The sequence below is a fragment of the Bacillus cereus group sp. BfR-BA-01379 genome, from assembly GCF_022663605.1.
In the GTDB taxonomy this organism is placed as follows: domain Bacteria; phylum Bacillota; class Bacilli; order Bacillales; family Bacillaceae_G; genus Bacillus_A; species Bacillus_A mobilis.
Window position 1 is genome coordinate 1 of record NZ_JAKUFT010000046.1, and the last position, 40,949, is coordinate 40,949.

The following is a 40,949-nucleotide window of genomic DNA, read 5'->3' on the forward strand; positions in this document are numbered from 1 at the left end:
TCTATTGTATTTCTTTCTTGCAAAATTTCCACCTTACAATCGGATACACTCTACTATAATTTCAACAGCTTATGTAACATTTGTTACACATAATAAGAAATGGAGTTGTTACGATGAAAAATACTGATAAACGCAATCGTTTAGATGATAGGATGTTCTATTACAGAGTAACAAAAAATAACATGGTTTTAATTGAATATTACGGAAAACAAATTATGCTATTAAAAGGAAATGATGCAGAAAAATTTTTAAACAAAATAAATCATGCTCAGAACGATACAGAAAAACAACTCATTATGGCTAAAGTAACAGGCAATTTCAAAAGAGGCAATGAACGTCATTGAAAACGAATCTCATTTATATTTTGATTATACAACATATAAAAAAAGAAATGTCGCTCATTCGGCATTTCTTTAGACTTTCTTCATAATAAATTTACATTGCTAACTTTCTTTTATTTTTTTGTTTTTACCATATATACTCACTGCCGAAATACTTAATAATATCACTATACACAACCACGCATACGTATATCCTTTCTCATCGACAATATAGCCAAATAAAACGGGTGCAACAATAATCGCAATTTGATTGAATGTAAGTGCCAAACTAACTGTTATTCCAACACATTCTTCACTTGCCAATTCAGCAACTTCAACGATAAAAAGGCTAAACCAACCAATTGAAAAGAAGCCTAACAATGCGCTTACACCATACAACACTCCACTCGTTACTGTATGTATGCTCATTACTAACAATAGAATCAAACCGATAGAAGCACAGACAGCTATAAATAAAGGTGTATGCCGATTCCCCTTATAAAACACATCACTACTAGCTGCTAATACAACACGGCCAATCATTCCAGAAAAGAACATCACTGAAAATACTGTTCCAGCTTCAATTAATGTAATTGATTCTTCCCTCACTAAAAATTTCATAAAGTGCCCAACTAACACCATTTGCAATGAAATCATGCAAATACCCGTTATATATATTGGATACAACTCTTTTTTACATATCACTACTTTTAGCTGCGTCCAAAAAGAAATTTTAATATGTTCTTTCCTTACATCCTCTTGAACATATGACTCTTTATAAAACATAAAAAATAATATTCCGCCAATTATACAAATGCATGCCATACTATTTATCGCGTAAGTCACATTATATTGTATTGTTAGAAACGGGATTAGCACTCCCGCTAATGCGCCACCAATCGGTATACCAGCTTGCCTTATTCCCATTGCTAATCCTCGATTTTCTTTTGGGAACCATTTTAAAATCACTTTACTTCCTCCTGGCTGGGAAACACTATAAAACATTCCTACTAATAAAAGTACAAATAACAGACCATTAAACCCGTTTACTATATTAGTTAGTAAAAACGAACTCCCTAGCAAAAATGAACTGATAGAAATTAATAATTTTTCATTATATTGATCCAGTAACCGACCGACAAAAAGCATGCAAAATAACGGTCCAATATTTACAACACTTACTAACAATCCACTTTCCATATTCGTAAGCGCATATTCTTCTTTCCAAAATAAAGCGAAAGCTCCGACACCATATGTTATAAGCGTCGCTGTTGTTTGAGCAATCGTCGCAAAAATTAACATAACCCACTTATAAGCACTATTCATCCTTTCTTCAATTAACACAATCATCCCTCCCCTCTTTCATTGTATGAAAGTTCTGATATCATATAAAATAAAGATATATCATATAATCCATCAAAAAAATGATACCTTTTCGGAGGGATGATGCATGGACATAAAAGATTTAACTGTATTTTACGAAGTTGCTAAGGAAAGTAATATTTCTCACGCAGCGAAAAATTTGAACTATGTACAATCAGGCGTAACAATGCGTATGAAACAACTAGAAAACGAATTGGGGGTACCTCTATTTTATCGTAATGGAAAAGGTGTAACTTTAACTTCTAACGGTGAGATTTTATTAACATACGCCAAACAAATTATCCACTTAATGGATCAATCTATAAAAGCGGTTCAAAGTAATGGAACTGATCCTAAAGGCACTTTGAAAATCGGGTGTACAGAATCTACAACCGCGGTAAGGCTGCCATCTATATTAACGGCCTATTATGAGAAATACCCAGAAGTCGAATTGATTTTAGAAACAAGTACGACCGAACAACTAATTAGGTTAGTGCTAGAACGAAAACTAGACGGAGCATTTATAGCAGGATCTACTCAGCATACTGAACTTCATACAAATGTATTTCGTGAAGAAGAATTAGTTCTCATTAGTAAAAAACCTTTATCCTCTCTTAAAGACATAGAATATATGAATTTACTCGCTTTTAGTCACGGTTGCTATTATAGAAGTTTATTAGAAGACTGGCTTCTAGAAGAAGACATCTCGCCTAAACGAGTTTTAGAATTCGGAACAATTGAAGCAATACTCGCCTGTGTAAAATCAAATATGGGCGTAGCGATTATGATGAAATCAATTTTAAAGGGGCATGAACATAACTTATCATTCAATCCTTTACCTAATAGATTCAAAAAAGTTCCTACTACTTTTATTACTCGAAAAGATCTATATCACTCAGCTGCATTACAAAAATTTATGGAGATGATTCACAATGCATGAAAAGAAAGTACGTGGTATGAAGCGTAAAACAAGGACTATGATACAGCGAATTGAAGAACATACAAAAACGTTCCCTTCTGCTTTCTATTACGATGAATATTGGTATATGCCCTTACCAGTTTCCCAAACTTTTATCGATTCGTGTAAAACGCCTAGAAAAGTAAAACGATTATGTATACAAACCTTATTAAATCAAGCACAGCATTTAATAAAAATAAAACCGAGCGATACACATACATATCGAGTTGTTGTTTTAATTTCTATAGAAAGTTTGTGGAATTCACAAATTATTGTATTTAAAAATGAGGACTACTTTCATAATTTCTTTAATAGAAATAGTGAATTTCAAAAATGGATTCCTCTTTCAAATGAGTCTGATTTTTGGAAGACATGGGAAATTTCAATTTGGCCTACTGCCCAAACGTTGCACTTTCAAGAAATCCTGTATGATGAGGATACAATCGATGAAAAAGAGGTTTGGTTTATTGGAGAGTTATCTTAAAAGAGGAACTTTACTTCTATCATCTGGCATAATAAAGAAGGTATACCTAAAACACTGGTATACCTTTCCACTTATTTATTTTTCCTTTAACACACTATGTAATCGATCAGGATAATTTGTAAACATTCCTGTAGCACCCCATTTAATTAACAATCTCATATCTGGTTTCTCATTAATTGTATACGGGTGAATTAACAGTCCATTTTTTCTAACCATTTTCATATATGACTCATCGATAATTAGTTCTCCGTTATCATTGCGTAAGTTTGGCCCGATACCAACTGCATACTTTTTAATTTCTTGAAAATCATCATTCGTTACACTTTTCGGTTCATGTGTAATACCAGACCATTCAATAATTTCATTGTTTTCATTTGGATAATACCAAAGCAGTTGAACTAACGGAATATTTTTATTCATACTATGAATCTTTGTTAAACTATCTTTACTAAATGATTGAATCATAACACGGCTAGAAGACATGTTTTGACCTACTAAATTATATTTATTTAACAACACTAACAATTTCTCTTCCATTCCTGGATACACATCTGGTGATTTTGTTTCAATGTAATACTTCATGCTTCTTCCGTACTTTTGGAAGATTTCTTCAAGAGTCGGAACTTTTTGCCCAACATACTCTTGCTTAGCCTTTTCTGGATAAGCTTTATTGAACCAAGATCCTCCATCTAAACTCTTTATTTCACTTAATGTTTTATCTCGTACTTCGCCTGTTCCATTTGTAGTACGATCAACTGCTGTATCATGCATGGCAATCAACTGGCCATCCTTAGTTAACTGAATATCTAACTCCAAATAATCCGCTTTCATTTTTTTCACAAGATCATAAGAAGCAAAAGTATGCTCAGGTGCATGTCCACTTGCTCCGCGATGTGCAATATTTAAAAACTTATTCGTATTCCATTCATGCTTCCCCTCTGCTTTCGCATGAACGGCTCCCCCAGCAAAGATACTTCCCGTCATAAAGAAAATAACTAACACGCTAATAATTTTTCTCATCCTTCTAACCCTTCCTACGTTGCAAATTTCAACAAGTTAATGAGATTTACACGAAATAGAAGATATACTTTCATTATTTTTATAAGCTTATATTAAAATTCCAATCTTACAAATATAATTCCCCTATGTTATTACTATACTATTTATTGTCCATATCCCTCCTATTCACATGTAACTCCTTATTGATTACAGTTCATCAATAAAAAAAGCCATAATTTATTTAGAGGACACTTCTGTATCCCTAAATAAATTTATGGCTTATCTCAAATATCTCCGGCCTCGATTAACTTGTCGAAATTAATCATACCAAACCTATTAATATTTGTGAATATTTTTTAAATAGATAGTTTCTATGCTAAAGCAGCTGGCGGCATTAATTGCGGACCTTTTCCCATACGTGCCAACACCCAGTCATCATAATACCACATTTCCGTTTGACGACGACTCATCATATAATCCCAGCGTACTTCACGCTCAAATTCGATGATTTGTCCGTCTCCTCCAATTGTCACCCAGTTAAAACTCCCATTATCATGCATCATTTTCACCCATAAAACAGGAAAAGTAACAATTTCTCCTTCATCTTTATACTGTCTCATTTGTTTTTCTATACGTAGTAAAGTTAAACCACTTGCATATTGTGGATCAACCTTTTCCATTACATCCATTGCTATTTGTTCAGCATCATCTTTATGAGGCAGTTTGTCTGAGTATACTGGCATCATATTCGTATAACTTAATAAACACTTATCATTTTGAGTAGTAATGGTTGTAATATGAGCACCACCGTAATGTAACAGCTCTTCTGCTTGATAGCGTTTGATGGAAACTTGTACACCGTCACGTAATTCTTCATGCTCCCTTACCAACTTTACATACTTCGGAAGTGGTAATAACATTGACACTTCTTTACTACAATTTTGAAAAGTATTATATTGATTCGCCATTTAACATCTCTCCCTTATATATAATTCTTCTGGAACATGTGTAAGAAATTCTGTTAGCTCCCCGGCATAATATACATATAATTCATGCATCGCCCTCGTACATGCTGTGTAAAACAAATTGCGTTCAGACTCCCTATTATAGCTGTCATTAGAAGCTTCAAATATAATTACCGCGTCAAATTCTATCCCTTTCGCCAAATAAGCAGGAATAATAACAACGCCGTTCTCATAAGTTGTATTCTCTTTTTGCATAAGGTGAACATGTAATATATCTCCTATTAACTCCATCACTTTCATGCATTCTTCATTTGTTTTACAAATTACCGCAACTGTTTTATGGCCTTTTTCTTCTAACTCTTTCACCTTAAGAACTATATTCTCTACACGCTTTCGCTCATTACTTACTTTTATATAAACCGGCTTCTTACCATCCCTATTAAAAGCTTCAATCTCATTTCCATTTGGAATCATACACTTTGTAAATTCAATGATCGGTTTTGTCGATCGATAACTACGGTTAAGCCGGACTGTTTCCACTTTACGATTTACAAATAATGTGGAAATAATATTGTTTTCTCTATTTTGGTCATGCGAGAAAATATTTTGATTACGATCACCAAGTAACGTCCATTTCGCCTTCGGAAATAGTCGTTTTAGAAATGCTAATTGAAATGCTGTATAATCTTGCACTTCATCAATAAATACAAACTTCACAAGGTGATTCGTCTTAAATCCTTCAAGTAACTCTTTTAAAAATAAATACGGCGCTGCATCTTCATTTGTTAGCTGTTTATTCTTCAAATGCTTCACTGTCTGCTTACATATATCTCCCCAGCAATCTGGTACGAAAATATCTTTCTGCATGCTTTCAAATAACTGCTGAAAAATCGCAGGATGATTTACAAAAGCGAAATTTTTTACCCTTCTACGTAACGAACGAAAATATTTCTTCACTACATATTTCGTTAATAACTCATGTTCCTTCTCATAATAATCAAATTGATTATCCTTCTCTAATTTTTCAAATATGCGATTGTAATCTTCTTTATTTAAATACTGAACTTCTCGTTCCACCCAATCTTTTTTCGCTTCAATCTTTTCAAATTCATGTAACTTCCGAAGAATCCATTCCATTGTAAGTTGTATTCGATTCGGTATAGCAATAAACATATCTAGGCTATAAAAATAAGCACATATTGATTTTGCCTCTATGAGCACTTCACCTTTACATGTAACATCATGAAATTGTAAACCTTTTTCACTTAAGCTTCGCGCGTATTTCTCAAGTAGTCCCATAAATTCAATCGAGGATTTATATTGAATACCTTTCACTCTAGTTTCATACGTACTTTCATGCTTTTTCGTTAAAACGTATTCTAACTGCGCAAATGAATCTTCTACAGTAAAGCTTTTTCCAATCATATGTTCCACATACGCTTGAAAAGTCGTTTGTTGCATATTTTCTTCCCCAAGCTCTGGTAAAACGTTCGCAATATAACTATTGAACAACTCATTCGGCGAAAACAGTAACATTTGATCTGCATGCACCGTGCCGCGGTAACGATACAATAAATAAGCAATACGTTGCAGTGCCGCTGAAGTTTTCCCGCTCCCAGCAGTCCCTTGCACAATTAACACATCACTTGTATCGTTTCGAATAATTTGATTTTGTTCCCTCTGTATTGTCGCTACAATACTTTTCATTTGTTCACTTGCATTTCGTCCAAGTGCTTCTTGTAATAATTCATCACCTATCGTCACACCTGTATCAAACATACTTTGAATCGTCCCGTTTCGAATCATATATTGACGTTTTAAAAGCAAATCGCCTGAAATCGTACCTATGGGCGCTTTATACTGGGCCCTCCCTAAAGTGTAATCATAATAAAGGCTCGAAATAGGTGCCCGCCAATCGTATACTAAAAACTCATCATTTTCTTTATCATAAAAAGAGCCGATACCGATATACATTTCATCAGTATCCGCTTCAGTATCTTCTTTAAAATCAATCCGCCCAAAATACGGCGTTTCTTTTATTTTCGTTAAAAGGTTATATTCATTTTTCGTATGACGATGTGTATGTTCTCTTTCAGCAAGAAGCTCTGCCTCTTGCCTAATACTCGCCGCCGTTTCAACCGCTTCTTTAATATTATCTATATTTACTTTTACATCTTCCCAAAATTTTTTTCTAATACTTACAATTTCAGACTTCACTGAGCCAACTCGACCATCCAGCTCTTTCAGTTCCTCCTCTACTTTTTCAATAACTACATCTACACGTTGTTGCTCTTCTTTATAATGACTCATATAATCTCCCCTTCTCCTACTATTTGAAAGCCTTATATGATACGTAACTTTTTACTTTTGAAAAATGCCACAAGCAACAATCTCCCACGACTTTTGAAACTCTTCGTTTATCCTCTCTTCTTTCCACTTCTCAGAAAAAGCAGGGTGATAGAACGATGAAAGCAAACCAAATAACGTATGCGCTAAAAACAAACTATCTTGTTTTTCAATCTCATTGCGCTCTATCCCACGATTTATCACGTTCTCCAGTTGTCCAACTAATCTTTCTTCGTGCTTTTGAATCACCTTATTCTTTTGCTGCACTAACGAACTATTCAATGTAAATAACTCTTCATTTTCAAGTAACTCTTTCTTTTTAAGCTGAAATAAACGAAAGAACCACTCTTGTAAAATGATTTCCGTCTCTCCATCTTTTCCGGCAATTTGTTCAAGCTGATCTGAGTACTTAAGCAGCCATCTTTCTAAAATAGCGTCGCGCAGTGTGGCCTTACTCCGAAAATAAGAATATAAAGCCGCATGACTAACATCAAGTGACTTCGCAATACTAACAAGTGTCGTCCTACTCCATCCATATTTCATTAACTCTTTTTCCGCTGCATCTAAAACAACATTCTTCGTTAACGCCTTCTCTGTCATTTTTCTCACCGTCCAATTTATTTACATAATACTATTATTTCAATAACAACTTACATTTTTTATTATTTGTAAGTTGAATGCAAAAAAATACGATTTCAATTAGGTTATAAGATTAACATATCCTTTTTCAACTTACAATATTTTTATTTTGTAAGTTGAAAAAGGATAAAAGAAGTGCCTTATATAAAACACTTCTTCCTAGTTGCTTAAAAATTACACAATAAATGATTCATTACCTCGTTAAGCACCGTACATAGATTTGCTGTACCTTTTGCTGAACGCCACGCAATGAAGCTATCTGGTCTAATCACTACAGCTCCTTCATTCTCTAAACCATATAATTCACGAAAAACATTTTCTTGAGCAATAAAGTCTCCGGTTAAACCTACTCGATACACTTTTATATTTATTCCTAATTCAGCTGAAACATCTTGTGCACAATTGGCCCAAGCGCGATTTTCTGCTCCAATAAGTAACACAAAATCATTTCCTAATAAATCAAGTATAGAAATTTCTTTTCCATCATACGTTCCACAAAAGTGTGGTGCTCGCGTTCCAGGTCTTCCATTCAACTCTACGATATCCATTCTATGTGAAGTAGCTGAGTCATCTACTATCGCTTCAGAACAATACTGATACCCGACAGTTACAGCTAAACCATCCATATTATTCAAACTGCCTTCTTCTCTATTCGCAGCACGGAACAATAAACTACTCGCATACTCCGTCGTTAATTTTGCAACAGGATATCTCTCTTCATAATATGTTTCTAACAATTTTGGATTTGCTTTCCCTTTTATAACAGCCGCTAATTTCCAAGCTAAGTTATGTGCATCTTGTATGCCTGTATTTGAACCAAATCCTCCTGTTGGCGGCATAATATGTGCTGAATCACCAACTAAAAAGATTCGATTATCTTGAAATTTCACGGCTGTACTTTCAGTCGCTTCCCACGGTAAAACACTTACTATTTCTGACTCAATTTTTGTACTTCCAATTGCTGTTTGAATGATTTGTTTACAACGTTCTATAGTGAAATCATCTGGTCGCTCTCCTTTTAATGGATCGTAGGATACATGGTAAATCCATCTTCTTTCGTTATCAACTGGAATAAGCGCACCAAGAACTTCCGGATGGAGTACCATAGTAAAACCAAATGCATTGCCTTGTATAAACTCACTTAAATCCGCTTCAAAATAAATATTCATATAATAGCCACCGATTGTACCTCGTCCCTCAGTACTTATCCCTAGCTGCTCACGTATTTTACTTTTCGCCCCATCTGCTGCAATTACATAATCACAATGAATAATACTTTCTTCTTCCGTTTCACGATTCCGAATCGTTGCTATTACTCCGTGCTCATTTTGTTCATAAGAAACCAATTCATGATAAAAAGATAATTTTCCACCTAATGTTCTCGCTTCTTGTAACATCATCTCTTCTAAAGTAATTTGATAACAAGCTGTTTGTTTTGATGGACTAATCTCTTCTATTTTTTGAAGTAACTTTTCATCGTTTCCATACTGAGTGGCCCTCATTTGTGCCAATTCTTCCTTATTCGCCTCAGCTATTGTATGAACTGCTATTCTTCCCCGACAATTTTCTAACGCTTTACCCGCTGATCTAATTCTTTGTTCTAAACCCAATTCTCGAAATAACTCCATCGTACGAAAAGTGATTCCACCTGCTTTTGGGTGAATTGCAGTAGACGGGTGCCTTTCAACTAGTAAATAATCAACGTTATGTTTTGCAAGGAATAAAGCAGACGCTAATCCTGATAATCCTCCTCCAACAATTAAAACTGATACGTAATTCGATTTCATAAATTTACCCTCCACATCATTGTTCTGAGCTCAGTGACATAAATATAATCAAAAAAACAACAAAGATATAGACTTATATTTCATTTTAAATTATCATATAGATAGATTACGCCCCAAATTACTTTTACTTTTTCATATATCTATAATCTGCTTGAATTATGCATGTATGAAAGAGTAAAACGAAACAACTCACTTTAGTAAACACCAACATAATAAGCGGTCGTAGCCCTGTAAAGTTATAAGGGGTTACGACCGCTTATTTTTTAAAAATCCTTCCCCTCTATCATTTATAAACAACGTATTATTCAATCACTTTTTCTTTTTAAAACTTCATCCATTTTAATATGCTATCCTTTTCTATCCCCTACCATTTTCAACACAGAAAATTTCATTCGTCTCGATTTTCTTTCCCAATATTGCAGCTCATACAACAATCATGTAGCATTACCGTATCGATGTAATGGTTCATCATCTTAAACCTTTCGACTAATTACCAGGAGGTAAAGTGATTGAAATGAATAAACAAGAACAATTAAATGTTATAAAAAAAGATTTTATTGATTCTCAAAAAGTATTATTAGCAATTGGCGATGAAACACGGCAAGCTATTTTGTTCGTTCTCATGGAAACGGAATGTCAAACCGGATTACGTGTGGGCGAAATTACGAAAAAAACACACCTTTCTCGACCAGCGGTATCACATCATCTTAGAATTTTACGAGAAGCCGGTATTATTTTAATGCGAAAAGAAGGTACAAAAAACTTTTATTATATTGATATACGTACAAAATTAGGTTTATTAAAAAATCTTGTATTAGATATTGAAAAGCTATTGCACAACTTTTATTGAGATTTGGAGGTATAAGAAATGAAAGCAATGATAATTGATAAATACGGGAAAGTTCCAATGCGTATGGCAGAGGTACCTACTCCTGAAATAAATGAGTATGAAGTGCTCGCAGAAATTCATGCAGCTAGTATTAACCCGATTGATTTTAAAATACGCGATGGAAAAGTGAAGATGTTACTTAAATATGAAATGCCCCTAATCCTTGGGAATGACTTTTCCGGTGTCATCGTAAAGGTTGGATCAAAAGTAACTCACTTTAAAGTCGGTGATGAAATATACGCACGCCCAAGAAAAAATAAGATTGGCACTTTCGCGGAATATATAGCCATTCACGAGGATGATGTAGCCTTAAAACCTAAAAATTTAAGTTTTGAGGAAGCTGCTTCGATTCCACTCGTTGGCTTAACATCATATCAAGCACTACATGACATCATGCACTTACAAAAAGGACAAAAGATTTTAATTCACGCTGGATCTGGTGGTGTTGGTACTTTCGCAATTCAGTTAGCAAAAATAATGGGTGCAACTGTTACAACGACTGCTAGTGAAGCTGGTTCTAATTTAGTAAAGTCTCTTGGCGCAGATGAAATTATTAATTACAAAACAGAAAAATTTGAAGAAATGCTAAAAGATTATGATGCAGTATTTGATACAATCGGCGGTACAACACTTGAAAAATCATTCAATATTATAAAAAACGGCGGCAACATCGTTTCCGTTTCAGGAATGCCAAATGCTCGTTTCGGTAAAGAATTTGGTTCCGGATTTTTCAAAACGCTCTTATTTTCATTAGTAAGTAGAAAACTTACTGCACTTGAAAAAAAGCATAATGCTCAATATTCATTTTTATTTATGAAACCAAGCGGAGATCAATTACGTACTATCGCAAACTATATTGAAGCTGGTGAAATCAAACCGGTAATCGATCGAGTTTTCCCTTTTGAAGATGCTCAAAAAGCAATGGAATATTCAGAGGCTGGAAGAGCAAAAGGAAAAATAATCGTAAAAATTAAGTAATAATAAAAACTCCATTTAAAAAAATGGAGTTTTTATATTTGCTGTTAAATAGACATAGTGCAATGAAGTCCTTACAATAGATTGCAAGGGGAAATATCATATTATACTTTTAGCTAACTTTACAAAGAATACATACGTACAAATACATAATAAAAAAATAAACAAGGAGGAGATAAAATGACTAAAAATAATGAAGCTGGTTGGAATTTAGATAATAGTTATACGACTCTGCCGCAATCATTTTATACAGAAATCCCCCCTACTCCCGTAAGTTCACCGGAGCTAGTTAAACTAAACCACTCACTAGCAATATCTCTTGGCTTTAATCCTGAAGAATTGAAGAAAGAAGCCGAAATTGCTATTTTTGCTGGTAATGCACTCCCAGAAGGAGCTCATCCATTAGCACAAGCGTATGCCGGTCATCAATTCGGACATTTTAATATGTTAGGCGACGGTCGCGCTCTTTTAATTGGCGAACAAATTACTCCTTCAGGTAAACGTTTTGATATTCAGCTAAAAGGTTCTGGCCCTACTCCGTATTCACGCCGTGGTGATGGTCGTGCGGCACTCGGTCCGATGCTACGTGAGTATATTATTAGTGAAGCAATGTATGCACTCGATATTCCGACTACTCGCAGTTTAGCAGTTGTCACAACTGGCGAGCCAACATATCGTGAAACAAAGTTACCTGGAGCAATTTTAACTAGAGTCGCTAGCAGTCATATACGTGTCGGCACATTTCAATATGCTGCAGCTCGTGGTTCTATCGAGGATCTTCAATCACTAGCTGACTATACAATAAACAGGCATTATCCAGAAATTGAGGCTCATGAAAACCGATATACTGCATTACTACAAGAAGTTATAAAGAAACAAGCAAGTCTCATCGCTAAATGGCAACTTGTTGGATTTATTCACGGCGTCATGAACACTGACAATATAACGATTAGTGGAGAAACGATTGATTACGGCCCTTGTGCTTTTATGGACAATTACGACCAAGGAACTGTATTTAGCTCGATCGATACACAAGGTCGCTACGCATATGGGAATCAGCCATATATGGCCGCATGGGATCTGGCACGATTAGCAGAATCTTTAATACCGATTCTGCACGAAGATGAAGAAGAAGCACTCAAGATTGCCCAAGACGAAATTTCTAAATTTAGCGTACAGTATGAAAACCTTTGGTTCCTTGGAATGAAAAAGAAATTAGGACTATTTAGCAGTGAGGAACAGGATCGATCACTTATTGAGCAACTTTTAAAAATGATGGAGAAATTTAAAGCAGATTACACAAATACATTCCGTTCATTAACTCTTGATACGCTCGAAAATACAGCTCTATTTGAAAGTCTTGAATTTAAAGAATGGTACAAACTGTGGCAATCTCGATTAAAAAGACAAGAAGAATCGAAAGAAAACGCCTACGAAATGATGAAAAATAATAACCCATCCATCATCCCAAGAAACCACCGCGTAGAAGAGGCACTAGAAGCAGCTGTTACAAATGACGACTATAGCGTAATGGAGAAACTTCTTGAAGCTCTATCAAATCCTTATGCGTATGCTACAGAGCAAGAAGAATACTGTGTTCCACCTGCCCCGACGAATCGTCCTTATCGTACTTTTTGTGGGACTTGATTGTTTAATATAAAAAAAGTGTGTTCATACAAATTATGTGAACACACTTTTTTATATTCTCCCCTCTCAACTAGAACTTTAAAATGCACTTCCTCCGATTCCTTTTCTTTACTCCAAAACAAAAACGTAACTATTCCAATAGACTTACTCATGAGCTTGTTAAACAAATATTGAGAAATAAAAATTATATTTCTAAATATTGTTATTTTTGATACTATATTTTATAAGAATATTCAAAAAGCGAGGGGATTTCATGAACGTTCAACTACAAGGTAATGAACAAATTACGAAATTATTTAATGATTGGTATTTAGCTATGCTTAAACAAGATGTGTCCCAGGCGACAAACTTAAAGCATGGAATTGAGGAAAAGGAACTAAACTTTGAAGAAGATGAAGATTTAGCATTATACTATTCTCTACTAGATTTTCGTTTCAAAGTTTTAACTGATGGTTTAAGTATCACAAAAGACAGTTTCAATAAAATAGATTCTTACTCGATTTCACCTAATCACCAACTTTCTTACTATTATCATTTATTTAAAGCAATTCATGCTACTTTAACAACAAATTATAATTTAGCAAGTGAACATTATGAAAAAGCTGAGAGACTACTGGTAAATGCCACTGATGATCTAGAAAAAGGGGAATTTAATTATCGAATGGCTATTTTCTATTATCATTTTTACCAGCCAATTGAGGCTATTGAATATGCAACCAAAGCAAAAGAATTCTTCATAAAAGCTGTAGGGTATGAAAAGAATGTCGCCTCTTGTGAAAGCGTATTAGGTGCAGCATTTGTATATTTAAAACAATACGAGCAAGCAGAGGAAAAATATAATTCAGCAATCAATATTTTACAGAAACAGGGTGAAGAATCATTACTGTTAAGAGTGCGTAATAACTTAGGTTGGCTATATGCTAATCAAAACTTATCAATATTAGCTATTCGTCATCTATCTGAAGTGACAACAAAAATGCCTACACATTTTAAAGCAATTTTCTTACAAGCAAGGGAACATTCTAAACTTGGTGAAATAAATATCGCTTCAGAATTTATTAAAAAAGGATTAAAAATTTGTACAGAACTTAACAATGAAGAATATATGCTTCACTTTAAAATTTTAGAGTCCCTTAACAATAATGAATCAACTGAAGACTTAGAAAAAATTATTCTTGAAGGAATTACGTATTTCGACAAAGAATCTTTATATAACTACACTCAGGAATATTCAGAAAAGTTAGCCATTAAACTTTACGATGAAAATAACCATATAAAAGCCAGTGAGTATTTTCATAAAGCATTACAAGCAAAAGAAAAAACGTTTGAGAAAGGGGCATTAAAATGATAAAGAAAATTAGTTCTATCGTTTTAGGATTATCTGTACTAGGTATTGTATCTATTGGCCTAAATAGTTCATTTACATATCAAGCAGGCCATGCAGATTTCCCGGCACCACAAAGACCTGACTTTGTTCAATCCGTTGACACAAGTAAAGACTACACCCCAACAACAACAGCTGAAAAAACACTTTAAAAAATGAAAGACCTTCAATTAAGAAGGTCTTTTTAAATACACTTATTTAGAATGGTTCCCTTTCAAGTAAACTTTATTTTCTCATCAACTCCGCAATCCCCCTACTCCCCTCACTACCAACTTTCTCAAGTTCTTCCACAACTAATTTTCTTCTTTCTACAGAATGATTTTGACTTAACTTCGCTTTCCCTTCTATTTTACTAATCCTAATTTTAAAACCAACTATCCCTTTACTTAATCCTGCCATATAATTCGAATCTACCTCATTTAGCGAGTAGGTGCTCTCTGGATCTTCATATTTATGTACTAACTCTTGAAGAGAATCTATTCTTTCCTGTTCATCCTCAACAATTTCTAATTCACCGTATACATGCACTGCAACGTAATTCCATGTTGGTACTGCATTGTTTGTTTCATACCACGACGGCGATATATAGCTGTGGGGTCCTTGGAATATAGCAAGTACGTGTTGATTTCCACTATCTTTCCACTGTTCATTCGGACGTGCGAAGTGACCATGTAAAGTTAGAGTCTCCCTATTTAATAACAACGGCAAATGCGTTGCATATGGTTCCCCGTTATGTTGAGAAAATAACGTCGCAAAACTATTTTGTTCAATTATTTCGTACTTCATCTCTTCATCTTGTATTGCAAAATATTTTGGTATATACATAAACTCCCTCTTTTCCGCTCTTTTTTATTTTATTTCCTATTATATTTAGTAATCGCATCAATCAACAGGGACAGTTTGTCATTATTTTATAGTGGCAACTTTCAATAAAAAAGAATAGGTCGCATATACTCAATGCGACCTTAGTTTATTTCCCTCAATATATTTGTAATAAATGCCGTCTTACCTTCACTGTAACTGGATTGATTTTTCGATTCTCTTGCTAATTTTCCCTTTAAACGCCCATGTTCAATAGCAACATCTTCATGTTCACGAAGGTAATCTCGAAACGCTATATGTCTTCTTAACTCTTCGCTATTTTTGTCACACACATACAAATGATGTTCCATCCAAACTGTACTTTCCCCGTTCCATGGAACGAAAGCATCCTTTCTACCAAACGCCTCTCTCCCTTTGAAGCTCCAGTCCGCTTGATAGTAATACCCTATCGTTTCAAGTCTTTTTACTACTTCAGGAAAAATTTCGTACTCTTCTATTACTATATCAATATCTAATATTGGTTTTGCTACCAGTCCTTTAACAGATGTACTCCCAACATGCTCAATGGACAAAACAAATTCTTTTATTACATTATTAATAAGCAATTGTAATTTATAAAATTCATTTTCCCATTCGATGTTATATTCTTCGATAGTAATTCTTTGTTTCAATGTATCCCTCTCCCAAAATAATTTATAACCTTTGAATATGAGTATCTTTAAAATCCGTCTCATATTTCAATCCATATCCACACATTCGGTCCATTCCAATATGCGCTGTCCAGATTAAGCCAATCATTATAACGGTATCTATCTTAAAGTAGACACCTATTATAGCTATTACTATCGATATAATATATGTGTGAAAAATATTATAAATTTTAGCACCTACATAATTATTTATACCGTACGCTAACATGGATAAATCCGGTGCCAAAAGGAACACCAAAAATATAATCCAACTAAATTCATATATTGAATACGTATAAATCGCGGCTACGAAAACAACTAGCCCTTCAAAATGTACAATACGTTTTTGCATTCTTTACCATCCCTATTTTTCTATATTTACTGATAAATTTTCATCACTGAAAGTATTCTTTGCATTTTTTGACCAGATGGTTGCTAAAATCGGTCCGGCAATGTTATGCCATACTGCCGCTAATACACTTGGAAGTGCAGCCGCTGGTCCAAAATGTGCTGTTGCCAGCGCAACACCTAAGCCTGAATTTTGCATTCCTACTTCTATTGAAATAGCTCTTCTTGTCCCTTCGTCTAGTCTCAGTACGAACGCTGTTACATATCCGAGTAAAAAACCAAATGCATTATGGAGCATAACTGCAATAAAGATGAGAAGGCCTGAAGAAGTAATGCTACTTACATTCGCTGAAACCACCGCTGAAACTATAATGATAATTGCTACAACTGATATGAAAGGAATAACAGTCATTCCTTTCGTAACAGTTGTAGGGAAAAACTTCTTCACTACTAATCCTAAAATAATAGGTATGATAATGACTTGTATGATAGAAAGAAACATAGACATAGGATTTACTGGCATCCATTGTCCCGCAAGTAATAATAAAATAAGAGGTGTAGCCATTGGTGCTAGTAATGTTGATAATGAAGTCATTGCAATAGACAACGCTAAGTTCCCTTTTGCTAAATAAACCATAACATTTGATGCAGTGCCACCCGGTACTGAACCAAGTAACACTAATCCAGCTGCTAATTCCGCTGGTAACTTCATAACGTAGGCTAGTACGTATGCGACAAGTGGCATAATAATAAACTGAGCACATACACCGATAATAACTGGAAATGGTTTTGTAGCGATGATTTTAAAATCAACAGCCTTTAATGTTAATCCCATCCCAAACATGACAATTCCAAGTAAAATCGTTATGTAACTAGTTAATCCAAGAAATGGAGCAGGAATGAAATATGCAATAGCTGCAATACAAATAACCCAAAATGCAAAATACTTTCCAGCTATATTACTTATCGCTTCTAGTACTTTCACCCAATCATCCCCTATCCTTCAACTGAAAAACTTTATTCGGATTCAAAATGTTTTGCGGGTCAAGAGCTTTCTTTATTTTTTCCATTACAAGTAATGCCGCCCCATGTTCTACTTCTTGATACTTCCGTTTTCCAATCCCAACGCCATGTTCTCCCGTACACGTTCCACCTCGTTTAAGAGCATATAAAACGATACTTTCATTTATTTCGTCGCCCTTTTCCACTTCTTCTTTATCGTTCGGATCAATCATTAAGAGCACGTGAAAATTCCCGTCTCCTACATGACCTAGAATACCACCGACAAGACCTACTTTGTCTAATGTCTCTTTCGCATGTTGGATTGCACCAGCTAATTCTGAAATTGGTACACATACATCTGTACTCATTAGCTTTTTACCAGGATAGCTATGAACATAAGAGTATGCTAGATGATGCCGTGCATCCCATAATTTATTCCTCGCCGCAGTTTCCGTTTCAAAAGCAACTTCTTTACATTTATGATCAAAAACAATTTCCTTCGTAAATTCAATATCTTGCTTTAGCCCAGCTTCATTACCGTGAAACTCTAAAAACAGTGTAGGTTCTTCTCTGTAACTTGTTTCATTATAATGATTTACTTGTTTCATAGATAATTCATCTACAAGTTCAATTCTCGCAATTGGAATACCCGCTTGTAGTATATTAATCACAGCTTCTACTGCATCATTTATAGTTGGAAACGATGCTCTCGCAGCCATAACATGTTCTGGTATGCCGTATACTTTTAAAGTTAGCTCTGTAAAGCATCCGAGCGTCCCTTCTGATCCTACAAAAACACCATTTAAATGGTAACCTGATGATGACTTCGCTGCTAAATTTCCAGTATGTATTACTTCCCCATCAGCAAGAACGACTTCTAAATCACGAACTTGATCACGCATTACCCCGTATTTAACTGCTGTCGTTCCGCTCGCATTTGTAGCAGCCATTCCACCTAACGTTGCATCTGCTCCTGGATCTACACTAAAAAACAATCCATACTTTTTCAATTCTTTATTCAGCTGAGAGCGAGTCACTCCCGGCTGTACTCTCACAAGAAAATCTTTCTCTCTTATTTCGAGTATTTTATTCATGAGCGAAAAGTCCATTGTAATTCCTTTTTCATATGGAATGACATGTCCTTCTAAACTAGAACCTACGCCAAAAGGAACGACAGGTTTTTTATGCTCACTCGCTACTTTCATTAATCTACTAACCTCTTCAGTCGTTTTCGGAAAAACTACTACATCAGGTAAACTACTAGTATGATAAGATTCATCTTTACTATGTAACTCTCTTACTGTCGTATTCACAACTACTCGATCTTCGGGAAGTACACCCTTTAATTCATTTACTAAACGCTCTACCGTTATCTCCATCGTACACTCTCCTACTTTCTATAAATTCGAATTACAAAATATGTTAACCGTTTTATACATAATAATCCGAAAAATTAAATAATTCAAGTTTTGCATATATGTAATTCGTTTCATACTGTCGAATAAATAAAAAGAACTCGCAATAAATATTGCAAGTTCTTTTCTATAAAACTATATTTTAGATGACTTCTTTATTAACAACATAAACCAAATTAAAGTAACTGCCATCAACGAATGGGAAAACCCTACAATATACGTTAACCCTTTAAAGTCCGCCCCATTGAGCTGAAGAAGCCCTCTCGCTGCTAGCGAACCTAACATTAAAGTTAATGCAATGTTATGGAAAACAAACCACTTATTAAAACTTTTCGCTTCATGAAACGCAAATACTTTTGCTAATCCTAAAGCAATTAAAAAGAAGAAAAAACCGAGTACAAGTGTATGTGTATGCAAAAGATTTAACAAAGTAGATCCTACAATCCCCTTATACTTTCCATACTCCCTAGCGAAAATCCCTGATAATAAGCCGATAATCAAATACGTAAACGATGCATTATATAATTTTTTCATTATGTACCTCCTTGAGCAGAATGTGTAGTGTGTCATATTTAGTAATAATGATAGTTATATAGTAAAAACTCCTAGTTACCTAGGAGTCATTGTATAAGTATCTCACTCTTTACAATCAATCCTAATTATAAAATATCTCTCTATACAAAACAAACGAACTTTATGTGAACAAGTAGAGCATAATTAAAATATGTTGCACTTTTGTATTTCGCAACCCATACTAATTGTTATAACGATTAAAGGTGGTGCAATAGATTGATAGTTCTTGAAACTGAACGACTCATTCTTCGCTGGTTTGATATAAAAGACGCTCCATTTATTCTTGAATTAGTAAACGATCCTGCATGGATTCAGTTTATTGGTGATAAAAGGATTAAAAACTTAGACGATGCAAAAAAATACATCTTAAACGGACCCGTTGATATGTATAATAAAATGGGCTTTGGTCTTTACTTAGTTGAACGAAAAGAAGATCTTACTCCACTTGGTATGTGCGGTCTTATTAAAAGAGATTCATTAGAAGATGTCGATATCGGCTTTGCCTTTTTAGAGAAATTCCGTTCAAAGGGGTATGGCTTTGAATCCGCTTCTGCTGTAATAGACTACGGTGTACAGAACCTAGGTATGAAACGAATTGTAGCAATTACTACTATTGATAACATCAATTCAGGAAAGCTTTTAGAAAAAGTAGGATTGCAGTTCGAAAAGATAATTTCAGACTCAGGTGAAGATTTAAAATTGTTCGGGTATAACGCGTAAAAAAGGTCGCCATTCATGGCGACCTTTTTTACTGATTTCGGAATAATATCTTGAGTTACATTATTGTTTGCATCAATTATTACAATTACTAATGTACCTTTTAGTTTCACGATTTGGAACTTTATAGAAATAAACCCTTTACTTTCGAATTAATTATATTAATATATTAAATAAAGGAAGTGAGAATAAATGGAACAACATGATATTAATTCTTTAGAACAACCACTATTTTTTCTAGTTCTTCAATTCATTGCATGTATATTAATCATTTGTATCGTATATGGAATTTTGTATAATGTCGTATTGAATTTAAATCTACCTAAATGGACTGCACATATGGTAGCTACCGTATTTTCCATTGGTATCGCCTATCAAGCTTTTATAAATTTCATTTAATCTTTCTATAACGCATAACAAAAAGGTCGCCACTCACGGCGACCTTTTTGTCATTTCACTTCTACCGTATAATTCCCTGTTCCCCCACCATACTGATACACATGTAAATAATATTTTCCTGGATACGTGTAGTAACTTCCTACTAGCTTATTCCCTTCTTGCTGGGCATACGTAACATAATTATTTAAATCTGCTTCTGAATAAAGAACCCAGTTTACTCCGATATTATTTTCCTTCGTTACATTAATTTGTAGGTTTTTCGCCGTTTCTATATTAATTTCAAAGTAATCACTCGTGTCACCATTTCCTAAACTAGCACGTAAAACTTGATTCAATTGCAGTTTATTCGCTGTCTGGAATGAGTTATTTGGCTCTTTTTCTACACTGTTATCTTCTTTCTTTTGAACCGTTACATTCGTTGTAACCGTATTTGTTAATCCTTTGTCATCTGTTACTGTTAATTTTGCCGTATATGTTCCTTCTTTTGTATACACGTGAGTCGGATTTTGTTCATTACTTACAGTACCATCACCAAACTCCCATTTATAAGCAACAATTTTTCCATCTTCATCTTTTGATCCATCGCTTTTAAACGAAATTGCTTCATTTATATTTCCGCTATATGGACCATTTATAACCGCAACTGGTGCTTTATTCACAGTACCTTCTTCTGTATTAATACCGTGGAATACAACATCATATTCAAATTGTCCTGATGCATTTACACGATAATTTACAAAATACGCTGTTACTGTTTTATAGCCTGTCCATTCTTTTGCACTTAAACGTTTTAACGTATCATTCACGTTTTGTGTAATTGTTTTCCAGTCTTCATATTCCCCTTTTGCAGTAGTACCTGTATACGTTCCTTGTAGTGTAAATGTATTAAAGAACTGTGATTTGTTTTTCTTAACTGATACATTACTTAATTTTGCTTCTGCTGTAATTTCTGCCGCAATATCTGAAACTGGTTTTGGTGCATGAGTTGCTAAATAATCATTTGATACTAATGGAACATTATATTTCTCACGGTTATCGACTAACATTTGCATATAATCTTGATACTCTTTATTTAAATTCGCATCTTTACTTAATGCAGAACGGTATGCATCATATGCTGTTACATCATTTTTTCTAATAAGATCATGAATTTTGTCAAACATATCATATCTCTTATTGTACATGTACGATTGTAAAGCGAAGGAATAATTATAGAAATCCCACGTTCCATACTTTGCATTTAACGTTCGCTCTGCCGTATAACGTTCTGCTGGATTTGAAGATATCCCTCCTATAATACTCTTTCTCGGTACAACATTATCTGTTCTCGTTGCCCCTGCAAAAAACTCCGCATTCCCTTCTTCAAACCAAGATAATCTCTCATTCTCATACATCTTACCTTGTCCCCAAAGTCCTGGTACTTCATATCTACCTTGCAAGTAATGCGTGAACTCGTGTCGGAACAATTCTTCTAAACTATAAATACTTTCTTCTGGCGTACGCTCATAAGTAAAGAACGTACCTGTTCCTTCTATATAAAGGCCACCGTTATTCGTTTCATATCCGTATAATTGACGATTAAATTGATACTCAGCTGGACTATTATAAATAACCATCGTTAATACATCATCAGGATTTCCTTTTTCTAAAGGTTGATCACTTTCAACCGTACGATGGAATTGTGCCTTCACTTCTTTTGCTGCCCAATATAGACGTTTTACTTTTTCTTCTGTTACTTTATCTCCAGCTTTTAAAACAATTGCACCATCATCAAACGTATACGTTTTCGGCAAATACTTTTTCTTCCCATCTTCTCGTATTTGATCTAAATTAACAATATTTCCATTTGCATCTTTCCCGCCATAATTCGTCGCGATTTGCTCAGCCGCTACGAAATATTGCTCTCCTAAATACGGATACATTTTCATCGCGTCTGTTACAACTTGTAATCCTTTCGTTCCTGTACTATGGAACGTACCAAGTCTACCTGTATAATAAATACCATTATTAATTAACCAACCATTCTTCGCCGTCACCGTTCCAATTAAGGCAAAACGACTTAATTCATTAATATAGCTATCAATTTTTTGGTACCATACTGTATCTTTCGGTGCTTTTCTCGTATCGTATAAATACGATTGAATGTCGTAATCCACACCTTGCATAATATCGTAAATTGCATTTCCAGCTGATAGATTGTCTACCAATGTAGAAAAATCATCGTTATATTGTTTAAAAATCTTTGCAGCTGATGTTATCGTTTCCACATCACTCGAAGCATTTCCTATTAATTTTCCGTATGATGATACAACTCTATTTTGTTCTAACGTACCGAGTTTGAAATTCGGGTTATTCGCAATCGTTTTTAATGCAGGTAAGCATTTATCATGATAGATCCGCTCATTTAGTTTACTTAATTCTGTATGATAAAATCCTAAGTAAAATCCTGATCGTAATACCTCTACTAAAGTTTCAATCCCTTTTGAATCATCCTTCGTATAAGCTTGTCCTTGCTGCTTCAATTTATCAATAATTGCCTGCATCCTACTATCATTTTGATAGAATGCAAGGCTATCCTTATTAAATTGAAATAGACCCGTAATTTGCTCCCAATCAATTGTTACAAGTAAATCTACTAACTGCTGATTGCTTAATTGATTTAATTCAGCGATTGTATAAGTTTTCGCTGCAGCTAATTGCTTACTTTCTTTTTTCACTTCAGGCGGTCTTTGCGACAAATCAGCAAATTGTAGCCTTTTCTCAAAAGACTTATTTTCCAGCACTTTTGATGAATGGGCTAATTCTTGCACTGGTAATTGTACACCAACTGGCTCCATTTTGAGCACATTCCGATAAGAAACTTGCTCTCCCTTTGTACTTTCTGCCAATGTGCTCCCTTGGAAACTCCCTAACATTAAACTAGCAAAACTTACCCCTACTAACACTTTTTTTGAATAGCCTTTCATGCTCTCCCCTACCTTACATTTTTTAGTGTCCCGCACCATTATTTTACTATTCTTACTTTTTATTCTGTATTGAGAAAAAATAAGGGAACGTTCACACATGTATCCATGCCTAGCAAAATTAACACTTGACTTTATGTGAATTTTATATCAAAAAAAGATAGATAATAGCGAAATTCCTGCTACATCTATCTTCGTTTTCAACGCTATGATTTTAACTTTATAAACGTAACTTCCGGTAATGTTTGCATATGCTGAATAAATTCATTCTTTTCTTCTGACGATATATTTTTCAGCTGCATCCCTACCTTATAAACTATTTCTGTACCTTGCTGTAAAGCTTCTACTTCATATGAAAGTATTGGAATACCTTTCACTTGTAGCGTTTCTACTATTTGTTTTACCGCTTCATGTTTATTTATACACATCTGCACTGTTATATTTTGCGGAAATAAAAATTGCACCTTAAAAATACGACTCACAATCTCTAAACCAATTAAAACGAGAATCGTCGCTCCAATCCCTACTACATACATGCCAGCACCAATTGCTAATCCAATTCCGGCTGTAGCCCATAAACCAGCTGCTGTCGTTAATCCTTTCACCGCCTGCTTTTGTATAATAATTGTACCTGCACCTAAAAACCCTACACCACTTACAACTTGCGCTGCAATACGGCTCGGATCAAGAGCCATATGTTCCTCATTCATAATATCTGAAAAGGCATATTTTGAAACGACCATTATTAAAGCACTTCCTACCGCTACTAGGAAATGTGTTTTTAATCCCGCCTCTTTTGATCGAATTTCCCTTTCAATACCAATTATTGCTCCTAACAAACCCGCAACACCGATTCGTATAATTAGATCAACATCTACACTCACGAGTCCCTCCCCCTTTCGTTCATTATAGATAGATAAAACAAAAATTATCACACACATCTATTTATCGATATAAAAGCATTTCATTAAAATACACTTAATATCCGAGGTGATTTATGTTAATATTTTTAATATTAACATAAATTGAATTCAACCTACTTTTTATACGAAAAATCATAAACTGTACTTTCCATTTAAAAACGAGATATGGATTGCATAAAATGAGGTTGAGAAAGTTTAGAAAACGCTTTCATTTTGTATCATATTTTTTAAAAAATACTACATAAATAAAGGGGATTACCAACAATGAACGTCTCTTTACTAACACCTACTACCGATTTACAAGAAGAATACTTAGATTTTTATAAAGAATGGAAAGATAGCGGTGAAACGATGATTCCATGGGTTATCTCAAAAGATCCATCTAATTTCACGGCAATGATTCAAGAACTTCACGATGCGCATAACGGCATAACTCTTCCTGAATCTTGGGTACCAGACTCTACATATTGGCTCGTCACAGATGAAAATAAAATTGTAGGGGCTGTTAATATACGTCATAGTTTAACCGAACATTTGTTTAACGCTGGAGGTCATATTGGTTATGGCATTCGCCCTTCTGAAAGAAGAAAAGGTTTTGCTACGAAGTTATTAGAATTATCGCTAGAAAAAACGAAGGAATTAAACATCGAGAAAGTACTTGTCGTTTGCGACGAAGTGAATACTGCTTCTGAAAAAACAATTTTACATAACGGTGGGCTTCGTGATGATGATTTTACTGAAGAAGATGGAAATGTAGTAAGAAGGTTTTGGATTGAGCTATGAAGAAGTCATACAATGAAAGTAATCTTATTATAGAGAAATATAGTAGGAGTAACGAGCTAAAAGTAAAACAATTTATTGATTTATATAATGAAGACTCTTATCTATTTAACTTATTACGAGATAGTAAAACAAAATGTGCGTATGTTGCCTGCTATAAAAAAGATGTAGTAGGCATCTTTTTTACCTGGAACAGTAGCTTCCATCCATACTGCACATACTTTCGAATATATACGAACCCTTTCTATTCAGAGCTACACATAGAACAATTTTTATTAAATGAGATTCTAAAACGAGAAAACTTCAAATTACCATTACAAACCTCTATATGGGAAACATCGGCTCATTTAAAAGCCTATTATGAAGAACATAATTTTACGGAAATCCGAAGAACTTATATGCCAATATTAGACGTACGAAAAATCATCCCTATCGATACAATGCTTCATTCGGATTATGATGTACAAAGCTTATCAAATATCTTGTCCAATAATAGCTTCTTTGAAAAACTAGCTCACTTAGTAAAAACGAATTATGAGGATACTCACTTAGCAAATCCGGTTGCCTCATTCTCGCTCGAAACTTGGAAAGAACAGATCTTAGCTGATGACGCATTACTAGATGGGAGCTTTGTAATGATAGATGAAGAGAATGAAATTATTGGTTACTCTTTCCTCCATACATCAGAAAAAGCTAATACAGTAGAACTAGGATGGGGCGGGACCCACACTACAGAAAATTTACCCTTACTGAAACTTCTCGTTTTCAAACAAGCTATGTATGCAAGTAAACACGGTTATTCTTTCATTCAAGGTGAATTCGATTCAACGAGTATATATGCAATGGAAATATTAAAATCCTTTCCTTTCAATCCTTGTGCTACTTGGATTACGTATCAAAAAGAAGCCGGAAAGTGATTATACACCTTCCGACTTCTTTTATACTGTTTCTATTTCAAACTGCACTGTAATACCACTAGGATCTACTACTGTAAATCCGTTTGTACTTTCGTTTACTTTATGTTGTTTTTCTATTAATCTTTCTTTCACTTCATCTAACGCTTCTTTATGCGGTAATACAATTGTATACACTTTAAGTCCAGTTGCATGTGCAGGTGGGTGTGGATTATTTACGCCGTTCCACGTATTCGCACCTATATGGTGATGATATCCTCCTGCAGAAATGAATAAGCAGTCATCTTCGCGTTGTTGCACTTCAAACCCTACTGTCTCTACATAAAACTCATGTGACTTCTCTACATCAGCTATTCGTAAATGTACGTGCCCAACAACAGTATTAGCAGGTAATCCATCAGCCTCATAATCAACGAGTGTTGCCAATTCTTTTAAATCTAGCGGCGTACTTCCTCCTGGTCCTTCTCCCCATTGATCACGTGGACGGTCTGCGTAAATTTCAATACCATTTCCCTCTAAATCTTGTAAATAAAACGCTTCGCTATACGTATGATCACTTGCACTATTAAACCTTGAAATTGGTAAAATTTCATTAGAATATGTATAACGCCCTTCTTGTTCAGCTGGGCTATCAATTACATTCTTATTACGAATCACCCCAAATAATGCCGAAGCAAAAGCTTCACGAGTCGGAACTAAAAAGGCTACATGATATATACCAGTCGTACGCGGCTCTTGCAGTACCCCGTCCTCTAACTTTTCAAGAACAAGTAACGTGTTCTTTCCACCTTTTCCTGATAAATATGCTTTATTCGCCTCTTGTTTAATTACTTCTAAGCCTACTACATTCTCATAAAAAGCAATTTGGCGCTCTAAATCTTGCACTTTAAATTCAACATGACCAATACGTGTTTTCGGATGAATTTGTACCATGAATAACTCCATCTCCTTATCCCAATATTTTCCCATTACATATTACCGTTACTTTGAAGGATACAACTAAAATCATCCTATGTAAATAAGAAAAGTCAGAATTTATACACATTTTTTATTTTCATAATAAAAAAGTCACCTCTTCTAACTTTCAGAAAAGGTGACTTTATAATTCTTATTTCATTTTATGTACTTCAGCAACTAACTTTCCGCCCTGAATGCCCATATAAAGCTTCACAGGTGCATCATTCGTGTTTTCAAACACTAAGTCTAAGTATGGATATGCAATTGTAGCATCTCTTCCTTGTGGAACGTAACCAACCGTTTTAGAATGTGTCGTTCTTTCTACCATTTTCAAACCCGCTTGATCTGCTGCATTGTATAATGTTGATGATGTTTGACAAACACCACCGCCGTATCCATCTACTAATTTACCATCTACAATTTCTTTTCCTAGTTGATATCCTTTATCTGGCGTTGTATCACCAATTAATGCATTGAAAGAGAAACTGTCTCCTTTTGCTAACACAACTCCATTTATGCTCGCTGCTGACAAACGAATATTCTCAATACGGCCACCTGCTGAGCCACCTAAATTCGTTTCATATCTACCAATTACCGTACCACTTCCTTGCGCATCACTTAATGTTGCGATAGGCTTTTTCTCAACAATAGGTAATTGATATGAAGAATCCCACATACCAACGTTTAATAATTTATTTACTAACTCTTTTTCCATTAATTCAAAAGAAGGCTTTCCTTCTTGCCAACTTCCGTCAGGTGCTAAACGTGAAGGAACCATCTTTTTGTCAACGTTTTTACCAACTTCCTTAGCAACCTTCTCTACCGATTTTTTAAATTTCGCTTCATCTTCAAAATAGCCTAGACTCGATAAATCTAACTTTTTCACTTCCGTACCAGTTCGACCATCAACTAAACTAATAGAATCCTGTACTTCTGCTTTAGCCTCTACTGTGTGACCACCAATGTCACTTACTAATGCAACATCACTTACTTTTGTGCCACAACCACTCACTACAGCTACACATAACACCCCAACTAATATACCCTTTACTTTACGGAACAATATACTCTCCCCTTTTTCCAAACATTACTTTTATGTATTATTTCATTTTTATGTATGTTTTGTTACAATCATTTTACAATATATTTATAAATTGTTACAAGTTATTTTTTACTCTATATAAATTACCCTTTTCTTTTCCAAATGTCTATACATATTTACTTAAAAGTTTGAGTTTGATAGAATTGTAACCTTTATGTAACCTCTCCCTATTATCCAGTATATACCATAAAACAAACAGAGTACAAATGTAAAACCTCCATATTCTTATTTATAAAGAAACATCCTGTAAACATAAATAGGTATTTGCCGTGCCACACTCCGCTTTTGCACATACATTATGGTGAATTAACCTATTTTAAAGAAATGGAGGATGTTTTTATGTACCCCTACAATCCATACGATCCATATAACCAAAATGGTTATCAGCCTCAATATGATTTACAAGCACAATACCAACAATATATAGATCCAGCAGAACAAGTTAATCCATATGATCAAAACCGACAATTCCAACTTCCAATCTCTTTTCCTGGTGCTGGAAACCGTCAATTAGAAAGACGAGTAAATGAACTTGAACAAAGAGTACGTCAATTAGAAAACACGGTTGAGCGTCATACACGTAGATTAAATCGCTTAAACCAGCGTTTACGTACAATAGAAAACAGACTAAACATTCCATTTTCAGCATTAGAAGACGGATTTTAATTTCGAAAATAAAAAATATATAAGGAAGGGGCTCCCCCTTCCTTTATATAAATTGACGAAAGTTTTTTCCATCTCTATACTGATAAGAGTTAATGAAATGAAACAAGGTGATAAATATGGATTTTGAAATAAATTATCTTTCCTTTTATGTTGTACAAGTAGAAGGAAAAGGCGAAGCTGTTGATAAACGCTACAAACATTTTCAAACATTAGATGCTGAAGAATATGAAGATAGCTCCTTAAAAGAATTTTTGAATGGTGAATTATTAAAAATTTCAAAGCGAAAAGTAGAACGTCATGCGAAAACAGAACAAGCTCCGACAAAGATTGGTCGCTTCATTGTAGAAGAAGGACACGAACTTGATTCAAACCCTCATTACAACCTATTTAATCGCATTCGCTTTGCAGAAACTAAGGAAAACTTCAAAGATATGAGCGAACCTCTCGTTTATACATATCTTGACACAAGTGCTGTACGCGGTGGTGTATTTTTAATTGCGCAAGCAAAACTACGCAAATACTTTGATGATCCATTCGTTTTCGTTATGAAATGTGACTTTGAACCGAAAGTTGCTTCAATTTCAGATGAATCTACACTCATTCGTAACGTTGAAATGGCCATCACAACAAAAAACATGAAATCTATCCAATATCCGTACATGCCTGAAGAAGGTATGGTGGAAGTGGGCGAATTAAAAATTCACCAAGCATCACACGCCCGCTACTTTGAAGACTTCTTAAAATTCGTCGAGTACGAACGCTCTATGCCTGAAATTATGAAAACACAAGTAATGGACATGGTATATGACCAAATTGAAGATGTATTTGAAGAAGGTACGGAAGAACGCGAACAATTCGACCAAGCAATGGAAGTATGGGCTGCTAGTCCGAAACGCGAAATTATGGAACAATTTTCAACCGAAGAAGTAATGGAAGCTACCGCTCAAATCGTCGAGCACGCCCCTGAAGTGGAACTAAAGCTAAAAGCAGACCATATCTCTGTAAAGGCCCTGCTTGCTGATTTCGGGGATCAAATACATATCGCAAAGGTAAATGACCGATACGTATTAATGATTGAGGCTGATACACTTACGTTTGAGAAAGGCTTCTCTCCAATTGAGTTTCTGAAGCCGGACGAGTTGCAAGATGTGATTGAGCGGATTGAGAATAAGCAGCAGTATTCTTATGATCCGAACGGGATTGAATAAACCCTTCCATATAACTACTTTTACCGAGCGCTGTTAACAAGCGCTCTTTTATTTGGGACATAGTTGACAGTTATCTAAAAAAAACGATTCTACCAAGAATCGTTTTTTTTAGATAACAAAATATGTTTATTTTTGATTTAAGATGACATTTGTTGCAGGATTAAGTAGATTCCTTCCTTGTTGTACAAGGGTATTTCCATTAGAGTAGTCACTATGTATGTTGTTAAAATGAAAATTTCACTTTACTACCTCAAATTTATTGTACTCGTAAAAAGATAATTGAAAACGATATTCTGGATGCTCTCTTACCCAATCGTAAGCTTCTTCTAAAATATCCATTTTGTTTTGTAAGTCATTCAGTTCACTACATTCGTCCCTTTTCTGTTTGCACAGAGGACAGAATCCATTCACTATTTCGGCACTCGTCGCCCTAATAGTTTTACTTTCTAAGTCAACTACTAGATGAAGGAGAAGAGAATGCCCTTCTTTTGTAGTCACTGTCATTTCAGCAATTTCATCCTCATTCCAAAAGACTCCATTTAATTCCATCTGTACGGCGACATCTTTAATATCCAAGTCTATCACTAGCACACCTCCCTTGTATAAAACTCATATTTTACTCTTCGATTTTAATCTTTAATACACCACGTTTTAAAGATATATTAAGCTTTTTCCAGTTCTTCTTCTTTGCTATAAAAGGAAGTGTAATTAGTGCTAATAGTGTAGTAAATATTAGCCCAAAAACTAAGACAGTTAAAATGTTAAAGATCGCTTCCGTTTAACTCTACCCTCTTTCATTACTATGGGCTCTTATTAATATATTTTTAAATTTTTTACCACATCTTAATTTTCAAAGCAATTATAACGGCCCAATCACTACAAATCCATTCCTATTTAATATGAATACTTTATTTATCCCTCAACACAATGACGTAAAATTTATGTAGATAGAAGTAGAGGAGAATGTCATTTAACCTCTACATTCTCCTCCATCTCAGCCAAATGCCTAATCTGCCTTTCCGCCTTTCTAACCGCCGTAGGAAAATGCTTTTTCAATAGTTCTATTGTAGATTCACTTATATAGTATCTTTCCGTTATATTTTCCCACGTGTCACTACTTTCAAATGCACTCCAAACGAAAGGACGCTCTGTATTTTTTCTCATTTCTTTAAATACCCATTTTCGCATCTTTTTTTTCGCTTTTTCTGTTAGTTTTCCGTTCTCTACAAGTTCAAGTTCACCGTGTCTTTTGTACCGTTTATGAATATCTCTCTCGCTATATACTTTAAGAAGTATCTTGGCTGTATTCTCAGCATCTGCTAAAGCTCGGTGTTGCTTCCCTTCCCACGTTAAACCGAGCTGTTCTACTGCAAATTGTAAACTTGGTGTATGCTCAAATAGTTCTTCATACGCTTGGAAAACAAATTTCTGTAAATCAAATTTCCTCTCTTTTTCCATACATGGGCATTCTACACCGTGTAACGTACAATCATGAGATAGAAAACGATAATCTTCTCTTCCCCATGAAACAAATAGAGAGTCTTCTCCGATAAACTGAATAAATTTCTCTATAATTTGCGGGAATTTCTCCACACCAATTAAATCTTCCTTTGTAATTCCCGTTAATTTTGTCGTATGCCGAGTAAGACGTGCACTCGGTTTTACTAACTCTGAAAATTCTCCAATTACCTTCATTGTACTTGCTTCTATTTTTACAGCCCCGATATCAACTATCTCTGACGGATCGTCTGATTTATACGGCCTGAAATTTCTCTCTATATCAAACACTATAAAATGTGTAGCGTTTTCCAATTTATTTACCTCTTTCTACATTCCTTTTCACACACATACTCTATTTTCAGTATTTATTTATTCATTCATGCACTTTATACATGAAATACTTCGTCTAAAAAACGAAAATTCAATCTCATTATGCTATGTACATGGGAGGCTATTCAATAAAAAATGCAAAAAAAAAGAAGGGCAAGCCCTTCTTTTTTCCATAATTACTTCTTGTTAACGTTTGTAGCTTGAGGTCCACGGTTACCTTGTTCTACTTCGAAAGTAACTTCTTGACCTTCTTCTAAAGTTTTGAAGCCGTCGCCTTGGATAGCTGAGAAATGAACGAATACGTCTTCTCCGCCTTCAACTTCGATGAAACCGAAACCTTTTTCTGAGTTAAACCATTTTACTTTACCGTTTTGCATGAAAAAAATCCTCCTACAATGTACCTATATGTACATATTCATTTTCAACCACTTTACAATAATACTTCAGACATTAAAAAACTGCAACCCCAGAGGAGATTTAACATTGCTATCCTCCTCGGAAGTTACAGCTCATTTAAATCTCTATATTATTAAAAGTAAAATGGTTTAGATATAATATATCATATCACTATAATAAAAGCAAAGTTTTTTTTTACTAAATAACTTTTTTCTTCCACTGCATCGCTTTTGATTCACCTGATCCAGCTACAACATAGCCCTCTTTTTGATTAACGATGCGCCAGCCATGCCCTTTAACTGAGTCACATACTTTAACAATTCCTTCTTCTAGAAGCACACGACAAACCGTACTAATCCCTGCCTTATTTTGCGTTGATGTTGTATATAGCACATGTTGATCTACACTTAAGGCTAAATAGCTACTTGCTTTCTGCTCACTTTGACATGTGTGCCAATATGTTTTTTCACTCTCAATACTTTCATCTATTTTACAAAAAGAAATATTCCCGCTAATCCCCTTGCACGATCCACTGGCTGCTACTATGTAAGAATTGTGTAAAGTCAACGCTGAGATCATCTGATTCATCACAATCTTAATCCTCTTTAATTTACGTGTCTCCAAATTAAAGAGCCAAACACCACCATATTTAGCATGTATTTTCGTACCGATAAATAAGTAATGTTTATATAAAAATAACGATCGAATAGATGGTGCCCCGCCACCATACTCAAGAAATGGATGAATGGTTTCCCATGTCGAACCAAAATCATTCGAATGATACAACGTTTTATCTCCATGAGCAATGACAGTTCCTTGTACATTACTACACACATTCCAACTCGTTGCTTTTGTTGGAAAACGCTGCACCGTCCAGTTCTCTCCACCATTCATACTACGAATAAAAATCCCTTCGTCCCCTACACCATACACTACATTATCTTCGCTATGTAAATCCCTAATTCGTTTTTGAAAACCATTTAAAATTTGTTTCCATTCTCCGTCTTGTTCAATAAACAAGCCATTATATGTAGTAGCTAACATAAGTTTTCCATCTCTTAATTTTGTAATAGCGGTAGCACTTAACATCTTCTCCACGTTGACACTTCCATTCTTAGAACTTCTCAGCAAATGCAATTGCAAAATTACTGCATTTTTCAACATCCTCTTCATCTTCTGGAGCTAGTTCAATTTTCAACCCTTCTTGTACAAGCTCTGCACCGCGTTCTACAAGTTTCTCTTCAAATATCGTTACCGCTTCACAAAACAGTTCATACGCCGTATCTCCTGATCCGAATACCGCTACTTTTTTCCCTGATAAATCTATATTATCTAAGTCATCATGGAAATCTTCCGCTTCAAATGGTAGCTCACCATCGCCCCACGTATAAGATCCTAAAATAATTCCATCATAGACTAATAATTCTTCTGCATCCATGCCTTCCATTTCTTGTAATACTACTTCATGATCAAAAGCATCTAAACTAACTTTAATTAAATCAGCAATACTCTCTGTATTTCCTGACATACTTGCATAAGCTATTAAAATTTTCGCCACTTCGGCATCCCCCTCTTACAATAAATGATTCTCATTCTCATTATATTAATAATGAGAATCAATTTCAATTATATTTTTTATTATTTCCGTTTACTTCATACAAAAAAAGCACAGATGACTATACAATCATCTGTGCTTTTTATTACTTTTTAAAAATACCAAACGGCTTTCCAACTGGTAAAACAACTTTTCCGAAGTGTGTATTTAACACTGCTGCTGCTGAACCATAGAAAGATAATAATGAAATAAGAAGTTCTGAATATGCTGCTAAATTATGCATTGCATGCGGCATAACACCTAAAGTACTTAATGAAAGACCTATAAATAAGAAATCAATAAGGACGAAAATCATAAATAATACTTTATGTGTTTCCATTGCACCAATTGTCATAAAGATTGTGAAAATCAAATATCCGATAAAGGCTATCCCAAGCTGTTTTGAATCTGCAGCTTGTGCTAATTTCTCGCCAAATACTCCAAGTTGAATTAACCAAGTCATTCCAACACCTAACCAAAATAGGCCGTATGCACCGAATGCTGTTGTACCGAATGTATTGTTATGCTTTGCATCGTGAATGCAGGCAAAGATTTGTGCAAATCCTCCTAAAAAGATTGCCCATGGTAATACAAGAGAAACGCCATCTGTTAAGCCTAGCTTTTGAGATGATGCTACAAGTGTTACCATCGCTAATCCAAATAGGCCAATTCCAGATGGATCCGCTGTTGTCATTTTCACATGATGTGTAGTTGTTTGATTGCTCATATAAACCTCCTGATTATAAACATACTCGAATACAATACTTAAATCAGAAGGCTATGTCAATGGTTTTTTTTGTATGTTGTCAGACCTTACTTTTTATAATGATTGAATATACTTTCGATCACGTCATACGGTTTTATATTCACTTTTTCCAACTCGTGTATCGGCAGCCATAAAGGAATATAAATCCCTCTATCTTTCAGTTTGAATTCTTCAGCTTTACCACTTCCGAAAATCCCACCTATAATATGGGCATTAAAATAATACTCCGTACCCTTATACTCCACCTTTGCAATAAGATGCCCCACTTCTATATGTACTCCTAATTCTTCATAAACCTCTCGCTTCGTTGCCTCTTCAACTGTTTCATCTTCCTCAATTCCTCCGCCCGGAAAAACATAGTACACTTTATCTTCTCGAATACGTTTTATAAGAGCAATTTTCCCTTCCTGCACAATGATAGCCGCGCCGCGATTTCTTATCATTTTATTACCTCAATACCAATCGCAACTGTTCCCCACTTTTTTTCTTGTTCTTTCGTATATATTTTGTATGTACTTTCTAGCATTTCCTCTAAACTATCATTTTCACAATCCAATAATTTTTTATCAATTTGTTCGTACATTGATTTAAAGCTTTCGTATCGTTTTATTTCCGTTACTTTTACAGTAATAGTCGCTGTCGTCGTAAGGTTCGTAAATACAATATGATCGCCTCGTTTTATGGGTTGACGTTTTGTATCGTATAGGCGTATTTCATATACTTTTTTTCCTGATTGAATTGACTGAAAAGGTTTATTATATAACCCCATTTCGTATATCATTTATTCCACTCCTTTTTTATTCCTTGCGCGTACTAATTTTGTGCATTACCAATTCATACAACACAGTTCGACTTATTCCATATTGCATATAATGTTCCATATCCATTACTTGCTTTAGAGAGGATGCTAAATTCGTTATGTTATATTTAAATCAAAAACCTGAATATAATAAATATGATATTGGTGATTATACTTATAGTAAAGTAGGGCCAACTATTTTTTCTTGGAATGATGAAACAAAATTAAAAATAGGTAAGTTTTGCTCATTAGGAGAAGAAGTCGTTTTCATACTTGGTGGTGAACATCGCGCGGACTGGATAACGACTTATCCATTTAACGCACTTTTTGATGAAGGAGCACATATTACTGGTCACCCTTCTTCAAAAGGTGATATCGTAGTCGGCAATGATGTATGGATTGGTTATCAATCCTGCATTTTATCTGGTGTTACAATTGGTAACGGGGCCATTATTGGTGCAAAGAGTGTTGTTACAAAAGATGTACCACCATATGCAATTGTAGCTGGTAATCCTGCAAAATTTGTTCGATATCGTTTCCCGCAAGAAACGATTGAAAAACTAGAGAATCTCGCATGGTGGGATTGGGATATTTCTGTTATAAAAGGGGCCATTCCATTTCTACTTTCCAACAAAATCAACGAGTTTTTTACCTCGTCCGAAAATGAATCTATATGATCAATACACATAAAAAGAGCATCCTATTCTTTTAGGATGCTCTTTTTGTTTTTATTTCTTATGTCCGTGCAACTGATTACACGGAGAACATTGAAATGGAATTTTATCTAAACAATTAAAGTTCGTTTCACAAATTTGTTCAATCGTTGGAACGAACGGTATGACCACAATATTACTTTCTATTATTTGTGTAACAGGCGGCAATACTGTACCTACTTGATGTTCGAAGCGAATACTCGCTTGATTTATATAATTTCCTGAACCACTTGGTGCACTCTCCACTGCTACTTGGAACGAGACTGTGCGTGCTTCACCTGGATTTAAACTTCCTATCAAAAATCCTTGCACTGGGCTCACATTTGGCGATGGAACAAGATCTACTCTTACGCTTCCAGGAATAAATCGAACACTACTATCTAACATATCTTGAAAACGAATATTTTGTATCGCTGTATCCCCTGTATTTGTAATAACTGTCGTAAATGTAATAACATCTCCAATTGTTGCTGTTTGATGATCCGCCGTTTTTACGACTGTCGTTGAGACATTTTGAGGAATAAACGGGATAACAACTGTATTACTATCGCCCTCAACTACTACAGGCGGTTCATTTGGATTCACAGTTGCAAATCCATTCGCTGTAGCAGTATTTGTAACTAAATTATTGATTTGCCCCCCTGTTATTACAACTTGGAAATTAATAATTGCTGCATCATTTGGCTGAAAATTACCTAACGGAATACCAGTATTCGGATTAGCAAATGGAAAAGGTACATCGTTTACTGTTACTGTGCCATTTATAAATAACGTATTCGGATCAATGATATCTGTTAAAACAATATTCGTCACTGGAACTGTACTATCATTAATAACAGCAATTCCGTAAGTGACAACATCTCCTACCATCGCTACTTCAAAGTTTGCTCCTTTTGCAACAAATAAAATTGCAGTATTTACCGTTACAATCACAGTATTACTCGTGTCCATTACTGTAACTGGCGGCTCTCCTGGTACTAAAATATACTCAGCTAACGCTCCAGCAACGTTTACTACTGTACCACCATCTGGAAAACTTGTAATTGTAGCTTCATATGTTACGAGTGCCGTCTCACCGACTGGAATGTCTGGTATCGTAAATCCAGCCTGTGGATTTAACCCTGGCTGTGAAACTCCATTTATCGTTACACTATTTGGGACGAAATCAGCTTCCTGAGATAACACATCTATAAATTGAACATTCATCGCATCAGCAGTACCGGTATTTAATATACGAACTGTATACGTTACTGTTTCTCCTACTCCAACAATTGGATGATCTACTTCTTTCAGCATATCTAAACTACCTCTATTTACTGGTGTGACTGTCGTATTACTTGAATTCGTAATTGTAAACGGAGGTTCTCCTGGAATCAATTCGAAATCACCCGTTACTCTCGCTGTATTCATAATACTATTAGAAGGTGGAACTGCGATTACATTTACTTCAAATGTAATTAATATACTATCCCCTACTGCAAGATCCGGTAATGAAAAACCTACAAAAGGATCTAAACCTACTTGCGGAATCCCATTTATTTGTACACTTCCTGGAACAAATTCTAAATCAGGCGATGGAATATCAATAAACTGAACATTTGTCGCAGCTACCGTTCCTGTATTTGTAACTTGCACACTATACGTTAACGTATCTCCTAAACGTGTCGCTTCTTTATTTACAGATTTTATAACACTGAACCGTCCTCTATTTACCCTAGTTATCGTCGTATTACTCGGTTCTGTTACTACAACCGGTGGCTCTCCTGGTACTAAAGTAAAGCTTCCTGTTATATTTGCAACGTTCGTAATTGTTCCTGATGACGGAATGTTTGTAACTGTCGCCTGAAACGTCACGATAACCGTTTCACCAACGAGTATATCTCCAACTCCAAAGCCAGTGATCGGATTTAAATTTGGTTGTAGGATTCCATTTATCGTTACACTACTTGGTACAAATGACGCTCCTGCTGAAATCGTATCAATAAATTGAACATTGCTAGCTGTAACTGTTCCTGTATTCGTTATTTGAACCGTATACGTTAATACATCTCCAACAAGAGTAGCAGCCCTATTTACTTGTTTAATAACTGTAAATCGTCCTCTATTTACTGTTGTAAGTGTTGTGTTACTTGGCTGATTCACTATAACTGGTGGTTCTCCTGGTACTAATACAAAGCTTCCTGTTACATTTGCCGTATTGGCAATTGTTCCGTTTGACGGAACACTAACAACGATTACTTGGAATGTGACTTCTACACTTCCCCCTGGATTTATATCTGGAAGCGAGAATCCATTATTAGGATTGAATCCAGGTTGTAGCACACCATCTATCGTTACACTATCTGGTACAAATGTGATCGAGGACGGTAATACATCACTATATTGAACATTTGTCGCTACTACTGTACCTGTATTTTGAACTACTGTTGTATATGTGATTGTATCGCCTACTGCAACAACCGGCTGACTTACTGATTTTAAAACATTTAAACCAGGTTCATTAATTTCTGTTAATGTCGTATTACTTGTCGTTGTTTCTGTAATTGGCGGCTCTGTTTCACTTACAGCAAATGTAGCTGTAACGTCTACAAAGTTAACAATCGTTCCACCCTCAGGTATGCTCGTAACCACTTCCTGATATGTGACAAGTACAAAATCATCTACAGGGATATCTGGAACTGTAAAACCAATGAAAGGATCTAATCCTGGTGCCGGCACACCGTTTATGCTCACACTTCCCGGTACAAATGCTACACCGGCGGAAGTTGTATCTATAAATTCAACATTCGTCGCTGGCACTGTACCGAAATTAAAGATTAATACATCATACGTTAATATTTCTCCTACAGTCGCTACTTCTTTATCTACTAGTTTTAATGGAAAAATCGAAGCTATATTAATTGTCGTAACGACTAAATTCGTTAATATCGTTTCCGTAATTGGTGGTTCCTGCGGATTCGGTTGTGAAGTAAATGTAACGTCAGCATCATTTAATATAACTTCATTATCTGGAATTTCCGTAATCGTCACTTGGAACGTCACAGAAATACTCGTTCCAGCATTTAATAATGGACTAACTGTAAAGCCTATTTCTGGATTTAAACCGAGTTGCTGCATTCCACCTATCGTTACACTATTGTCAACAAACGTCGTCCCTTCTGGAATGACATCTTGGAAGAGCACATCTGTAACAGGGATAATTCCTACATTTGTTATTAACACTGTATAAGTTAATACATCTCCAACAGCACCAGCGGCAACATTTACTGTTTTTGTTGCTGTTACTTCACCAGGAGGCGGTAACGGTATCCTAACTACTGTCGTATTACTTGAATTTGTCGTTGTTACAGGGGGCTGTAAAGGATTTAATAAAAAAGTGGCTGTAGCAGATGCCGTGTTTAGTACGGCTCCGCGCGTGGATGGTGCAACTACTGTTACTTGGAATGTTACAGTCAATGCTGTTCCAGCAGCGATATTAGGAAGCGTAAAACCTATATTTGGATCAAATCCAGGTTGAGGCGTTCCATTTATCGTTACACTATTTGCTACAAATGTTGTTTCTGGAGCAATTGGATCAATGAAGGAAACATTCGTCGCTGTTACCGTTCCATTATTTCTAATGACTACGGAATACGTGTAAGTTTCTCCAAGTGCAGCTTGTTGTACAGATGAAGATTTTTGTATATTTAATCGAGCTGTATTTACTTGCGTCACTACAAAGTTACTATTCGTAACAGTCGTTATTGGAGGGTTTGCAGGATTTATAAGAAAACTTGCAGTAACGTTCGATTGGTTTCTTATATTTCCACCGCTCGGAACACTTGTCACTGTAACTTGGAACGTAATCGTAGCCGTTTGTCCGACCGGAATATTTGGTACTGGGAAACCAGCCATAGGATTCGCGCCTTGTTGAACAAATCCATTTATCGTCACACTATTTGCTACAAACGCAGTACCCGACGGAATTGGATCTTGAAAAATAATATTCGTTGCAGGAACAGTTCCTGTATTTTGAATAAGAATCGTATACGTTAACGTATCTCCTACTCCTGCTTGTGTTGTATTTACACTCTTCATTACATTAAGTGATCCCACATTCACTCGCGTCACAACAATATTACTAATCGTTACAATTGTAATTGGCGGCTGGAGAGGACTTACTTGGAAATCCGCAGTTACATTCGCATTATTCGGAAGAACTCTATTTGGTGGTACACTCGTGATCGTCACTTGAAAAGTAACTGTTACCATCCCTCCTACTGGAATATTAGCAAGTGGAAATCCAGTTGTTGGGTTTAAACCGGGTTGAGATATCCCGTTTATTGTTACACTATTCGCTACAAACGTTGTTCCAGATGGAATTGGATCAAGGAATGACACATTTGTCGCTGCTACCGTTCCACTATTTTGTATACGAACTGTATACGTTAACGTATCTCCTACTCCTGCTTCAGTAGCGCTTACACTCTTCATTACATTTACCCCTGAAGAATTCACCACTGTCATAACAGTATTACTTGGTACTGTTATAGTAATCGGTGGCTCTGTTGGATTTACAAGGAAATCTCCAGTTACATTCGCATTATTTACGACATTATTTCCTTGGGGAATTTCATCA

General features: G+C 35.2%; 40 protein-coding genes. 15 read left to right on the forward strand and 25 right to left on the reverse strand.

The window, feature by feature from the left end:
• The first annotated feature begins 113 nt into the window (after nucleotides 1-113).
• Nucleotides 114-344, forward strand: coding sequence for a hypothetical protein (locus MR113_RS17415; RefSeq protein WP_242255784.1), 231 nt, complete (start codon nucleotides 114-116; stop codon nucleotides 342-344).
• A gap of 99 nt (nucleotides 345-443) precedes the next feature.
• Here MR113_RS17415 and MR113_RS17420 read toward each other — a convergent pair whose 3' ends face one another.
• Nucleotides 444-1,670: an MFS transporter gene (locus MR113_RS17420; protein ID WP_242255786.1), complete on the reverse strand. Its 1,227-nt coding sequence runs from the start codon at nucleotides 1,668-1,670 to the stop codon at nucleotides 444-446.
• Between the two features lie 100 nt (nucleotides 1,671-1,770).
• Between MR113_RS17420 and MR113_RS17425 the strand changes: the two genes are divergently transcribed.
• Entirely contained in the window at nucleotides 1,771-2,622 is an 852-nt protein-coding gene (locus MR113_RS17425) for a LysR family transcriptional regulator (RefSeq protein WP_242255787.1), read from the forward strand.
• On the forward strand, nucleotides 2,615-3,124 hold the full coding sequence (locus MR113_RS17430; RefSeq protein ID WP_242255789.1) for a DUF3916 domain-containing protein: 510 nt from the start codon (nucleotides 2,615-2,617) through the stop codon (nucleotides 3,122-3,124). The genes MR113_RS17425 and MR113_RS17430 overlap by 8 nt, the downstream gene beginning before the upstream one ends.
• Before the next feature lie 75 nt (nucleotides 3,125-3,199).
• Here MR113_RS17430 and MR113_RS17435 read toward each other — a convergent pair whose 3' ends face one another.
• The 5 genes from MR113_RS17435 to MR113_RS17455 all read right to left on the reverse strand — a co-directional run bounded on the left by MR113_RS17435 (nucleotide 3,200) and on the right by MR113_RS17455 (nucleotide 9,860).
• The gene (locus MR113_RS17435) at nucleotides 3,200-4,144 is read right to left on the reverse strand and encodes a glycerophosphodiester phosphodiesterase (protein WP_242255790.1); all 945 of its coding nucleotides are present in this window, start codon (nucleotides 4,142-4,144) and stop codon (nucleotides 3,200-3,202) included.
• A gap of 350 nt (nucleotides 4,145-4,494) precedes the next feature.
• Complete coding sequence (locus tag MR113_RS17440; protein ID WP_242255792.1) at nucleotides 4,495-5,091, reverse strand: hypothetical protein; 597 nt, start codon at nucleotides 5,089-5,091, stop codon at nucleotides 4,495-4,497.
• Complete coding sequence (helD, locus tag MR113_RS17445) at nucleotides 5,092-7,398, reverse strand: RNA polymerase recycling motor HelD (protein ID WP_242255795.1); 2,307 nt, start codon at nucleotides 7,396-7,398, stop codon at nucleotides 5,092-5,094. It abuts the gene before it with no gap.
• Between the two features lie 51 nt (nucleotides 7,399-7,449).
• Nucleotides 7,450-8,034 (reverse strand): TetR/AcrR family transcriptional regulator, encoded by a 585-nt coding sequence (locus MR113_RS17450; protein WP_097882456.1) that lies wholly within the window; start codon nucleotides 8,032-8,034, stop codon nucleotides 7,450-7,452.
• Between the two features lie 206 nt (nucleotides 8,035-8,240).
• Nucleotides 8,241-9,860 carry an FAD-dependent oxidoreductase gene (locus tag MR113_RS17455; protein ID WP_242255797.1) on the reverse strand — a complete coding sequence of 540 codons (1,620 nt, stop codon included), beginning with the start codon at nucleotides 9,858-9,860 and terminating at the stop codon, nucleotides 8,241-8,243.
• 505 nt (nucleotides 9,861-10,365) lie between these two features.
• Here MR113_RS17455 and MR113_RS17460 point away from each other — a divergent pair.
• The 5 genes from MR113_RS17460 (at nucleotide 10,366) to MR113_RS17480 (ending at nucleotide 14,907) form a co-directional block, all read left to right on the forward strand.
• Nucleotides 10,366-10,710 carry an ArsR/SmtB family transcription factor gene (locus MR113_RS17460; RefSeq protein WP_185914399.1) on the forward strand — a complete coding sequence of 115 codons (345 nt, stop codon included), beginning with the start codon at nucleotides 10,366-10,368 and terminating at the stop codon, nucleotides 10,708-10,710.
• 18 nt (nucleotides 10,711-10,728) lie between these two features.
• Nucleotides 10,729-11,727, forward strand: a complete 999-nt coding sequence (locus tag MR113_RS17465) for an NADP-dependent oxidoreductase (protein ID WP_242255799.1) — start codon at nucleotides 10,729-10,731, stop codon at nucleotides 11,725-11,727.
• Between the two features lie 177 nt (nucleotides 11,728-11,904).
• Nucleotides 11,905-13,371, forward strand: a complete 1,467-nt coding sequence (locus tag MR113_RS17470; protein WP_242255800.1) for a protein adenylyltransferase SelO — start codon at nucleotides 11,905-11,907, stop codon at nucleotides 13,369-13,371.
• A gap of 253 nt (nucleotides 13,372-13,624) precedes the next feature.
• Complete coding sequence (locus tag MR113_RS17475; protein ID WP_242255802.1) at nucleotides 13,625-14,719, forward strand: response regulator aspartate phosphatase; 1,095 nt, start codon at nucleotides 13,625-13,627, stop codon at nucleotides 14,717-14,719.
• The gene (locus tag MR113_RS17480; protein WP_242255804.1) at nucleotides 14,716-14,907 is read left to right on the forward strand and encodes a Phr family secreted Rap phosphatase inhibitor; all 192 of its coding nucleotides are present in this window, start codon (nucleotides 14,716-14,718) and stop codon (nucleotides 14,905-14,907) included. The genes MR113_RS17475 and MR113_RS17480 overlap by 4 nt, the downstream gene beginning before the upstream one ends.
• Nucleotides 14,908-14,980: 73 nt before the next feature.
• Here the strand turns inward: MR113_RS17480 and MR113_RS17485 are convergent, their stop codons facing one another.
• The 6 genes from MR113_RS17485 to MR113_RS17510 form a co-directional block, all read right to left on the reverse strand.
• A complete protein-coding gene (locus tag MR113_RS17485; RefSeq protein WP_242255807.1) occupies nucleotides 14,981-15,580 on the reverse strand; it encodes an FMN-binding negative transcriptional regulator in 600 nt (199 codons plus the stop codon).
• Between the two features lie 140 nt (nucleotides 15,581-15,720).
• A complete protein-coding gene (locus MR113_RS17490) occupies nucleotides 15,721-16,248 on the reverse strand; it encodes a GrpB family protein (RefSeq protein ID WP_242255808.1) in 528 nt (175 codons plus the stop codon).
• A 22-nt stretch (nucleotides 16,249-16,270) separates the two neighbouring features.
• Complete coding sequence (locus MR113_RS17495) at nucleotides 16,271-16,618, reverse strand: DUF4260 domain-containing protein (protein ID WP_242255810.1); 348 nt, start codon at nucleotides 16,616-16,618, stop codon at nucleotides 16,271-16,273.
• A 12-nt stretch (nucleotides 16,619-16,630) separates the two neighbouring features.
• On the reverse strand, nucleotides 16,631-17,599 hold the full coding sequence (locus tag MR113_RS17500; RefSeq protein ID WP_242255812.1) for a bile acid:sodium symporter family protein: 969 nt from the start codon (nucleotides 17,597-17,599) through the stop codon (nucleotides 16,631-16,633).
• A gap of 4 nt (nucleotides 17,600-17,603) precedes the next feature.
• Entirely contained in the window at nucleotides 17,604-18,995 is a 1,392-nt protein-coding gene (locus MR113_RS17505) for an FAD-binding oxidoreductase (protein WP_242255814.1), read from the reverse strand.
• Nucleotides 18,996-19,166: 171 nt separating this feature from the next.
• Complete coding sequence (locus MR113_RS17510; protein ID WP_242255815.1) at nucleotides 19,167-19,565, reverse strand: DUF2871 family protein; 399 nt, start codon at nucleotides 19,563-19,565, stop codon at nucleotides 19,167-19,169.
• A 255-nt stretch (nucleotides 19,566-19,820) separates the two neighbouring features.
• On the opposite strand from MR113_RS17510, the gene MR113_RS17515 reads away from it, so the two are divergent.
• Nucleotides 19,821-20,324 carry a GNAT family N-acetyltransferase gene (locus tag MR113_RS17515; protein WP_088029371.1) on the forward strand — a complete coding sequence of 168 codons (504 nt, stop codon included), beginning with the start codon at nucleotides 19,821-19,823 and terminating at the stop codon, nucleotides 20,322-20,324.
• Between the two features lie 189 nt (nucleotides 20,325-20,513).
• A complete protein-coding gene (locus tag MR113_RS17520; protein WP_242255817.1) occupies nucleotides 20,514-20,720 on the forward strand; it encodes a hypothetical protein in 207 nt (68 codons plus the stop codon).
• 50 nt (nucleotides 20,721-20,770) lie between these two features.
• On the opposite strand, the gene colA is transcribed toward MR113_RS17520, so the two are convergent.
• Together colA and MR113_RS17530 are read right to left on the reverse strand one after the other, a co-directional pair.
• Nucleotides 20,771-23,686 (reverse strand): collagenase ColA, encoded by a 2,916-nt coding sequence (gene colA / locus MR113_RS17525; RefSeq protein WP_242255819.1) that lies wholly within the window; start codon nucleotides 23,684-23,686, stop codon nucleotides 20,771-20,773.
• A 203-nt stretch (nucleotides 23,687-23,889) separates the two neighbouring features.
• On the reverse strand, nucleotides 23,890-24,567 hold the full coding sequence (locus MR113_RS17530; protein ID WP_242255821.1) for an MgtC/SapB family protein: 678 nt from the start codon (nucleotides 24,565-24,567) through the stop codon (nucleotides 23,890-23,892).
• A 303-nt stretch (nucleotides 24,568-24,870) separates the two neighbouring features.
• Between MR113_RS17530 and MR113_RS17535 the strand changes: the two genes are divergently transcribed.
• Entirely contained in the window at nucleotides 24,871-25,389 is a 519-nt protein-coding gene (locus MR113_RS17535) for a GNAT family N-acetyltransferase (protein WP_242255823.1), read from the forward strand.
• A complete protein-coding gene (locus MR113_RS17540; protein WP_242255825.1) occupies nucleotides 25,386-26,303 on the forward strand; it encodes a GNAT family acetyltransferase in 918 nt (305 codons plus the stop codon). The genes MR113_RS17535 and MR113_RS17540 overlap by 4 nt, the downstream gene beginning before the upstream one ends.
• Nucleotides 26,304-26,324: 21 nt before the next feature.
• Here the strand turns inward: MR113_RS17540 and MR113_RS17545 are convergent, their stop codons facing one another.
• Nucleotides 26,325-27,233, reverse strand: a complete 909-nt coding sequence (locus tag MR113_RS17545) for a VOC family protein (protein WP_242255827.1) — start codon at nucleotides 27,231-27,233, stop codon at nucleotides 26,325-26,327.
• Between the two features lie 175 nt (nucleotides 27,234-27,408).
• Nucleotides 27,409-28,320, reverse strand: coding sequence for a VanW family protein (locus tag MR113_RS17550; protein WP_242255829.1), 912 nt, complete (start codon nucleotides 28,318-28,320; stop codon nucleotides 27,409-27,411).
• A 363-nt stretch (nucleotides 28,321-28,683) separates the two neighbouring features.
• Between MR113_RS17550 and MR113_RS17555 the strand changes: the two genes are divergently transcribed.
• Together MR113_RS17555 and MR113_RS17560 are read left to right on the forward strand one after the other, a co-directional pair.
• Nucleotides 28,684-29,025 (forward strand): hypothetical protein, encoded by a 342-nt coding sequence (locus tag MR113_RS17555; RefSeq protein ID WP_002022967.1) that lies wholly within the window; start codon nucleotides 28,684-28,686, stop codon nucleotides 29,023-29,025.
• Nucleotides 29,026-29,141: 116 nt separating this feature from the next.
• Complete coding sequence (locus tag MR113_RS17560) at nucleotides 29,142-30,233, forward strand: DUF3900 domain-containing protein (RefSeq protein ID WP_000345047.1); 1,092 nt, start codon at nucleotides 29,142-29,144, stop codon at nucleotides 30,231-30,233.
• 237 nt (nucleotides 30,234-30,470) lie between these two features.
• Here MR113_RS17560 and MR113_RS17565 read toward each other — a convergent pair whose 3' ends face one another.
• The 8 genes from MR113_RS17565 to MR113_RS17600 all read right to left on the reverse strand — a co-directional run bounded on the left by MR113_RS17565 (nucleotide 30,471) and on the right by MR113_RS17600 (nucleotide 35,600).
• Complete coding sequence (locus MR113_RS17565) at nucleotides 30,471-30,818, reverse strand: hypothetical protein (RefSeq protein WP_242255831.1); 348 nt, start codon at nucleotides 30,816-30,818, stop codon at nucleotides 30,471-30,473.
• A gap of 381 nt (nucleotides 30,819-31,199) precedes the next feature.
• Nucleotides 31,200-32,045, reverse strand: a complete 846-nt coding sequence (locus tag MR113_RS17570) for an exonuclease (RefSeq protein ID WP_242255833.1) — start codon at nucleotides 32,043-32,045, stop codon at nucleotides 31,200-31,202.
• A gap of 194 nt (nucleotides 32,046-32,239) precedes the next feature.
• Nucleotides 32,240-32,440 carry a cold shock-like protein CspB gene (cspB, locus tag MR113_RS17575; protein ID WP_001179148.1) on the reverse strand — a complete coding sequence of 67 codons (201 nt, stop codon included), beginning with the start codon at nucleotides 32,438-32,440 and terminating at the stop codon, nucleotides 32,240-32,242.
• Between the two features lie 217 nt (nucleotides 32,441-32,657).
• Nucleotides 32,658-33,557, reverse strand: a complete 900-nt coding sequence (locus tag MR113_RS17580; protein ID WP_242255835.1) for a WD40/YVTN/BNR-like repeat-containing protein — start codon at nucleotides 33,555-33,557, stop codon at nucleotides 32,658-32,660.
• Between the two features lie 16 nt (nucleotides 33,558-33,573).
• On the reverse strand, nucleotides 33,574-34,017 hold the full coding sequence (locus tag MR113_RS17585; RefSeq protein ID WP_001062768.1) for a flavodoxin: 444 nt from the start codon (nucleotides 34,015-34,017) through the stop codon (nucleotides 33,574-33,576).
• 142 nt (nucleotides 34,018-34,159) lie between these two features.
• Nucleotides 34,160-34,780 carry an acetate uptake transporter gene (locus MR113_RS17590; protein ID WP_016086882.1) on the reverse strand — a complete coding sequence of 207 codons (621 nt, stop codon included), beginning with the start codon at nucleotides 34,778-34,780 and terminating at the stop codon, nucleotides 34,160-34,162.
• Between the two features lie 86 nt (nucleotides 34,781-34,866).
• Nucleotides 34,867-35,262, reverse strand: coding sequence for an NUDIX hydrolase (locus MR113_RS17595; RefSeq protein ID WP_242255837.1), 396 nt, complete (start codon nucleotides 35,260-35,262; stop codon nucleotides 34,867-34,869).
• Complete coding sequence (locus MR113_RS17600) at nucleotides 35,259-35,600, reverse strand: ASCH domain-containing protein (RefSeq protein WP_098870314.1); 342 nt, start codon at nucleotides 35,598-35,600, stop codon at nucleotides 35,259-35,261. The genes MR113_RS17595 and MR113_RS17600 overlap by 4 nt, the downstream gene beginning before the upstream one ends.
• Before the next feature lie 137 nt (nucleotides 35,601-35,737).
• On the opposite strand from MR113_RS17600, the gene MR113_RS17605 reads away from it, so the two are divergent.
• The gene (locus tag MR113_RS17605) at nucleotides 35,738-36,295 is read left to right on the forward strand and encodes a CatB-related O-acetyltransferase (protein ID WP_242255841.1); all 558 of its coding nucleotides are present in this window, start codon (nucleotides 35,738-35,740) and stop codon (nucleotides 36,293-36,295) included.
• Between the two features lie 51 nt (nucleotides 36,296-36,346).
• Here MR113_RS17605 and MR113_RS17610 read toward each other — a convergent pair.
• Nucleotides 36,347-40,949, reverse strand: a 4,603-nt coding sequence (locus tag MR113_RS17610) for a DUF7507 domain-containing protein (protein ID WP_472927136.1), incomplete at its 5' end; no start/stop codon positions are given.

Coding starts and splice junctions, on each gene's coding strand:
- MR113_RS17415 (WP_242255784.1), top strand. CDS start 114: ATGAAAAATACTGATAAACGCAATCGTTTAGATGATAGGATGTTCTAT.
- MR113_RS17420 (WP_242255786.1), bottom strand. CDS start 1,670: ATGATTGTGTTAATTGAAGAAAGGATGAATAGTGCTTATAAGTGGGTT.
- MR113_RS17425 (WP_242255787.1), top strand. CDS start 1,771: ATGGACATAAAAGATTTAACTGTATTTTACGAAGTTGCTAAGGAAAGT.
- MR113_RS17430 (WP_242255789.1), top strand. CDS start 2,615: ATGCATGAAAAGAAAGTACGTGGTATGAAGCGTAAAACAAGGACTATG.
- MR113_RS17435 (WP_242255790.1), bottom strand. CDS start 4,144: ATGAGAAAAATTATTAGCGTGTTAGTTATTTTCTTTATGACGGGAAGT.
- MR113_RS17440 (WP_242255792.1), bottom strand. CDS start 5,091: ATGGCGAATCAATATAATACTTTTCAAAATTGTAGTAAAGAAGTGTCA.
- helD (WP_242255795.1), bottom strand. CDS start 7,398: ATGAGTCATTATAAAGAAGAGCAACAACGTGTAGATGTAGTTATTGAA.
- MR113_RS17450 (WP_097882456.1), bottom strand. CDS start 8,034: ATGACAGAGAAGGCGTTAACGAAGAATGTTGTTTTAGATGCAGCGGAA.
- MR113_RS17455 (WP_242255797.1), bottom strand. CDS start 9,860: ATGAAATCGAATTACGTATCAGTTTTAATTGTTGGAGGAGGATTATCA.
- MR113_RS17465 (WP_242255799.1), top strand. CDS start 10,729: ATGAAAGCAATGATAATTGATAAATACGGGAAAGTTCCAATGCGTATG.
- MR113_RS17470 (WP_242255800.1), top strand. CDS start 11,905: ATGACTAAAAATAATGAAGCTGGTTGGAATTTAGATAATAGTTATACG.
- MR113_RS17475 (WP_242255802.1), top strand. CDS start 13,625: ATGAACGTTCAACTACAAGGTAATGAACAAATTACGAAATTATTTAAT.
- MR113_RS17480 (WP_242255804.1), top strand. CDS start 14,716: ATGATAAAGAAAATTAGTTCTATCGTTTTAGGATTATCTGTACTAGGT.
- MR113_RS17485 (WP_242255807.1), bottom strand. CDS start 15,580: ATGTATATACCAAAATATTTTGCAATACAAGATGAAGAGATGAAGTAC.
- MR113_RS17495 (WP_242255810.1), bottom strand. CDS start 16,618: ATGCAAAAACGTATTGTACATTTTGAAGGGCTAGTTGTTTTCGTAGCC.
- MR113_RS17505 (WP_242255814.1), bottom strand. CDS start 18,995: ATGGAGATAACGGTAGAGCGTTTAGTAAATGAATTAAAGGGTGTACTT.
- MR113_RS17510 (WP_242255815.1), bottom strand. CDS start 19,565: ATGAAAAAATTATATAATGCATCGTTTACGTATTTGATTATCGGCTTA.
- MR113_RS17520 (WP_242255817.1), top strand. CDS start 20,514: ATGGAACAACATGATATTAATTCTTTAGAACAACCACTATTTTTTCTA.
- colA (WP_242255819.1), bottom strand. CDS start 23,686: ATGAAAGGCTATTCAAAAAAAGTGTTAGTAGGGGTAAGTTTTGCTAGT.
- MR113_RS17535 (WP_242255823.1), top strand. CDS start 24,871: ATGAACGTCTCTTTACTAACACCTACTACCGATTTACAAGAAGAATAC.
- MR113_RS17540 (WP_242255825.1), top strand. CDS start 25,386: ATGAAGAAGTCATACAATGAAAGTAATCTTATTATAGAGAAATATAGT.
- MR113_RS17545 (WP_242255827.1), bottom strand. CDS start 27,233: ATGGTACAAATTCATCCGAAAACACGTATTGGTCATGTTGAATTTAAA.
- MR113_RS17555 (WP_002022967.1), top strand. CDS start 28,684: ATGGAGGATGTTTTTATGTACCCCTACAATCCATACGATCCATATAAC.
- MR113_RS17560 (WP_000345047.1), top strand. CDS start 29,142: ATGGATTTTGAAATAAATTATCTTTCCTTTTATGTTGTACAAGTAGAA.
- cspB (WP_001179148.1), bottom strand. CDS start 32,440: ATGCAAAACGGTAAAGTAAAATGGTTTAACTCAGAAAAAGGTTTCGGT.
- MR113_RS17590 (WP_016086882.1), bottom strand. CDS start 34,780: ATGAGCAATCAAACAACTACACATCATGTGAAAATGACAACAGCGGAT.
- MR113_RS17595 (WP_242255837.1), bottom strand. CDS start 35,262: ATGATAAGAAATCGCGGCGCGGCTATCATTGTGCAGGAAGGGAAAATT.
- MR113_RS17600 (WP_098870314.1), bottom strand. CDS start 35,600: ATGATATACGAAATGGGGTTATATAATAAACCTTTTCAGTCAATTCAA.
- MR113_RS17605 (WP_242255841.1), top strand. CDS start 35,738: ATGTTATATTTAAATCAAAAACCTGAATATAATAAATATGATATTGGT.